This window comes from Holdemania massiliensis AP2 (assembly GCF_000327285.1).
In the GTDB taxonomy this organism is placed as follows: Bacteria; Bacillota_I; Bacilli_A; order Erysipelotrichales; family Erysipelotrichaceae; genus Holdemania; species Holdemania massiliensis.
Genome location: NZ_HE998569.1, coordinates 331776 through 387361, shown reverse-complemented (window position 1 = coordinate 387361; position 55586 = coordinate 331776). Strand labels below are relative to the sequence as shown.

The following is a 55586-nucleotide window of genomic DNA, read 5'->3' as shown; positions in this document are numbered from 1 at the left end:
ATCGGCATCGGTGAAAAAGGACTTCGGCAGTTCCGGATGATCTATGACGGAATTTTCTATGAGATTCTTGAGAAGCTGGGCAATGTCCCGCTGCCGCCTTACATCAAGGAAAAATTAAACGATCCGGAACGCTACCAGACGGTTTATGCCAAGGTTAAGGGTTCCGCAGCGGCACCGACGGCCGGACTGCATTTTACACCGGAACTGTTCGATCAATTAAAGGCCATGGGCGTCGAAGTTGAAGACATCACGCTGCATGTCGGCTTGGGTACATTCCGTCCGATGGACACCGAGGATATCGCCGATCATCACATGCATTCGGAATTCTTCATGATGGATCAGGCAACGGCTGGCCGCCTCAACCAAGCCAAAGCGGAAGGCCGGCGGATCATTGCGGTCGGCACGACCAGCTGCCGAACGCTGGAAGCGATCATGAGCAAATACGGAGAGTTCCGCGAATGTCATGAAGATACGGATATCTTCATTTATCCCGGCTACACGTTCAAAGCGATTGACGGCTTGATCACCAACTTCCATCTGCCCAAGTCTACGCTGGTTATGTTGGTCAGCGCCTTTGCGACCAAGGAGCAGATCATGAAGGCCTACCAGGCGGCGATCGATGAGCAATATCGGTTCTTCTCCTTCGGTGACAGCATGTTTATTGAATAAGCGTATGGAGAAAAACAATCCAGCGATTCAAGCAAAACCAAAGATCAACTACTGGAAGATGAGCGTGGAGGAAATGACGCGGATTCAGGCTGAGGGAAGACATCCCAAGCTGCTGATGCACGCCTGCTGCGCTCCGTGCAGCGCTTTCCCGCTGGAATTTCTGAGCGGCGTCTTTGAAGTGACGATCTATTACAACAATTCCAACATTTATCCAGCGGCAGAATATCAGCGCCGCTTAGAAGAACTGAAGCGTTATCTAGAAGAGGTCAATCCCACACTTCCTCATCCTGTCCAACTGATTGTTCCGCCCTACCGCAATAAGGAATTTACGGCTCGGCTGGCGGTGCTCAAGGACGTGCCGGAAGGTGGGGGACGCTGCTTTCTGTGCTATGGTCTGCGCATGGATGAAGCGTATCGTTATGCCAGCGAGCATCATTATGACTATTTCACGACAGTCATGACGATCAGCCGGCAGAAGAACAGTCAAAAGCTGAATGAAATCGGCCGCCAGCTTTCGCATAAATATCCGAATGTCCCTTACTTCTATTCTGATTTCAAAAAGAAAAAAGGCATCGACCGGGGGCAGGAACTGTCGCGGCTGCATCAGCTGTACCGTCAGGATTACTGCGGCTGTCTTTATTCCTATGAGAAACGACAGGAAGACAAGCAACGAAAAATCGAAGAAACTTCAGCGAATCAAGTCTGAAGTTTCTTTTCTTTTTTCAGCGATCATCCTTCTGTGACCGCGGATTGACTGCAGGGCTTCGGCTTTTGTTTTACCCGCGAACAGCTTTTCACTTGCCAGCAAACTGGAAGAGAGGGCAGAAAATAAATGCCGGAATGGTTGTTTTGCCAGGCAGAATAAGTCTATAATAAAATCATTGAGAAGCTTTTCTACCTTGGCTTTTTAAATTGGAATCAGCAACACTGCGCTTGCCGGCAGTTTGAGCGCGAACAAGAATACAGCTCAGCCCCGGTGTTTTTACGGATGAAGGAGAACGCTATGAAACTGGAAATCAGCAAAGAGGAACTGCGGAATTTTCTGCTGCACGCCACCGATGAACAACTGGCGGAAATGATCGAATTTATCCATCCGGTCGATATTCTGGAAGTCATCCATGAATATAAGGCAGATGAAGATCAGATCATGAAGCGGCTGCCGTCGGAGATTCTGGCGGAAATTGTCGATGAGGAAGAAGACGAGGAAAAATACGGTCTGTTATCCCACTTCTCCGACACGGAACAGCGGGTCATCCTGGAAGAAATGTCTTCCGATGAAATCACCGATTTAGTTTCGGTTCTGGATGAGGCTGAATCGGAAGAAGTTTTAAGCAAGATGAACATTGAGGACCGGCAGGAAGTCCGCACGCTGCTGAGCTATGATCCGGAAACCGCCGGCGGTTTGATGGCGACGGAGTTTATCTGCCTGTCTGATCAAATGAGCGTCATGCAGACGCTTCTGTATTTGCAGAAAGAAGCGCAGGATGCAGAAATGGCTTATTATTTATATGTCGTCGATCAAAACAAGGTGCTGACCGGGGTTGTATCGCTGCGTGAAATCGTAGCTCACAGCTTTGAAACTTTGATTCGCGACATTGCCAACCCCAACGTCATCTCAGTTCCGGCGCCGACCGATCAGGAAGAAGTCGCGCGGATTTTCAGTAAGTATAATTTCTTAATGATGCCGGTCGTGGACGAACAGGATCGCATCCTCGGCGTCATTACCGTCGATGACGTCATGGATATCATTGAAGAAGAAAATACCGAAGATATTCATCGTCTGGCGCAGATCAATGAGGAAGAAAAAGTTGACGGCAGTCTGATTGAATCATTGAAAAGCCGTCTGCCGTGGTTGTTTATCAACCTGCTTACCGCCTTTCTGGCCTCCTCGGTCGTCGCCGTTTTCTCCGATACGATTGAAAAAGTCGTCGCTTTGGCGGCGGTCAATCCGATCATCGCCGGGATGGGCGGCAACGCCGGAACACAGTCTTTGACGATTGTTGTCCGCGGTATTGCGCTGGGTGAGCTGACCGGTGAAAATGCCCGGCGGGTCTTCTTCAAGGAATTCGGCGTGGGTGTTTTGAGCGGCGTAAGCATTGGTCTGGTTGTTGCCTTGATCTGCGGCCTGATGCAGCGCAATCCGATCTTCGGTCTGGTCGTCGGCTTGGCCATGCTTTTAAACATGGCGTTTGCGACGATTGCCGGGTATGCGGTGCCAGTCATCCTGAAAAAGATCAATGTGGATCCCGCGCTAGCTTCTTCGGTATTTGTCACCACCGTGACCGATGTGCTGGGCTTCTTCTTTTTCCTCGGATTGGCGACTTTATTCTTACCTTTTTTGATGTAATCCAAGCGCAGCTTTCCGATGATTTCAAATTCAGCGGCAGTCAAAGGACTGCCTTTTTTGCGGTGGTTGTGCTATATTTTCAAGCAGATCAAGGAGGTGGGATAAATGATTCTTTGTTGTTCCCAGCGTACCGATCTTTGTGCCTTTTACAGCGACTGGCTTTGCCGGCGGTTTCAGGCGGGCCTTGTCGATGTCCGCAACCCCTTTGTCCCGCATCAGATCCTGCGGCTGGATTGTTCGCCAAGTCAAGTGGATGCGGTGATTTTCATCACGAAAAATCCGACTCCAATGCTGGATAAGATGGATGTCTTCCGCGAATATGCGGTGGGTTTTCAGGTTACAGTCACGCCCTACGGGCCGGAAATTGAACCGGGACTTCCCGACAAACGGATCGTCCTGGACAGCTTCCGCAAGCTGGCGGACCGGCTGGGTTCTTCGCACATGATCCTGCGGTATGATCCGATCTTCTTCTCCCCGCGGTATGACGAAGTGTTTCACCTGCGGGCCTTTGAGCGCTGCTGCAGACAGCTAAGCGGGGCCTGCACACAGGTGATCCTCAGTCATCTGGATCTTTATAAGAATACCCGCCGGCATCAGCGTGAGCTGAACTGGCTGCCGGATTCCCTTGACCGCTTTCGGCAATTAGCGCCGCAGCTGGCGCAGATCGGCAAACAATACGGCATGCAGCTGCAGCTCTGTGCCGAAGATCTTGATCTTCAAAGAGCCGGAATCGTCAACCGCAGCTGTATGGACGCGGCTTGGCTGGAAGTGTTGACCGGGCGAAAATTGGATTATCCCCTGACTCAGGCCCGCCCGCATTGCCATTGCCTGCAGGTAACAGATCTGGGTGAATACAACTGCTGCGCGCATCATTGCCGTTATTGCTACGCCAATTTTGACGAAGCGCAGATTACCTCACGGATGGCACAACATGATCCCGAATCGTCTTTGTTGATCGGTCATCTGCAGCCGGATGATCAAATCGTTACGAAAAAAAAGTCTGAACGGCAGCTTCGCCTGTTTTAGACTTTTTCTTTTTCGATTCTTTTTTACAGTGTTTCAATTTTCTTAAGCAGCTCAGCCAGTGTTCCTTCAAACTCACATTCCACCGGCAGCTTTTCCGTGTTCAGCAGACAGTCGGTAATCAGCCAGCCTTCCATCCCCAGCGAACGGGCCGTCATGTCTTCTTTGACGTCATTGCCGATCATCACGCACTGCTTTGGATCCAGCTGCAGGCGGTTCAGGATCTCCTCATAGTATTTCGGATTCGGCTTGCAATAGCGGCAGCTCTCAAAGGTTGTGATCCAGGCAAAATCATTTTGGTCCAATCCTGCCCAACGAATTCGGTTCTCTGTCGCAACCCGCGGAAAGATCGGATTGGTCGCCAGCACCAGCGTATATCCTTTCGCCTTCAAAGCGCGGACAATTTCATTGGCCAGCGGCGTCGGCGCGCAGGCTTCCACTGCTTCATTAAACTCGTTTTTATAATAATCGAAAAATTCTTCTTCCAGCGTTTCATGGTGCAGACCTGTTAATTTGTCAAACACCTGCCAGAACACCTGTTCGTTGGTCGCCCGGCCATCGTTCATAATCATCGCGCCGGTGCCCTTCCAAATCGTATCGACTAACTGCTTAGGGTCAATCCTGTCTGCCATTTTCTTTGCCAGCCGGGAAAAGTAACTCTGGACAAATTGATCCTGATCCATCGGCAGCAGCGTGCCGTCCAAATCAAATAATAACGTTTTTTTCATAGTGAGATTCCTTTCACAATGGTTTCATTATACACAAATTGGCAATGAAAGAAAAGCGAACAATCCGATCGGATTGTCAAAATAGCTTAACGGTGAAAGCAAAGGACTCAGCGCCGCCCTGCCCGGCCTTATGAAGAGTGGTGTTTCTGCCACAGCATCGCTCCCACGGCGGCAATGACCGCTACCACCGCCACGATGACCGCTTCCCGCATTCGTCCTTCAATCAAAAAATTACCGATCAGCGTACCAGCCAGAACCGGAATAATCGAACCCACCGTGCAGGTAAACAGAAAAACCGGCCGGCGAATATCAGAAACAGCCGCCAGATAAGGCTTCACTAAATTCGGCAGAATCGGCAGCAGAAACATCACAAAACAATACAGTTCTTTGTTTTTTCCTGCCAGCCAGTGATGAAAGCGATCCAGCATCTGAGCGATTCGCGACTGCGGTGAGAGCTGATCCAGCAGTCTTTCCGCAAACAAATAGACAATGCCGTTGCCCAGCACCATTCCAATCAAAATCACAGCAGTCCCGATCAAAGGGCCATAGCTTGCCCCGGCGGCCGCCTGCAGCGACAGCGCCGGAATCAGGGAAGTCATGACCTGCACCGCCTGAAGCAGAATTAAAAACAGGACGCCGTTGATTCCCAATGCCTCAAAATATTGTCGAATGGCTTGTTCGTCGCCGCTTTTTAATAACTGGTTCACAGCCGGAAGAAAATCGACGACCGCCAGCACGATCAAAAGCACGCCCGCCGCTGCCGAAATCATCTGCAGCCGGTTCCACTTTCGCTGCTTTCTCATAAAGAAAAAATCACCAGGAAACCCAGTGATTTAAAGATGAATAACTTCCTGTGTCGTTTTGACGATCATCGTAATATCTGCGCCTGTTACATCAAAATCAACATCTTTCACCGTTAAGCTGATTTCCTTTAACAGTTTCTCTGCCTTTTTCTGCGCGAGTTCATTCAACTGTTTAAACTCAATTTTCATATCTAACACCTCGTTTCTATTTTAACATGAAAGGTTCACTTTGAATATAGCGGAATTCTGACAAGTTTTGTCGAATTCTTTCCTTTTCGTTCAAATTTTGACCTTTCCCTATTCAACCAGACGCTTGATGAAATTGCCTGTAATCTGCAAACCTTCATTGACGATGATGAATGCTTTGGGATCCATCTGCGTAATCATCCGCCGCAGTTCATTGACTTCATCCTTGGATACAATCGTGACCAGCACCTCGGTTTCAGTCTGCGTATAGGCGCCCAAACCTTTCCAGTACGTCACGCCGCGTACAAAATCCTTTAATATCTTAGTTTTAATCTCCGGATTTTTCGTGAAGATCATCAAGCTCATTTCAATATTCTGCAGATGAACTTTATCCAGCACAAACGAATAGACCGCCGCATAGATAATACTGTAAATCGCAATCGGCAGATCAAACAAGAACGCGCACAGACAATAGATCAAAGCATTAAACGCCAGCTGAAGCTTGCCGACACTGAACGATTTCCAATGCAGCGCCGCATATACGCCTAAGATATCCGTGCCTCCGCCGCTAGCGCCATGAACCAGTGTCATCCCCACGCCCAGCGCCCCGACGATCGCTCCGATGATGAGCGAAGCCAGCACATCTTCCAGAATCGGCACCACCGGAATCGGAATCAGTGAGAAACAGATCGTCTGCGTGATCAGCGAAAGCAGCGTACCGAGAAAGAATTTCCGGCTGAGCGAACGGTAGGCCAGAATAAACAGCGGAATGTTGAACAGAAAGTTAATCACGCCGGCGATATCAAAATTAAAGTTCAGATTCAGCCGACTGGTCAGCACCGTTCGGATGATCTGAGCCAAACCGACAATGCCTCCGTTATAAAGGTTCACGGGAACGACAAACAAATTAATTGAGGCCGCAAACAAGGCGGAACCGATAATAATCATCAAATATTCATAAACTTGCGAGTGACGCTTCATGGCCTGATCCTCCTATTGGATAATAGAACCTCTCCTATTTTATATGAACCCCGGCGTTTCTTCCAGTCTATTTTGTACGATTTCATCAAAGCTTTTTTGATTGTTCAAATCAGGACAATTTTCTAACCGGCTTATCAATTTTATGATATGATAAAAAGGAAGAGGAAAGAGGTTTTCTTATGGATGTAAAAGCATTGTCTTATTATGTAGCGATCGTCGATCAAAAAAGTATCAATAAGGCTGCGGAGCTGCTTTACATCAGCCAGCCTGTCCTCACGCGCACAGTCAAGGCGCTGGAAAAAGAATTGGGTGTCCAGTTGTTAATCCGCAATAATCACGGAATTGAAATAACGACCGTAGGCCAGAACCTGTATTATTATGCCCGCAGCATTCTTTCCCAGTTTGAGGAAATTGAACGGCTGAAGAAAACATTTGGTTCCTGCATCGAAACCCGGCTGCGTGTTTCCACCGCGATGATCCTGCTTCAGGATTCGATTATCCAAAAGTATTTTTCTTCTGTGAACAGCGATCATTCATTTATCGATATTCGGGAAACGGGCATTGAAGAAGCGATCAACAATGTGCGCAGTCAGGCCTCAGAAATTGCAATTCTGGCCTTGAACACCGTCCAGTATCGAACATTGCAAAGAGTTTGTAAGATTCATGAGCTGGAAATGCATGTCATTGACAAAGGTTCAGTTTATGTTCATTTATCGCAAAAGCATGCGTTAGCCCAAGCGGACACCGTGAAAGCTTCTTCGTTGTTGTCGATGATCTATCTGCATACTCCGGAAGACTTCTTCACCCGCCTTAATTATACCGTCAAGATCGGTGATACCGAGCTTTCTCAATTCAAACGGATCATCACGGTCAACAACTATCATACGATCATCAACTTGCTGAAACACAGCGATGCCTTCATGTTCGGCAACCGCTGGCAGATTGAAGATCTCAAAAAGGGCGGAATTGCCAGCATTCGTCTGGAAGATGGTCATATTCAGCGTCATCTGGTTTGGCTGCATCGTCAGCGGCAGACCTTATCTGATGAAGCCCGTTTATTCCTGAACCTATTCCTCGCCCCGCTGAATCAGTCCATTCCAGCAAAAGCATAACCAGGTTATACTTTATTGGCATTACCCAAAATCGACATTTCCCCCTATAATGAAAGCGTGGACATAATATACTGATTATTATGAGGAGGAATATTATAATGAACAAAAAAACAATTCTTGGTTTATTAACCGGCGCCGCCATCGTCGCCGCTACAACAGGGTCTTATGCAGCATGGGATAAGTTGAGTTCGGATCCAACCGTTGCAAAAGTAACATTAAGAAAACCAGTAACGGTTACAGCGACCATTGCTAATGATGCAGAGTTTACAACTTCATCAGATTTAGGAGAGACTGCTCCTGTTTACACAGTGCCAATCCAAGTACAAGCTCAAGAGATTCCTGCAGATAAAAAGGGAAGTGTTCATTGGGAATTTGATGCAAGTGTAAAAAGTGGTGAAACACCTGTAACAAGTGTAACAGCAACGGTTGTTAATGAGAGTGGCACCGAAATAACATCAGCTTCTAATACTGCCCCTACTGGTAGTCTTGAAAATTTCAGTGTTAAGGTTACACCTACTGATGATGCAAAAGTTTATGCTGACGGTACAACAAAATTAGACGTATCCGTAACTGCAAAGTTAGTTCCTAATAGTTAAGTATTTAAAAAAGCCATCCGATGATGGCTTTTTTAAAAGAATCTTTAACTACAAAGCAATAACTGATAAAATAGAAATAACTGCGGGGATGAGAACATGGAGACTAAGAAAAAGTGGAGAATAAAACCAAAGATCATAAATTGGGTATTCCGATTGTTTTCTTCTGTTTTAATTTGTTACATTTTGGGCATGTTATTTTTCCCCGATACGATGATCAATTTAACTGGATTTCAATTCTATACTGTTTTAACAGGGAGTATGGAGCCAATAATTCCAACTAATTCCTTAGTTTTATCCAAACGTATTAAATCCGATGAAGAATTAGTTCCGGGTACAATTATCACCTTTCATGCAAATCGACTAGGCGAAGATATCGTGTTAACCCATACGCTTGCAAAAGTAGAGATGCAGGATAATGGTCGGTTACGGTATTTCACTCAAGCTTACGCTTATGAAGGGCTGGATGATTATGAAACCTATCGGCAGGATATCGTCGGGATCTACGTGATGCATGTCCCCTTTCTCGGAAAAATCGCATTCTTCTTCCAGAGTCCTTATTCCTGGTTCATGATTCTGATTGTTGTGGGGATTCTGCTCTTATCCTGGATCGTGCAGCTGCTGATCGACCGCAATGAATTGATTGGAAAACGAAATGCGGATAAGCTTACAGGGGATCTGAAAGAGATTGAACAGGCTGAGTTTGTTTTTGACAGTACGACGATTCAGAATTCATATCTGGTGGTAAAGGGTCTGGTTGTTTATCAGGGACAGTGGCAGACGCCGATTGCCCGAATTGATTTCATGAATGAGAAATATGAGATTCTGGATACCGCCTTGCTGTATCTGCGGCCAAAGAAGTCCAAGATGGATCACAAACTGAAATGGGTGGCGATTGTCAAGTATGACAAGAAGATCAAATATCAGGATGCGCATCTCTATTCCTTGGATTATCCGTTGACGGAGCTTGAGAAAAAACGGCTGAAAAAAACGATCAAGAAAAACAATCGGAAGTTAAAAAAGCAAAGCAAAGGGCAGTCTGAAAAAAGACTGCCTTTTTGATAGATGGGAGTAAGAAAACGCGTCAGCCCATGACTTCGTTTTCTTCTTCGACGAATTCGTACAAATTCATAGCTTCAAAATCGCAGAATTCAGCAATGGTCATATTGAAACCCAGCGCTAATTGATGAATTGTTGCAATTCCTGGATTTTTCGTATGTCCTTTGATGATGTTTTCCAATGTTGATGTGCTGACGCCAGACATCTCTGATAATTTGTAGTATGAAATATTACCTCTTTGTTTGCATAGTTCTTTGATTCGGTTGGAGATTAATGTGACGTATTCCATGATTCAGCTTCCTTTCTTTTGTTTTTTGCGGTTCTATGATAGCAACGTCATTTCCCAATTATTCCCATATTCGGGAATAGATTGCATCAAGGTAATTGATTCTGAAAGAATAGCTGAAAAAGAGGTCAAAGAATGAGTTGAATAATTAACGATAAGTAAGGATTTCATAAGTTTTTATCACGAAGAAACTGCCGAGAAAAATAAAGTTGTAAACTTTGTCTGTTCTCAACGGATTTCTGATTAATATCAATTACAACATCTATCACTCTCTATTTTCCAGTATTATTAGGCCGTTGTCTATTGAATATTTTCCAAACTTTTATTCTTTTTTAAACTGCGTTTTTCAATTAACCGTGGAAATGAGGAATACGTTGCTGAAAGAATGAGAAAACCAACATGGACAAAAGAAAAACTCTGCTCATCCCATTGCCATTGCTTTGGGAGAAGCAGAGTATCGTTTGAGAATAACTATTCTTCAGTAATTTCGACTTTGGTCATGACATCGCCATTGCGCATTGCCCGAACAGCACCAAGATTATCGGTCACCTGACCAAAAACCGTATGAACACCGTCCAGATGCGGCTGCGGATCGTGACAGATGAAGAACTGACAGCAGCCGGTATCCTTGCCGCGATGAGCCATCGACAGCGCTCCCGCAATATGTTTATGCGGATTATTTTTTGTTTCGCATGGAATCGTGTAGCCTAAATCGCCTGCCCCCGTGCCGTAAGGACAGCCGCCCTGGGAAACAAAATGCGGAATGACGCGATGGAAAGTCTTACCGTTATAATACCCTTCTTTAATCAGCTTAACGAAGTTAGCGACGGTGATCGGCGCTTCGTCCGGATACAGCTCAAATGGAATTTCTGCTCCGTTAGCCATTGTAATTTTACCTTGAATTAAACCCATAGTTTGTTCGCTCCTTTTCTTTCTTTTTTATTTTACTCTATTTCCGAAATCCTTGCATCAAGATTTGATATCGAAATGACAGCGCAGGATTGTCTGCGGTGTACCCATGATCATCGTTTGTCCGACTGGATCTTCAACAAACCCGCAGCGTTGATAAAATTGACGGGCATTTTGATTGGATTTTAGAACCCAGCAGACAATCCTAGGGTATCCGTGCTGACGCAGCTGTTCTATCCCAGCCTCAATCAGCCGCCTGCCGATTCCCTGATGCTGAAATTGCGGAAGAAGGTACAAAGCTGCGATTTCGCCGCATTTTTCTCCCGCTTCTTCCGACTCGCTGATTCGGCAAAATCCGATGATCTGACCGTCTTGTTCCGCCAGCCAGATGGAATCACAGCCATTCTGACTGAAAATGTTATAGCTGTGCTCAGGCGTGCGGGTTTTCAGGAATTCAGGATCGATCAATCCCACATAGGCAGCCTGCCAGCTCAGCGAGTGAACCTTGGCCAGCCCCCAGGCGTCCTGGGGAATGGCTTTACAAATCATCCTCATTTTTTAGTTTCCTCCATCCAATTCTGAATGTCCTGTTCGATGAATGCAAACGGGCGCGGGCCTTGATCCAGAATGACTTGGTAAAAAGTCTTCAAGCCGAATTGATCCTGCAGCGCTTCGCGGGCCTGATCCCGCAGCTGTTCCATTTTCATCTCGCCGACGCCATAGGGAAGCAAGACACCAGGATTGGCAATCAGATCCAAATAGATCTGCTCTGCCGCATCAGCATAGCCGAAATGGCTCAGATAACCTGTCAGATCATCCTGACTCCAGCCTAGGCCGTTCACGCCTAAATCGCACAGACATTGCAGATAATAACCGTACATGGCATTGATCTGCAGGGCTTCAATCAGAGCTTCATCCGTAATCCCCAGCCAGCGGTAAGCTTCTAAGGCAATGATCTCGGCCCAGCCTTCTGTATAAGCAATTTCAGAAAGCAGACGGCGGATCGGATGCGGATCGGTGGTTTGGAAATAATTGTGTTGGTAACAGTGGCCAGGAAATCCTTCATGAGCCAGCGTTAACCACAGGGTTTCAGCTTTATCCTGATAAGCCGGATTGACCTTGATGATATTTTCGGTTTCCTGATCCAGCGGCGGGATCAAATAATAAGCAATGGTGTTTTCACTGGCGATGCTGGCATCCAGATAGCTGACAGTGTAACGAATCTGCGGAATTTCCGGAACGATTTCCGTCATTTTCTTTTGATATTGCTGCAACAGTGTTGTAGCTTCCGTAAGCGGGAATTCCACGTTTTCAAGCTTATCGAGAAGCTGGGGATCTTGTTGGAGCAGAGTTTGCATCCGCTGCAGTTTCTGAAGCATGAAGCTTTCCAGCTCGCTGGCCAGTTCTAAAATTGTTTGATCGCCAGCGGTTTTGGACTGCATTAACAGCTGATAATACGCTTGACCTTGTTCGCCATAGGCCGCAGCCAGGCCGCCCTGTCCTTTGGCGCTGCCGCGCAGCTTTTCCAGTGTATCGCGGACATGATGAAGGCTCGGCAGATAACTTTCTTTCATGATCTGTTCATTTTTATCAGCATAGTTTTGACGTTGGTCAGCGCTTAAGGCTTCCAGTTCACCTAACTTCTCTGCAAAATTAACAATCAAAACATTATCATCGACCTTTTCCACAAACCGGTCGATTTCGGCCAGGGTGCTGTCCAGAGCGCTGTCCTGCAGGAAATATCCGCGCTCTGCCTGGGCCTGCGTATACGTCAGGGCTTCGTCCAGATAACGTTCAACATCGGCTAACAGTGTCAGATACAGCTGAACATCGGCTTCCGAAGTGATTCGGAATTCCAGGAAGTTCTGGTTTAAGGCGCTGATCAATCCTTGATTCGGCTCAAATAAAAACTGCAGCGGAGCATAGCGGGTCATGGCTAAAGATTGTTCAAGATCCCGCTTTAGGAGCTGATAGTTCAGCTGCTGAACGGGAGTAAGGGTATCCGGATCAAACTGCTGCAAATTGTTCAATGCGGCTTCCATGGCTTGTTTATTTTCAATCTCGCTGGCTTCACTCAGACTGCCCAGCGTGGTTGGAACATCCTGAATCCCCAGCGCTGAAGGATCCGTCAGTGAAAAGTGCAGAGTCAGTCCGTCCTGTGTCAGCTGACGGCGGGTTTCCTCCATGAGAAATGCATCAAAGGCTTTTTGAACTTCTGTAACTGCTGCCTGTGCCTCCGGTGCTGGAGCCGCTTGCTTTTTAGATTGAAACAGCGCGCAGCCGCTGCCGGATAAAAGCAGCAGTGCCGTTGTGAGTATCAGTCCGATTTTCTTTAGCGTCATATTCTTCCTTCTCCTTTAGATGACGGAAACCCCGTCATCCTTAGTGTAGCATCTAAACCGGCAAACCATACCTCACTAACGGCGCAGACTGACTTCACTTAAATCCCAGACGGTATCAGCCAGATCGCTGTAAAATTCTTTTTCATGGCAGACCAGCAGAACCGTGCCCGGATATTCGGCGATAGCTTTGTGCAGTTCGTCTTTGGCATCCTGATCGAGATGATTGGTTGGTTCGTCGAGAAACAGCACATTATAAGGGGTATTCAGCAGCTTGCATAAACGCAGCTTAGCCTGTTCTCCACCGGAAAGCACCATCACCTGACTTTCAATCTGATCGGTGGTTAATCCGCAGCGGGCCAAAGCACTGCGGATTTCATATTGAGAATAGGCCGGATAAGTTTCCCACAGCTCTTCAATGCAGGTGCGGCGAATCGGCTCGGTGATTTCCTGTTCAAAATAGCCGATTTCCACATGCTCTCCCAGCTGGACGGTGCCTTCAAGCGGTTCGATTAAGCCCATCAGGCTTTTCATCAGCGTTGTTTTTCCTAAACCGTTGGCACCGGTGATAACAATTTTCTGGCCTTTTTCCAGCACCTGATTCATCGGTTTGGAGAGTGGTTCATCATAACCGATGACCAAATCGCTAGCGGAAAAGATGACCTTGCCCGGCGTTTTCCCCATTTGAAAGCGGAAGGTCGGCTTGGGTTTCTCTGCACTCAGCTCAATTCTTTCCATCTTAGCCAGTTTCTTCGCCCGGGAATTGGCCATGCCGCGGGTAGCGACGCGGGCTTTATTGCGGGCTACAAAATCCTCCATACGGGCGATCTCCTGCTGCTGCCGCTGATAGGCCGATTCCAGCGCCAGTTTGTTCTGCTCATACAGACGATGAAATTCATCAACATTGCCGACATAGCGGGTCAGGCGGCAGTTTTCCACATGGTAGACGAGATTGACGACCTCGTTGGTAAACGGCAGATCGTGAGAAATCAGAATGAAGGCATTCTCATAGTTCTGCAGGTAGGTTTTCAGCCATTGAATGTGCTGTTCGTCAAGATAATTGGTCGGCTCATCCAAAAGCAGAATATCCGGCTTTTCCAGCAGCAGTTTCGCCAGCAGGATCTTGGTCCGCTGACCGCCGGACAATTCGCTGACATCCCGATCCAGGCCGATATCGCTGAGTCCCAGCGCCTGCGCGACTTCCTCAATCTTGACGTCAATCTGGTAAAAATCATGATGTTCAAGCGTGTCCTGCCATTCACCGATCTGTTCGAGCAGCTCATTCATTTCTTCTTCCGTACACTCCATCATCTTCGCATAGCCATCGTTGATCTGCTTCTCTATATCAAATAAGTCAGCGAAGGCCTGGGCCAGTGCATCATGAATGGTCATGCCTTTTTCCAAAACCGCATGCTGATCAAGATAACCGACCTTCACGTTCTTGCTCCAAATGATCTTGCCTTCCTCCGGTTCCAGCTTGCGCGTAATGATTTTCATAAACGTGCTCTTGCCTTCGCCGTTGGCGCCCAATAAACCGACGTGTTCGCCTTTCAGCAGACGAAACGAAACGTCTTCAAAAATACTGCGGCCGCCAAAGCTGTGGCTGCAGTGCTCCAGCGTTAAAATACTCATACTCTAATCCTTCCTTAGTTTTATAAGATAACGGATTCAGTGTACCCAATGGAATCCGGGTTGTCAATTCTATCCTGAAAATCCCGCGGAATGAAGTGCATTTTCTGAAAAGTGTGAAGTAAGAGGAAAAGGGAAACATCCAAATAAATCCTAGATCCATATCTCATAGATTTGTCTTCCCTTTGATCGACCTAATGAAAAAGCTGCCTGTACGGCAGCAAGATCCCAAACAGATCCATTTTCGTCAATTACTCAATATTCTTCAATACAGCCAGCTGACGCTGCAGTTCGGAAATTGTTGCCTGTGAGGTACGCACCTGTTCCAGCCAGTTTTCCACATCCGGCATATCGCGGTTTTCTTCCCGTGCTGAGGCATAAGTCCGGCCAATTTCCAGATAGGCGGTATTCAGCATATCCTCATACGTTTTCAGCTGCCGTTTCAGTTCAATCTGGCGCTTGGTCTGATCCAGCTTGTCCTTAGCCAGCTCCGTGCCTTTTTCCGCAGCCTGCGTCACGTTTTGAACAATCTTTTCCGCCTGCTTTTTGAAATCCATTTTCGATTCCTCCCTTACCGATTTTTAAACGAAAGCATTTCGATGAACAGCGCAATGCCTCCTAATATACAATATGCCGCAATCAGCGTCGTGAGCACGATCGCCGAACTTAACGGACTGATCAGAAAACCGATGCCGGCAAGGATCGAAAGCAAACCGCCCAGAATCGCCATTCCTGAGCCTGCGACATGGAAGTAATTTAACTTCATCGCATAATCCAGCTTATGAATTCCAATCAGCAGCGCACTGATCCCCAAAATGAAAGACAGCATCGTGATGACCTGCGCGGCGTCAGCACGCAGAAGCAGCACTGCGATCAACAGATCCAAAAGACCCCGAACAATCGTCAGGCTCTGGCGAAACAGGGTACTGGTGGAAAGGTAATCAACGATTTCCAGAATTCCGACCAGACCTAAGATCACGGCGATTCCCCGCTCAATCCACAGAACAATCGATTGCGGACAGAGCAGCAGCGCAATTCCCAACAGGACTAACGCAGCAGCCAAACCTAACCCTAAGCGGCGCAAAGACCGCAGCTTGCGGTTAATTTTATTCTGCATTTCGTAAAAGCTTTCCTGCTGTCCAGAATTATAGATAAACATAAAACCTCTCCTTATTTTTTACTACGTATTTCTAACTTCCATTATTGGCTTCTTTAACGTCTCTGTCAACCGGCAGAAACGTAGTAAGCTCAACAGCTTAACAGCTCGTCAATCAAATCAGCAACCCCTTCCTCTTGACAGCTTGCCAGCTGCGGCCAGCCGCGGTCTTTCAGCGATTGCGAAGCATTGGCAACGATGTACGGATGGCCGACGATTTCCAGCATACTGATGTCATTTTCACTGTCGCCGACGGCATACAGTTCGTTCAGATCCAGCTTCAGCTTCTCTGCCAGAGCCTGAACGCCGGCAGCTTTGGTCTGATGCTGATCGTGAATTTCAAGCAGCAGAGAACTAGTGCGTACTAGATGCAGGCCGAGGAATTCCGGCTGCAGCTGATGCTGCAACATTGTAACCTTCGCTTCATCCGTTTCATCAATAAACATCAGCAGCTTAACAACCGCCTGTGGATCAATTGACTTCCGGCGCACAACCTTAGGATCTTTCAAAAATTCCAGATGATCAATTTGATCCTGTGGCATGCGTCGATTAACGACAATTTCATCTAATGTATACACATAATAAGGAATAAACAGAGCATCCATAACCTCCATGCATCGCTCGCTGCGTGCTCCCACACAGGCCAGCCGTTCAAAGCGGCCGGTGGAAGGTTCTGCCAGAACTCCGCCGTTGGAAGCGATATGCCAGCCTTCCCGCATATTCAGCAAAGCAATCAGATCATCCAAAGCACAGGCATTTTTGCCGCTGGCAAATACCAGCCGGTGCCCCCTGGCCAGCCAGCGGCGTAGCGCTGCTTCGCTGCGGGGCTGCAGTTCCTTCATGGCTTCAATCAGCGTATTGTCAATATCCAGAATTAATGTTTTCGGCATGATTTCTCTCTCCTTTTATATTTTTTTCTTGGCAGGTTGTTCGTTAGAATTATTTTACCGTTTTTTCTGCAATTATGCTACACTATCCACAGAAAAGAGAGGTTGTTCCTTATGATTCCATTCCTATGTCCGGTCTGCGGTCTGCCGTTGGCGCTGAACCAGTCCGTTTATCAATGTGAAAAACGCCATAGCTATGATCTGTCGCGTTTTCATTATGTCAACCTGATCCGTTCGTCAAAAAAGATTCATGGCGATAATGTGGAAATGGTGAAGGCGCGGACACGGTTTCTGCGCAGTCAGGCGTATCAGCCGCTGAAAGCAAAACTCACTGAGCTGATTCAGGCTGAAAATCCCAGCGCGGTTCTGGATTCAGGCTGCGGCGAAGGGTATTATACTGAACTGTGTGAAACGTTGGAAAATTGTGAATGCTTTGGTGTAGATTTGTCCAAGGAAGCCTTAAAACAGGCTGGACGTAGCTGTCCTTCCGTACGGTTTGCCGCGGCCTCTGTCTTTGAACTGCCGCTGCCGGATCATTCGCTGGATCTGATTTGGTCTTGTTTCGCTCCGCTGGCCCTGCGTGAGAATGCCCGTGTTTTGAAAGATCAGGGTAAGCTGATCGTCGTGGGACCTGGTCCGCGGCATTTATGGGATTTGAAAAAGGTTATCTATGATACACCCTATCTCAATCCGCAGGAAACCCTTAGCTCGCCGGATTTTGAACTGATTGATGAACAGACATTAAGCTATACAATTCAGCTGGATACAGCCCAGCAGATTCAGGATCTCTTTACCATGACTCCGTATTATTACAAAACCTCAATTCAGGATAAGCAGAAGCTGGAAGCTCTGAGCCAGCTGAGCACCGAGGTCGAATTCAACCTGCGGACGTTTCAAAAGAAATCAGCCTGAATCCTAAAGTCGTGAACAAGCGTCAGTTAACATTACCCGGGAAATAATCGAGGTGAAAATTCAATGCTTATTACCTTAGCTTCCGCCGTGTCCGCAACAGGACAGATCTTGCGTAACCTGAAACAGATTGAAAAGATTTTGAGCGAACATCCCGATCAAGATTTTGTACTGTTTGGTGAGGCGTTTATCCAGGGCTTTAACAGTCTGAATTTTGATCCTGACCAGGATCGGCAGTTTGCTCTGGATCACGATTGCGAAGTTCTGCAGCGTTTGCAAAGCTTGGCAAAAACATATAACTCCGGCCTTGGCGTCGGTTACCTGCGTTTTCACAACGAAGCCTGGACAAGCAATTACCTGGTGATTTCCAAGCAAGGAGAAATTTTGCTCGACTATGCGCGGATGTCGCCGGGATGGAAACTTCCGGAAGCGGATCCGTTGGTCTATCATGAAGGAAAGCAAAGCGGCATCTTCTCTTATCAGGGAAAACAGATCGGCGTACTGCTGTGCGGTGATGGCTGGACGAACGATGTTGTTTCTGCATTGAAAACACAGCGGCCGGATTTTGTTTTCTGGCCGGTATATGTTTGTTTCTCTTTGCCGCAGTGGCTGCAGGAACAAGTTGAAGCCTATGCCGTTCAGGCAAAGAACTTCGCCCGACATGTTTTTCTGATCAACAATCTGGACGAACCTGATACGGCCTATCCGTCGCTGGGCGGCGCTTTCTATTATCGAAATGGACAAATTCACGACCAACTCGCCTTAAATAAGGAAGGCTGTCTGACGCTTCAACTGGACGATGAATCATGATGCCGGATTTATTCTAAAAAGCTGGCTGAAACCGCTTTGAAGTCCTCCTTCACTTCGATGCTGTTCTTCACTTTTTCAATAGTACAGAGTGAAAATTCACATTTCATTCACTCATCCATGTGAAAATTCACTTTAGCTTGACACACAAATTGAAGTCTTGGATTTCTCCTCGAAAGTGAATTCAGGACTTTTATACTTGAGTTGTTATGGATTTTTACAGGGACTGTGCGGAACACCTAGGATCGAGCTCCTATTTTCAAGACTTATTCTTATGCCCGAGAAAACGCTTGAGGAGCCTTGCTTCTTGAACACCTGCACTATGGTGACAGGCTCATCCTCAGAGAGCTTGTCTTAATCGATCTGACACTCATCACAGAAGCATCTTTAGTATTCCTCAATCGGATTGCTTTTATGTTTCGTACAACGCAACAGACGCAGCATCTTCTTGCCGCTGAAGGCAGGCCCATTCGATGGGTGCCAATTCGGCGGCGTTCCGGAGGTTTTCAGGGATGGAGCGGAGGTTTCTATTCGGGTCTTCGTTAACCGCTACTCCCTTTCCATGGGGGATCGTTGACTTTTCATTCCATCTTGTATACAAGGCTGTTGAACTTCTTGCATAAACTTGCTACAATAGGGACATAGAGAGGAGATTTCTCATGAACTTTGCAAACTATCCTGAACTGACCGACACTGAACTGAACGAGGCGATCCATTACGCTGTCGAGCAGGTCCGCAGCGGCCTGAACGACTTCACCACCAGTATGAAGTATCCCAACAGCGTCAACAATTTCTATCCGCAGATGGACAATACCGAATGGACCAACGGTTTCTGGACCGGCGAGGTCTGGCTGGCCTATGAAGCCACAAAGGAAGACTGCTTCAAACAGACCGGCTTAACCCATGTGGACAGCTTTTTAGACCGTGTCAACCGCAACATTGTTCTGGAACATCATGATTTAGGCTTTCTGTACTCCCCTTCCTGCGTCGCAGCTTATAAGCTGTTAAAAGATGAAAAAGCCAAAGAAGCGGCATTAAAAGCCGCCGGCAAGCTGATTACCCGGTTCCAGGAAAAAGGCGGATTTATCCAGGCCTGGGGACCTCTAGGCGCCAAGGATAATTACCGACTGATTATTGACTGCCTGCTGAATCTGCCGTTATTGTACTGGGCTACCGAAGTCAGCGGCGATCCAAAGTATCGTGAAATCGCATTGAAGCATATTCATACGGCGTTAAGCGTTGTCATCCGCCCGGATTACTCAACCTATCATACCTATTTCTTTGATCCGGAAACCGGCAAGCCGTCGCATGGTGTTTCGCATCAGGGCAACCGGGCTGAATCAGCCTGGGCCCGCGGACAGAGCTGGGGCGTTTACGGTCTGGCAATCAGCTACAAATATACCCGCAATCCGGAATATCTCGATCTGTTCCGGCATGTTACGAAATATTTCATCGATCATCTGCCAAGTGATCTGATCCCGTATTGGGACTTTGATTTCACCGATGGCAGCGATGAACCGCGCGATTCCTCTGCCAGTGCCATTGCTGCCTGCGGCATGCTGGAAATGGCAAAGTACGTGGAAAAAGTGGAAGCCGATAAGCTGATCAGCGATGCTAAACGGATGATCAAAGCATTATACGATCACTGTGCGGTCAAAGATCCGAAAATTTCCAACGGTCAGCTGCTCAACAGCACTTATTGCCGCAGCACGCCGACCAATGGCTGCCGTCAGCATGGCGTCGATGAATGCTGCAGTTGGGGCGACTATTTCTATTTTGAAGCCCTCACCCGCTTAAGCAAAGATTGGGAAATGTACTGGTAATTCTGATTTGTTTCATGAACAGCGTCATTCACGGGCGCTGTTTTTCTTTACTGCACAGATACAGCCGATAATCCGCAAAATAATGCAGCTTCTGATCCAACCGGCTGGAAATCAAAATGATCTTTACTTTACGTAGCCGCAGTTCCTTTACACATTCAAGCATGTAGCTGGAAATACCGGCATAGGAAACGACCAGCGCGGCGCTGCCTGCCTCGGCACTGCTGCACACCAGCCGGCCATCAGCGAATTCCGACGGCACATGAATATTGACGCCAATTTCCTGCAGCTTCTGCATCAAGCTTTGTCCAATCAGAAGATTGCTTCCGCTGCCGATGAAAAAGATCCGCGGCACCTGCGTCAGAACCGAAACAACGGCCTTGAATTCCTGAATATCGAGCATTCTTATCGTGTCGTCAATCGTCTGCTTATAAACATTAGCCAGGCTGTTTGTCAGACTTTCCAGACTGTCATCCGCACCAAACGGCATACTGAAATCCACGTTTCGATAGCGGCTGAGTTCCTCATTCAGCTCTTTGGACAAGCGCAGCTTCAGTTCGTTAAAGCCTTTGACCTCCAGTTTTCGGCACAGCCGAAAAACGCAGCTGACAGAAACATGGCAGCGCTCAGCCAGCTGATGATAATCCATGCCTACGGCCTCTGTTGTCTGGTTAAGCAGATATTCCGCGATCGTCCGTTCATTCGCGCTCAGCGAATGCGTATTTCTCAACCGTTCCCGAATATTCATAAGCGTCCCTCTTTCATTATAGAAAGTGTGTCTGGTTTTGCAATCAGAACGGCAGAAATGAAAATATTTTTTCAATCAATCGCATCATTTTGACAATCAATCAAAATCCTTTCTCAACAAATAGGTAAAGTCTGTTCACGAAGAACCCCTTGGTTATAATGAAGACAGAGACAAGGAGATGAGTTTATGCTTGGAATCCTGATTTGCGGACATGGCCGCTTTGGTGAAGGGCTGATTGAAGCGTCAGAAATGCTCTGCGGGCCGCAGCCTTATCTGCAGGCTTTGAACATTGATCTGAGCGACGATCTTGAGCTATGCCGCCAACGGCTGGGCACTCAAATTGAAGCCTGGCAGCCGGATACCGATGAGATTTTATGTTTATGCGATATGCAGGGTGGTTTCCCCATGGAAGTCTGCCTTGTGCAGCTGCCGGATCAGAAGGTCAAGATCATCACCGAAGCAACGCTGACTTTACTGACTTATCTGCTGGTTCATCGTAACGGCAGCCAGTCCGTGCAGCAGTTAGTCAACAATGCGCTGCTGGAAGCCAAAGAAGCGATCCATGTCATCGACCCGCAGATCTTATTTGCGGATCAGAGAGGAGAAGAATCATGAGTATTGTAAACATCCGGATTGATGAACGCTTAATCCATGGTCAGGTAGCCGCCTATTGGACCAACATGCTGAACGTCACCCGTATTCTGGTTATCGACGATTTGGCAGCCAAAGATGATATTCAGAAAATGGCTTTGAAAATGGCTTGCCCTTCCACGGTGCGATTATCCATTTTGTCTGCCCAGCGCGCTGTCGAGCGGTTAAATGAGAACGCCTATGACAAGGATCGGCTGATGATCGTGATGCGCGGTCCGGCGACGGCCAAGGAGGTTCTGGATTTAGGCTACTTTATGCCAACGATCAATGTCGGCAACATTTCCAACAAGCTAGGTTCAACGCGGATTAAACATACTGTCTGCGTTACACCGCAGGAAGCTGAGATTTTCCGCTATCTTGAATCCAAAGGCGTCAAAATCACGATTCAGATGGTTCCTTCAGATGAGAAGCTGGACTTCATGCCGATGATTACCCACATTCATTGATCCCTTTTTTCCATAAGTGCGCTTGAAAGCGTCAAACCCAGTCTGGCTGCAACCTGGACTGGGTGTTTTTTATTTCAGCTTTTTCAAACGGAACTCGATTCATCAGCGGCTTTAATAAGCCACTCGAACATGATCTCCGCTGCTTTGACTTTCATCACTCAGCAAAGCCTGGATCCAGCGTTTCCAGATCGTATCCGGACCGCTTGTCTGCCATGTTTGATATCCAGGATGCTGAAGCAGCTCGGCGCGGACTTGATCCAGCTGACCCTGGCGATAGCTGAGCATGGTCTGCTGAAACAGATCCTCCATCGAAGCGCGCTGTTCCTCGGTCAATTCCACATCCTTCAGCGTCGAGTCAAGCGTGTTTTGGTTGACTGCCCGCTGCGCGGCATAGGAATAAGCATAAAAATCAAGCAGATCCGGGTTGGATGATCCCTGGTCTTGAGCCCAGGCGGCAACGTCGATGGACTGCTGCGTGTACTGCAGCACGGCCTCGGTACTGATCACAATTTGACCATAGGTGTTGGGCCAGGCAATCGGCATCGGCAGAACAATCTCGGTCAAACTTGATTTTCCATCCGTTTCCGTTTTGATATGTCCGGTATGCCGGTGCCCACTGATGTGCGTTTTTATACCAAACTGCTGGAAAAGCGACTTCACCTCATCGGCATCGCTGACAACATCCTCAGCGGCGGTCACCGTGTGATCAAGCAGATTGTGATGGCTGAATGTCAGCATCAGCCAGCCTGCCTGCTGAGCCTGTTGAGCTAATTCCCGCAGCCACTGCAGCGTGGAAGCCGACAACGTACCGTCACTGGCGCCTGGACGGACAGCATTCGTATCCAGCATCAACAACAGCACGCCGGATTCCGTCAGTTCGGCATAGCTCAGTGAATTCGGATCCCGCGCATAGGCCTGATCATAGCCAAATTCATGATACAGTGCTTCAAATTCATCTCGTGTCACCATGGCCAGATCATGATTGCCGGAGATCACCCGCACCGGTACGGTCTCATTGACTTTCCGCAGCAGCGCCGCCATTTTCTGATGATCCTCTAGATCCCCCTGATTGACCAGATCCCCGGTCAAAATGATGCGGTCAGGTTTGGCCTTTTGCATCTGATCGAGCATCGCGGTCAGAATCGCTTCATTATAGATCATCTGCGGCACCACGGAAACCTGGGATTCCAGCCGTTCGCTTTGATAATGAGTATCGGATGAACACAGCAGCGTCAGCGGCTGGCTCAGTGCAGGCGGCAGCGGATTGTCCTTCCAAGAAGACAGAGACGGCTGGGATTGAACCGTCGTGCAGCCGCTTAATAAAAGTGACAACCCCAAAACTTTAAGCCATATTTTCAGCATCTGCGTTTACCTCGGGTTCTTTTGAACATCAGTGTGATTTCTGATCTTTATTGTAGCGAAATCTCAGACGGATTGCCATGAGTTTGCCCTGAAAGATCACAACAAAAAAATCCGCCGGACACAGCGGACAAAAATAAAATCAGTCTGATTCAACGGGGTCCTCAGCAATACTTCCGCGCCGTGTGCGTCAGCCAGAGGATCGCGATGATGACCAGCGCAAACATGATAAAGACAAAACCGAGGGTCAAAGCGATGGGCAATGAACGTCCGCTGATCATGAACGTTTCCAGAAGTGCAAACCAGAAAATCACCAAAGCCTCCAAAATTGAAAGGATTTTCAGGGTCACGGCTTCCAGTGCTTCCTGATTCTCTGCAGTGATTTCCGCCGGAATATTCCACAGCTGCGGACGGCGGCTGACCCAGTTTAGCCCTGTAAGCATCAGGATGGAAAGCCCCGGCAGCAGAAGCAATTCGAGCTTGCTTCCCCAGCGGTTAATTTCCCCGGCGGCATTGTAATGAGCCGGAATCCGGCTAGGCAGCGAGGTCCATTGCCAAAGCAGCATAGCCAGCTGGACAAGGATGAGAATCCAACCGCCAAATTGACATATTTGATGAAAACGTCGGGCTTGCAAACGCATGTTTAATCCCTCCTGATTCGGTAGGCTTGTCCCTTCTGTACTTCGAACAAGACATCAGCTCTGCTTTCTATTGTAAAAGGATTTTCCTCTGGAAGCAATCGAAATCCATTTGAAGCAAGGCTGAATAAAACAAAAGAGCCTGTCCCGTAAAACTTGGGAAAGACAGACTCTTGTCAGGAAGTCATGAAACTGAATTGGTCATGATTGAAATTCGGCTGCTCAGCAGGGGGATGCTCCGCAGCCGAATCCGAAAAACCAGGAAGCAGGAAATCCAGGATCAATCAAGAATCAGACCTTAAACTTTCCAGCTGCATGTTGGCTGAAAAACTGAATGGTTTATTTGAAGATGGCTTTTAAGGCATCGAGCAGGTTGTTGGAATCCAGCGTCGCTCCGGAAATGGCATCCACTTCCACATTCTGTCCGGTAATGACTTCATCAAAGAAGGCTTTCAGCTGATCGTCTTCCATAAACATGTTTTCACGGCCGGAAACGATTTCCAGATTCGTGATCTTGCCGCCTTCGACAGTAGCCCGCAGCGTATATTCGCCATGGTTGCCCTTGATCAGCTGATCATAGGTGCCGTCAGGTTTCTTTGTGATATCAATCTTTTCTTCCACTTCACCGCTGACTTCTGCGGTTACTGTGGAACGTCCGCCAAACGCCGTATCCGCAGCTGCCCGGCCGGTGGCAATGGCTTCGGCCAAAAACATTCCGTTCTGATACAGGTTGGAAACATACGAGCCTAATTCACCAGCTTCATACAGATTAGGAATCGGATTATCGTTCCAATCCAGTACCTGCGCCTTAACGTTGCGTTCCGCACCGCCGGTTGTTGCGACCAGCGTCGGCGTAATGCCGACCGCGTAGAACGGTGCGGTATCAATCGGTTCCATCGTTTCAATACTGCGGCCAAACGCATCATGACCAGATTTGCAGCCGGCGTTGTAAGCGTCAATCGTCGCCTTCAGAGCTTCTGGGTCACGGCCTAATTTGCCGGCCAGCTCTTCAATCGTATCCGCTTTAATAATCCAGCCCTTGGCAATTTCTTCGGAGTTGTCATCCGACCAGACATAACCTTCGGTCGTGATCGGCCAGCTCAGCCACTTCGTTACAATCGCACCGGCAGTCCGGGTTTTCTCGTCAAAGATCAGATCGACCGGCAAAGCCCGGTCATGCGGCAGATCAACATAATGGCCGTATTCCTTGAATTTCATGTGCTGACGGTGATAGGCAGCGGATTCGTTGTAGAAACGCTGGTTGTCCGCACAGACCTCAATCCAGCTCTTGCCGGCCATTGAGAAGTTGCGCATAAAGGTTGCTTCATGATCCGGGACCTTGATGCCCAGCCAGAATCCGCCGGACTGCGTCTGATTTTTCATGTGCCAGATCTTGGCGCCGGTATTCATCAGGGCATGGATGCCGTCGCCGGTGTTGCCTGGCGTTCCGCCGGTATAAACCAGATCCATCCCGTGGAAATCCCGCTGCATCTGTAAATTGTTCTCATATCCGCCGCAGGCTAACAGTACGCCCTTGTTGGCTTTGATGCGGATTTCCTTTCCGTCCGCGCCTTTGGCGACAACGCCTTTGACCTCTTTGGTCTCCAGATTCTGAATCAGACTGGTGAAGGCTGTGGAAAACATCAGTTCAATATTTTCCCCGCGGTCGCGGACAGCCAGATCAAAGCCTCTCCAGACTCCGCCGTATTCAAATGTGGTTCCGGCTTTGCGGACATGTGCGGAACAGCCTTTGAAGCTGGAGCCGTCCAGATCCGGGAATTCGGTAACTAAAGAACCCCAGGCCACCGGCCCGCCCCCGACATAGCCCAGCTCATAGCCGACCTTATCCACAGTAGCCTGAATCCAGCCGCGCTGATCGGAGAATTCTTTGGCCATAAAATCAATGTATTCTTCCGGAATTGGATTCGGCTGGCTGCACGCAATCAGATAGCGTTTGAAGGTATCCAGATCATCCGGTGCCGGAACGATGACGGTCTGTCCGGAAGCAATCGAGTTGCCGCCGGCCTGGGCTTCTTCCATTTTTTCCAGAATGCAGATCTTCGCATTCGGATCAATGTCGTTGGCTTCCAAAGCGGCTGCTTCCCCAGCCAGGCCATAGCCGACAATCAGAAAATCGCATTCCTTATCAAACTTGTCATCCGTCGGTACCGCTGTCGGCGCCTCGTTGGTGGAACAGGCGCTTAAAAGTCCCAGAGCCGCAGCCCCCGCGACGGTCGCGGCGCTGCCTTTCAGAAAGTCCCGTCGAGAAATATTCTTCATTTTCTTTCCCTCCTTCAGCTTCACATTGTGAAACTTTTGTCGATTTCATTATAGAGTTGCAAGCCCTTTCAAACAATCGAAATACTTTATTGATTAATAAAAAAATTTTATTATTGATTAAATAATCTGATACAATAGACCTATCAAGTTCATGAAAACTCAAAGGAGGGGATGTCGTTGAATACCAGTCAAATCCGTTCATTTCTCACCGTGGCTCAGACCTTAAGCTATGTCCGGGCCGCAGAATTGCTTTACACAACTCAGCCGGTCATCAGCTATCAGATCAAAGCGCTGGAAACAGAACTGGGTGTTCAGCTGTTCAGCCGCACCCGCCGCAGCGTTGAACTGACGCCCGCCGGGGTATACTTCTATCAGCAGATGGAGCCGTTGCTTCTGCAGCTGGAAACGATCGTCCAGACCGTTCAGTCGATGAACGCGCAAACGCCCAAGCTTCTGAATTTATTAGTCCGGCGACTGGCGGATTACGGCAAGCTCACACAGATCATAAAAAATTATTCAGAAAGCTGGCCGTTAGTTCATGTCAACATTCTGACTCAGGAGAACCGCGGCAGCCGCCAGCTTCTGGTTACGGAAGAAGTTCAAATGGCCTTCTGCTACCAATATGAAGTCGAATCCGATCCGAAGCTGAAGTTTCTGCCGCTGATGGAATCGCAGTACTATGTGCTGGTCAGCAAGACCCATCCGCTGGCCGCCTACAAGTATTTGACCTTCGACGACTTAAAGGATCAGAAACTGATCTTGGCCAATACCGAGCTGCATAAAAATCCGCGTTTGATCTCCAGCGCGGAGCTGAAAGAAAAAAAGATCCTCGTGCAGACGATCTATACGAGTTTTGACAGCATGCTGATCGCCGTGCAGTCTGGGATCGGCTTTACCATCCTGCCGTGTTCCCGTTCCAAGAAATTTTCCGGTCTGATCAAAATCCCGCTGAAAGACGTGAAGCCGATGCCGCTGGGCCTGGCCTGGTACGCACCGCGCGCAACCCCGGAAATCGAAGGATTGATTAACCTGGCGCAAAAACTGAACCAGGAACAGCCGCCGACAGTCATTTAAGCCGATAAAGGCTGCATGGAATTCGTGATTCATCTCTGATCATCCTCCAAGTTCTTTTACCGATCCCATTTCAGCGGAGAAACCGAGGCTTAACGAATCGCTTCTCCGCTCTTTTTGTATTTATTTTGAACAAAAAAGAATGTCTGCGTCATGCAGCGCCATGATTGCACCAGAAATCCTTATTTTTATTTTGACGGATAATCCGCATTTGATTACAATAAGACTAATGAATGACAACATTTGGGGGAAACGCTATGAAAATCCTAGTATTGGGCGCCGGCAAGGTCGGCACGACGATCATTGAAGCGCTGTCGCAGGAAAATCATGAGATTAAAGTGATCGATAAGAAACAGGACGTTTTGGATTCTTTGGCCAACCGGCTGGATGTCTTATGCCTGCAGGGCGACGGTATTCAGTATTCGACGCTTGCCGATGCAGGAGCGGAGGAAACCGACGTTTTAATCGCGGTGACTTCCCGGGATGAAACAAATATGCTGAGCTGCATCATTGGGAAAAAGGCTGGTGTGAAGCATACCATCGCCCGTGTCCGAAATCCGGATTTCTTTTCCCAGATGCTTTACATGAAACAAGATCTCGGCATGGAAATGATCATCAATCCGGAATTGGCAGCCGCCGATGAAATCGCGCGGGTCATCCGAATTCCCAGCGCTTTGAAAGTGGAAACGTTTTCCCGCGGACGTGTGGAGCTGATTGAAATGAAGCTGAAAGAAGGCAATCCACTCAATCACAGTCAGCTCAGTACGCTGTATTCTGCCTTCGGCGTCAAAGTATTGATCTGCACAGTAGAACGAAATGGAAACATTATGATTCCGGACGGCAGCTTTGTCTTAGAGCAGGGCGACCGAATCACGATCACGGCCAGCCGCGAAGAACTGGCTGAATTTCTGCGGCTTTTGGGCTTATCACGCAGTAAGATGAAAAACGTATTGATCATCGGCGGCGGACGCATCAGCGTCTACCTAGCACGGCAGCTGGAATTTATGCGCTGTCAGACTACGATTGTGGAAATGAACGAGGAGCGGTGTCTGGAATTATCCGATCTGCTTCCTCATGCCACAATTATTCACGGCGACGGCACGGATCCGGAGGTGCTGCACGAAGCTGGATTTAACTGCTGCGACGCGGCAGTGCTGCTGAGCAGCATGGATGAGGAAAACTTCGTTTTGGCGATGTATGCGGAAACCTTTGACACGCCGAAAATCATCTGCAAGATCAATCGCGACAGCTATGCCAGCATTCTGCAGAAGGCCTTGCCGGAAGCCACAATCATCTCGCCGAAGAATATCACCGCGGAAGAAATTATTCAACAGATCCGCGCCCGGCAGAATGCTTCCGGCAGCCATGTTGAAACCTTATATAAGCTGGTTTCCGGCAAAGCGGAGGCTTTGGAATTCACGATTCGCAAAGCCAGCGGACATCTGAACATCCCGCTTCAGGATCTGCCGCTGAAGTCCGGCATTCTGATTGCCTGCATCCTGCGCAACGGGTGGCCGCTGATTCCTAACGGTCAGTCCTGGCTGCAGCTCAACGATCATGTCATCGTCGTGACGACCAATTCCAATTATGATGATCTGGAAGATTGTTTTGATTAAGGGGGACTTCCGATGAACAAGCGGTTGATTTTATTTCAAATCGGCAGCATTCTGATCCTGGAAGCCGGACTGATGCTGCCCTCATTGGGCGTTGCCCTGCTGCACAGCGAACAAAGTACAACGGCGTTCTTCTTCAGCATCCTGATTACTGCCGGAGCCGGCCTGCTGCTGAAACTGTTCCCGCCGCAGGATCGTCGCTTCGGCAGTCGGGAAGGCTTGGTCATCACCGGACTGGCCTGGATTCTCGCTTCCCTTTTCGGTGCACTGCCCTTTTATCTCAGCGCTCAGATTCCATCCTATATTGATGCTTTGTTTGAAACCGTGTCCGGGTTTACGACCACCGGCAGCACCATTCTTGCAAATATAGAAGTCCTCGATCAAGGACTGTTGTTCTGGCGCAGCTTTACGCACTGGATTGGCGGAATGGGCATTCTGGTTTTCCTGCTTGCTATTTTACCGCAGAATAACTCGCATTCCATGCATCTCATGCGCTCAGAAGCACCGGGGCCGGAAGTGTCCAAATTTGTGCCGCGGCTGCGGGATTCGGCAAAAATCCTGTATCAGATTTACATCCTGCTTACGCTCATCATGGTCGGCTGCCTGCTTTTCGCAGGAATGCCTTTATTTGATTCCCTCTGCACTGCGTTTGGAACCGCGGGTACCGGCGGCTTTGGGATCTGGAATGACAGCATCGCCCATTACGACAGTGTGCTGATTGAACAAATCATCGCTGTTTTTATGGTTATTTTCGGGATCAATTTTTCCCTGTATTTCTTCGTCTTTACCGGAAAGCTGAAAAATGCGTTCAAAAACGAGGAATTTCATTGGTTTCTTGGTATTATTCTGGCCGCAATTCTGATGATTGCCGTCAACATTATGCCGCTGTTCGATGGCTTTTGGACAAGCTGGCGGCATTCCTCCTTCGCTGTGACGTCGATCATCTCCACCTCCGGCTTTGCGACGGTCGACTTTAATCTGTGGCCGACCTTTTCAAAAATAGTTTTGTGTCTGTTAATGATGGTCGGCTCCTGTGCCGGCAGCACTGGTGGGGGAATGAAAATCGTGCGGATTGGAATCTTGTTTAAGAGTCTGACCCGGGATTTGAAAAAGTTCATTAATCCGCGGATCATCCGGCGTGTCCGCTTTAACGGACTGAGTATTGACGAACACGTCGTTGCCGGGATTCAGTCGTACTTCGTCATCTACATGCTAATCATCCTGGCTTCCATTTTACTGATCTCCCTGAACGGTTTTGATATGACCACGACCATCACTTCGGTGCTAACCACGTTCAATAATGTTGGTCCAGGATTGGAAATGGTGGGTCCTACCGGGAACTTTTATGATTTCAGTGGATTTTCAAAACTGATTTTCTGTCTGAACATGCTTTTGGGCAGACTGGAAATTTATCCGCTGTTATTTTGCTTCACCTTATCTGCTCAGAAAAGCACAAAATTTCAATCCACTTTCTAACGTCATTCCCATAAAAAAAGGAGCGGCTGACTCAGCTTAGGATCAAATTATTCTCTGACCGGTCCTCCAATCCTGCCCGCTTTTTTGTTTGTTCATGAATCTTAAGATTTTTTCAGATTTCAAGAATTGACTTTCCAGGTAAAACTGGAATAATGGATACAGAACAAGGAGGGCATGTATGTTTAGAAACCGCAAAAAACAAGAAGAACTGGATGATGAACCAGCATTCTTTGAAAACGTTGCTGAACCGGCAGCGGAATTGATACCCCAGCCAAAACAGGAGGAAGTGGAGAAAATGGAAAATAAGCAGACGATCAGCGCGGAGGAATCCGTTTTAACCGAGGATGTCACCGTCAATGGGAATCTGGAATGCGACTGCAATCTGACGATTCTCGGGACGGTTAACGGCAGCGTTCGCTGCGGCAGAGATTTGTTGGTCAAAGGACAGATTCACGGTGATGTTTCGGCCGCAAATCTGGAACTGCGCAATGGCCAGATTGAGGGGAATGTGGATTGTGAGAATTCACTGACCATGGACCGGGAATGCAGTATCCGCGGCAATGTCACCGCCGCGGAATGTCTGACAGACGGCCAGATTTATGGCAATCTGACGATTGCAGAAGATCTGCATGTTCAGAAGAACGCTTGGATTGAAGGTGATATCACCGCAAAGCAGTTCAGCGTGCTGCAGGGCGCTCATCTGGAAAGTAAGATTGTTATGCTTCAGCATTTGGCCGAAGAAGAAACAGAATCCGATCAGGAAACGGAAGAGGTCTTCCACACCGAAGCGGAAGAGGAAGAAGAATCAAATTAACGTCAAAAGGCACGCCCAGGCATGCCTTTTCTTTTGAATTCTCTTTGTCTGCGAATGCAGAATACCACTTTAATTTTCCAGGCTTTCCATCATCCTTTCAGTGATTTCATCGGCCGTCAATTCCGGGTGTTGTGAAAAACAGTTCAGAATCTTTGCGATGACTGACTGATCTTCGTCTAAAAGTTCAGCAATCTCTGATTCGCTCATCCCTCTCTTTACATTTCTCAGCGTTTGCTTAATGACCTTACTTAATTCCCCTGCCGCTTTGCCCTGTTCAAATGCCTTTAATTTCATCGTGCATTCATCCATCTCTGCCAACCTAAGCATGGTATCGTAGAAATAGGCCTCATAATCCGGAGTTAATTCGCTCATCTTTTTTACCACCTTTCTAATTTCTGCATCCTGCTCACTGATTTTCGCGATCCACGGCCACTTTTCAGGCCACTTTGAACAGCCAAATAAAATTGCCCACCGCTGCAAACCATCCAATTCCTGGATCGGCTTATCATTCAGCACATCGACTCTTCCTGTTTCCATAATACTCAAATGAGTAACTTCTGTCAAGGGAATCTCTGATTTTTTAAAGCGTATTTCTGATTCATCGGTAATCATTCCAGGAATCGGGAAGAACGCATAATCTGCGATTAAAATAAGCCACGCTTTTTTTAGATTTTTATAGGCTTTCCCTCTTGTCTGCTGCCCAGCCAAAAGACGTGCCGCATAATATTGAAAGCGTTTTAAAACATCTTCAAAATCACCTTGCTTTTGAATTTCAACCGCAAAAAGAATTTCATCATTAATTATCCCATGAATATCATAGCGAATAGCCTTCTGCTTGTCATAATCAACTTTTTCCTCATTGTTTAAGATTTTCAATGTATCAATCGTACAATAATTCCATTTCATCAGGAAATCTTTAAGACATTCAGTATCCTCTGGATTCCCTAAGATATTTTTGATCAACCAATCGTCCAACAATGAAGGAACTTTCGTATTTTGCCTCATTGCTCTGTAGTACGGTCTTTTTTCATTGACAAGAAAAACTTCTGTCTGCATTTTCTCATCTCCTTTATCTTTAATATTGCGTTTTTTTAAAAAAAGCACCGCAGGTTATTAGAAAAAATGAGATTTTTAGTAACATTTAAGGTATGTCAAGTATAAATAAAGTAAGCGTATCTTTGCCTCCCTCTTAAGATGTTGTTCGAGAGACCGGGCTACTTCATAGCTGTCATCACTGGTTTCCTTAATCATATTTAGGATAGCAGCCTCTGTTGCTGGAACTGTAGATGCACCTTGGCGAACATAAACACCCTCCGGACGAATCCCTTTTCCACGCAAGTAATACGGTCTTGCCGTACCTCGCTGAACAGTTACACACACTATTGGCTTTTCGTCCATGAGATCATTATGACATTCCACAAACATAGTAACATCTGGCCGCACAGTATCCCTAACCGCATTGGTTACACGCAGCATAGTACCATCAACATCATCAATACCACAGACTGTTCCATCATCGTTCACACCAATATAGAGTGTGCCGCCATCACAATTTGCAAAAGTTATAATTGAATTTTTGATGTATTCAACGTATTCTCTCTCTTAAATTCAGTTGTTTTGTTCTCTATGATCATCATGGTTCCTCCGGCAATTCTAATCATTTCTTACCATTTACAATCAGTATGTAATTTTTTAATAAAGTCATTTATTTTTTTTAGAAACAATCTAATCTAGAATTCTTTTAAGCATATCGATAACGGTTTTTGCTGATTTATCCGGAATTTCAACATTTGCTGATCGCTTCCAGCGAAAAGAAAAAACAAGACATTCCAGCTTGATTCTCCGCTGAACATCTTGTTTTATTGAATTTCAGTTACGCCGCCGCAGGATTATTCTGATACGCCGCTGCCAGCCGCATCAGACTTTCTTTTAGCAGAGAAGTCGGACAGGCCAGATTGATCCGCTCAAAGCCGCTGCCTTCCTCACCAAACAGATACCCTTCATCTAAGAACAACAACGCTTTCTTTGTCATGAATTCTTCCTGTTCATTTTGATCTGTGAAATAGACCCGCAGATCAACCCACAACAGATACGTTCCCTCTAAAGGCGAAACGATCGCTTTCGGGAAATGTTCAGCGAAGAAATCCACCGCGGTTTTCCGATTGGTTTCCAACAATTCCAGCAATTCATCCAGCCAGCCTTCGCAGTGCCGATACGCCAGCGTTGCCGCTTCGTAAGCCATGATATTGAGATGACCATTAATATAACAGCTCATTGTCGCTTTGTAGGCTGCGCGCAGATCGGGATTGGAAATCACAATATTGGAGCATTGCATGCCTGCCAGATTGAAGGTTTTGGATACCGACGTGCAGACGATCATCCGGTCGCTCAACTCTTTTGACAAGGAAGCGAATACAGTATGCTCATGCCCCGGCAGGATCAGATCGAAATGAATTTCGTCGGAAACGATCAGGATATCATGCTTCAGACACAGCTCGCCGACCTTCATCAGCTCTTCCTTCGTCCAGACACGGCCGATCGGATTATGCGGACTGCAGAAGATCAGCATTTTTACATTGGGATCCGCCAGCTTTGTTTCCAGATCTTCAAAATTGATCGAATAGACCCCATCCTGATTGATCAGACTGCTGGTTACCGTCCGACAGCCGCAGGCCTCAATCGTCTTTTTAAACGGATAGTAAACCGGTGTCAGAATGGCTACCTTTTCCCGCGGCTGCACGAAGGCTCGCACCGCAACATTGATCGCCGTCACTACGCCCGGAAGCAAGACCAGCCAGTCCTTGTCAATCGTCCAATGATGGCGGCGCTGCATCCAGTTCACCGTTTCCGTGTAGTAATCCTCTCCGGCATCGGTATAGCCTAAAATCCGATTGTCGAGAAACTGCTTGAGTCCTTCGGTAATCTCCGGCGGATTTTTCAGTTCCATATCCGCGACAGACAGCGGCACAATCCCCTCCGGCACTTCCGGATTGTGCTTGCGCATACCCTGCCATTTGCTTGAATTCTGGGGCTGACGGTTGATTCGGGTCGTGAAATCATAGCTCATATTCTTATCCCCACTTTCTGACTTCGCTTTGTCAATGCTTAAAAGACTTGCTTATTTACGGATATAACCGCTCTTGATGCAGGCTTCTTTGACGGCCTGCGACACGGCGGGAACGACGCGGGAATCAAATGGCGAAGGAATAATATATTCTTCCGTCAACTCTTCCGCCGGAATCAGATCCGCAATGGCCTGAGCCGCCGCCAGCTTGACTTCTTCTGTGATCCGGGTGGCCTTCGCATCCAGCGCGCCGCGGAAAATACTCGGGAATGCCAACAGGTTGTTGACCTGGTTCGGGAAATCAGAACGTCCGGTAGCCGCGATCAAGGCGCCGCCTTGCTTCGCTTCGTAGTAATCAATTTCCGGCGTCGGATTGGCCAGCGCCACGATAAAGCAGTCCTTATTCATCGTCGCGATATCCGCTTTGGTCAACAGGTTGCCCTTGGAAACACCGATGAACACATCCGCGCCGACCAGCGCTTCTTTTAAGTTTGCCGGACTTTCGCCATGCAGGTTTGTATACTCCAGAAGTTCCTGCTTTAATGGATTATAGCTGTCCTTCTTTTCCGGATGCAGCACACCCTTGGAATCAAAGGCCAGAATGTTTTTGAAGCCATAATTGAACATCATTTTGATAATCGAGCTGCCAGCGGCACCGACGCCGTTGACGATGACCTTCATGTCCTCAGCCTTCCGGCCGGTTAAGCGCAAACCGTTGATCAGCGCCGCCAGAACGACGATCGCCGTCCCATGCTGATCATCATGGAATACTGGGATGTTCAGCTCTTCAATCAGCCGCCGTTCAATTTCAACACAGCGCGGAGCACTGATATCTTCCAGATTGATCGCGCCCAAACCCGGAGAGATCAGCTTGCAGACCTTGATGATTTCTTCCGGATCTTTAGAATCCACACAGATCGGGAAAGCATCCAAACCGGCGAAACGATGCATTAACAACGCCTTGCCTTCCATGACCGGCAAGCCCGCAACCGCGCCGATATCGCCTAAGCCCAGCACCGCTGTCCCATCGGTCACTACGGCTACGGTATTGCCTTTGCCGGTATAACGGTAGGCGTTTTCCGGATCCTTGTTGATCTCCAAGCACGGCTGAGCAACACCTGGGGTATAGGCCAGCGTCAGATCTTCCGGAGTTTCACAGGGAACCTTCGGTTCGATGGATAATTTGCCATGGTGCAGTTCGTGCAGTTTCAGTGCGTCTTCATAAACAGTCATTGTGTTATCCCTCCACTTTTTCTTTCTTCTTGTTTTTGGCTAAACGTTTTTTGCCCGGAATGCCCGGTTTGGTCATTTCCTGAACGTCCATGATGATTTCCAGATCATGCTCAGTAATCAATCCGCTTTCCAACAGAACCTCGCGCAGCGTGCGGTTCTCAATCAGCGCCTGCTTGGCAATCCGGCTGGCGTTGGCATAACCGATATGCGGAGCGAAGGCCGTGATCGGCGATACGGAACGTTCGACAAAGAACAGGCAGTTTTCCTTGTTGGCCTTGATTCCGTCAATCGCATTGATGCGCAGCGTATGACAGGCATTGGACAGAATCTCAATCGACTCAAACAGATTTTTAAACAGCACCGGTTCAAAGACGTTCAGTTCCAGCTGCCCGGCTTCGGCGGCTTTGGCAATCGTCACATCGTTGCCGATGACATTGAAGCAGGCCTGGTTGCAGACCTCGGCGATGACCGGATTCACCTTGCCCGGCATGATTGAGCTGCCCGGCTGCCGATCCGGCAGTTTGATTTCCGCCAGTCCCGCTTTCGGACCGGAGGCCATCAAACGCAAATCGTTGCACATCTTTGACAGGTTGACCGCCAAGACTTTCAGCGCACCGGAGGCAAAGGCCAGCGTATCGCAGTTGCGCGTTCCATCGACCAGATCCTTCGCCGCGGTCAGCGTGATGCCGCTGATTTCGGAAAGCACCGGCACGATCAGCTTCTTATATTTTTCATCCGCATTCATGCCGGTTCCGACCGCGGTCGCGCCCATATTGACCGCTTTTAAATCGTTAAAGGCGACGCGGATGCGCTTGATATCGCGGCCGACCATCGTCGCATAGGCATGGAATTCCTGACCTAAGCGAATCGGTACGGCATCCTGCAAATGCGTCCGTCCCATCTTGATCACACCGTCAAATTCCTTAGCCTTCTTCAGCAGGGAATGCTGCAGCTCCGTCAGCTCGTTGAGCAGCACTTCGACTAAGGCCAGCGCTGTCAAGCGTCCGGCGGTCGGAAATACGTCATTGGTTGACTGACCAAAATTGATGTGATCGTTAGGATGAATATAATCATAGACGCCGATCGTGTGACCGGCCAGCTGCGCCGCGCGGTTGGCGATGACTTCATTGGCGTTCATGTTGAAGGAAGTTCCGGCTCCGCCCTGAATGCAGTCCGTGATAAACCATTCATCCAGCTGCCCGCTAATCACTTCATCACAGGCCTCCGTAATGTATTTTAATCGTTCGTCATCCAGAAAACCGCATTGGTTGTTGCAGTAAGCACTGGCCTTTTTCACCTTGCCGATCGAACGGATCATCTGCGTGTGCATCCGCCGTCCGGTAATCTGAAAATTCGTCATGGCCCGCTGTGTCTGCGCGCCGTATAAGGCATTCTTCGGGACTTCGATTTCACCCAGCGAATCATGTTCCCACCGGAACTGATCCAGGGTTTGTTCTGTTGCGTTCATGCGTTTTGTGAATTCTCCTTTTCTTCTTTCCATTCCTCTTCTGTTAACACCCGGACGCCGTTTTGAGAAAACAATTCGGCAGCGACGCCGTTGCCCGGTTTCAGCGTGCGGGTAAAACTTCCATCATAAATTAAACCTTTTCCACAGGAGGGACTTTTGGACTTCAAGACAGCCATTGTGATCTTGTTTTCCTGAAGCAAAGCCAGTGCTGCTTCCGTGCCCTTTTGAAAAGCCGCGGTACAGTCTTTCCTCTTCTGGGTACAGACTTGGTTTCCTCGTCTTTCACAAGGATCGCGGGGAATTTCAAGACCGCCCATCACTTCCGGACAAATCAGAATAGCTTCCCCCTGTTCCACCAGTGCTTTTAACCCTTCCACGGTATTGGACTTACCGTCATAGCGGCAGGCAACCCCGCCTAAACAGGCACTGATCGCGATCATTCAAAATCCTCAGCGTACAAATCGTTTCCCTGCGTATCAAAGCAGACAAAGACCGGGAAATCTTCGACTTCCAGCCGCCGGATCGCTTCGCTCTGCAGATCCTCAAAGGCGATCGTTTCCACCTTTTTCACGCGCAGACCCAATAACGCGCCAGCGCCGCCGACCGCTGCGAAATAAACTGCCTGGTTGCGGATCATCGCGGCTTTGACTTCATCGCCGCGTTTGCCCTTGCCGATCATGCCGGCCAAGCCCAAATCCAATAACTGCGGAGTATAGACGTCCATCCGGGTAGCCGTGGTCGGCCCGGCACTGCCGAAAATCATGCCCGGCGGCGTCTGCGTCGGTCCGACATAATAAATAATCTGTCCGCGCAGATCAAACGGCAGGGGCTGACCTTCGTCGAGCAGCTGCTGCATCCGCTTGTGCGCCGCATCACGGGCAGTATAGATCACACCGCTTAAAAGCACCTGTTCCCCGGCCCTTAAAGACTGACGATCTTCCATTGTCAAAGGCAGCTGAATTTTCTTCATTTACAGCACCACCTTTTTATGCCGGGTGACATGACAGTTGATATTCACGGCCACCGGCATTCCCGCAATGTGCGTCGGGAACCATTCGATGTTGACTTTGAGCGCTGTCGTCCGGCCTTTTAAGCCCATCGGACCGATGTTGAGCTGATTGATCTGTTCCAGACATTCGCGCTCCAGCTGACGGTATTGTTCATTCTCATTTTCGCTGTCCAGCGGTCTGCACAGCGCACGTTTGGCAAGATAGGCCGCATAATCCATCGTACCGCCCACACCGACCCCGACGACCATCGGCGGACAGGCGTTCGGTCCTGCCAGTTTGACTGTTTCCACAATGAATTCACGGACGCCTTCGACGCCCTCGGCTGGCTTGCACATCTTAATCCGTGAGCAGTTTTCCGAGCCGAAGCCCTTGGCCGCGCATTCGATGACAACCTGATCGCCTTCCACGATTTCGGTATAGATGACCGCCGGCGTATTGGTCAGTGTGTTCCTGCGCTCAAAAACCGGATCACTGACCACAGAATTGCGCAGATAGCTTCCCTGATAGGCCTCCTCGACGCCCTTGTTGACGGCCTCCTTTAAGGAACCGCCAATAAAATGCACATCCTGTCCGATGCTCAGCCAGACCACCGCCATCCCGGTATCCTGACAGATCGGCAGCCGCTTGGTTTTCGCCAGTTCCGCGTTTTCCATCAGCAGCTCTAGTGCCTGCTTGGCTCTTGGCTTGTCTTCCTTTTCGGCATAGGTGACCAGTTTCGTCATCACGTCGTCAGGATATTCAAAAGCGATGCCGCTGCAGCAATCCCTTACGATTTCCTGTATTTTTTTGACTTCAATTTCTCGCATACTCCTAAGCCCTTTCTGTTTGTTATTGTAACACAAACAAAACGGGGAATGAACTGCTTAATCCCCGCATTCCAGGATGTTCCTGATTCTGATGTAAATTCTTTCAATAAGGAATGCAGCTCTGCTGAAATCACTTTCAGAAACAACATTTCACTCCCATTTTCACAGCCTTGGGAATACAATAGAAAAAGAGGTGAGAAGATGAAAAAAATTGAGATTGAACAGCTGGATAAGAATCTGATTTCGATGATCCACAACGACTGGGCCGTCCTGACCGTTCCCGATGAAGGCAAGGTCAACGGCATGACCGTCAACTGGGTACAAATGGGATGGCTGTGGAACAAGGCTGTCGTCACGGTGTATGTCCGCCCGCAGCGGCATACCTATCCATTGATCGAACAGAATGAGTGCTTCTCGCTGGCTTTCTTCGATGACGATCAGCGGGATAAGCTGGCGTATTTGGGCAAGGCCAGCGGCAAAGACGCCGATAAGCTGGCGCATGTCGGCTACACGACGACCGTTCGGGACGGCGCTCCCTGCGTCGATCAGGCACGGTTGGTGCTGGTGCTTAAAAAGCTGGCAGCGATGGAGCTTACCGGCAGCCAATTTGTGGATAAAACCGTAGAAGCAGCCAGTTATCCTCATCAGGACTATCACAAGGCTTATACCTGTGAGATTGTGGCGGCCTATCAAAAAGAAGCTTAAAATGATTGAACAGAGTGTTTAAAGCAAAAACGGCAGCGATTTCGGAAAGTCCATGCTTTCTAGGTTCTGCCGTTTTTCTTCAGTTTCGTCATAAAAATATGCATGGGCGCAGATTTTAAGTCATCAAAATATGCACACTTGCATATTTTTACGTTGGTTCAGTTCCCTGCCCGGCTAACAATGCCATTGTATTTTGGCGGGATGGGGTTCATCCTGAATCGCCTGAGCGGAAAGCGAGGCATGGGCCTGCCGCCAGAACTGACGGGTTAAAGCGTCTGTTTCCTCAGCCGTAAAATCCGAACTTTGATCATAAATCCAGGCGGCTGCCGCATAAAACAAGAAACCTAACGCGTTCGTCGGGGTGGTCAGCGTCCCGCATGCCGCGGCGATGGCACGAGCTGCGGCTTGGGCAATCGGATCTTCCGTTTCTCTGGCAATCTGATTAGCTTCTTTAATCAGCGGCTTCATTGTTTTCTCCGGTAAGCTCTGCAGGGCGGTCTTTAGACAGGCGTCCAAAATCACACAAAGACGTTGGCAGTCCGCTGCCTTTTTACAATAAATCCCCGCAATGCTTTCCTGAACAAACCCCAGCGCCCAACAGGCCAATGTGGCTTCGCTCTGGGTTTCAATCAGCCGCATCATCGCAGTACATTCCGGCGAATGGATATCGCCCAACATTTTTCTTAACTTCGCCATTGTTTTTCTCCTGTTTAATTAAATCAATATGCCTTCACAATGATCCAGCTCATGCTGAATGATCTGAGCCGGGAAGCCGCTGAATGTGCGCTGCTTCTGCCGTCCCTGTTCATCCTGATACTGAAGCTGGATCTTTTCAAATCGCTGAGCTTGACGCACGCCCTTTAACGATAAGCAGCCTTCCTCAGCCGTGTATTTTTTTCCGCTTGTTTTCAGAAGCTGGGGATTGATCATCACCACCGGCTCTCCCTCAAGCAAAATTGCAATCACCCGTACCGGACGGCCGATCATATTGGCCGCCATCCCCACGCAGTGATCGGCATGAGCCATTAACGTATCCCGCAAATCCCGCGCTATATTGAAATCCTGCGCTTGCGCCGGACGGCTGATCCGGCTTAACAAAATCGGATCGGTAACAATCTCACAGATCATAAAATCAATTTCCTTTCTTTAATCCATCTCACTTCAGCCGCGTGCCGGCTTGTTTATATTTCGCTTCAAGAGGATACCGTGCTTCTTCGCCGCCTGCTGAAACAAATCGACAGCCAGTTTTGCTTTTTCCTGAACCGAAGTCAGCGACGCATTGGCCAACTGACTCATACAGACCTGAAGGTCCGCCAGCGGCAGCAGCGTAACCGCCAGACAGTAAAAGCTTTTGCGGCGGCCATCATTATAATGTTCCAGCAGCTCTTTCAAAATTGTCCGTTTCTTCTCCATCTGTGCCTCAAACACATCGGTGCCGACCCGTTTCAGCTCATCCAGATCTTTCAGCCGGTGACGGCAGGTCACAAAGGAAACCGTATCTTCGGTACAGGCCATCTTCTCACATGGATAATTTTGACATTGACAACAGTATTCCAGATTGCCTTGTTCTTCGGCACACTTTAACAATCTGCACATGGACTTTCCCGGTGCTCCGCAGCCTGGACAATGTCCGCCCAGATACAGCGTGCAGCAGCCGCAGGCCAGACCGCACAGAGAGAACATCGGATACTTTCGAACTTTTCCTTTCATGCCTTTCTCCCCTTTCATCGCAGTTTCCATTGGTATCTGCGCATATCTACACAGCCGTTAGGCTTAAATTCAACCCCTTCTGCCTCCAGCAGAGAGCGCTGCTGATCCCAATCCGGCGCGGTTCGCCCCTGACTGTTGACAACGCGGTGACAGGGAAAGTCACCGTAGAAGTGGGAATGGGAACAGGCTTTGCCGACATGCCGAGCATGCTTGGGATAGCCGGCAAGCTCAGCGATCTGACTGTAGCTGGCCACCTGACCGTAAGGAATCTCGCTGATCACCGCCAGAACTAACGCGTCAAAATCTTCATTCATCGTCATGCTCCTTCCCCGTTGAACGAATGAGCTGCTTCCAACAGCGAATCGCCTCCGATTCAAACTTGTCGCGGTGCAGAATCATCCAGTTCTGATTTTCCAGCTCAATGCCTTCAATTTGGACTTCCACAAGCTTTCCTGTCTGCAGCGGCTTCTGCACCATCTCCTCAGGAAGCAGGGCAATTCCCAATCCGGCTAAGGCCGCCTGCTTCAAAGCCTGTGAATTGACGCTTTCCCAAGTCGGTTTGATTTGAAGCTGATGCAGCCGCAGCGAGCTGTCCAGACTGTCGCGGATCGCGCTGCCCGGCTCACGCAAAAGCCAGTTCTGCGCTTGCAGCTGATCTAAACTCAGCGTCTTGAGCTTTGCGGCAGGCAGATCATGACGACACACAAAGCTCAGACGATAGCGTGAAAACGGCAGCTTGAAAAGACTGTCTTCCTCGCATACCCCTTCGGTAAAACCGATGTCCACTTCGTTGGCCAGCACTTTTCTGACGATTTCGGATGCCCGGTCAACCTGAACCTGAACCGGCGTCTGCGGACACAACGTGCGGAATTGTTGGATTAAGGATGGCAGCCACATGTTGGCAATCGTGATGCTGGAGCCGATCCGCAGCAACGCCTGCTTCTCAATCCCAGCCGTACTTTGTTCGAGATCTTCAATCGCTTCCAAAACCTGAACAATCTTATGATACAGCTGCATTCCGCGCTCGTTCACTGTACAGCGCCGTCCGATTCGATCCAACAGCGTATAGCCCAGCTGTTCCTCCAGTTCCACGACGACATGCGATACCGCCGGCTGACTCATATACAGCGCCTTGGCCGCGCGGGTAATGCCGCCCTGTTCCACAATTATCCGAAAGACCTTCATCTGCCGAATTGTCATCCCGCTTCCTCCTTTTCCGCCGAATTATTTCAGTCTGGCCATGTTTTCTTCTATCATAACTAAATAGTAATGCAAAAGATAGATTATTGCAATTTTACTTTTGACTTTATTTTGCGGATAATCAATAAGGAAGGAGTATTCTCATGCATTCATGGAAAAAGGGACTTTGGCTTTTTGGAGTTAATTTCTATATCAGTATGTTTACCTTTGGCGGCGGATACATTGTGATCCCGATGATCCGTAAAATTTTTGTTCAGCAGAAACAGCTCTTCACCGAAGCGGAGCTGTTGGAAATGGCAGCGATCGCCCAATCCTCACCGGGAGCTATTGCCGTGAATCTGTCGGTTTTGGCCGGACGGAGAACGTTTGGCATTGCCGGAGCCTGGATCAGCGCCTTCGGTGCGGTTCTGCCTTCGTTTCTTATTCTCGCGCTGATTTCCTCCTGTTATGATGCATTTCGCACACAGCCGCTGATCAACGCCTGTCTTAAAGGCATGGAGGCCGGTGTGGCAGCGTTAATCGTTCAGCTGGTCGCCGATATGAGCGCAGCGATTTTCAGACAGAAGCAGAAGCTGCCGCATGTGATCCTGCCGGTTACCTTTCTGTGTGCTTTCGTCTTAGAAATTCCGGCAATGACGCTGCTTTTATTCTGGTGCTGTGTTTCCCTGGGCATCAGTGTTATCCAGCATGGGAAAGGAAGCCGAGTATGAGTTTAATTCTGGACTTGTTTCTTACTTTTTTAAAAATCGGATTGTTCAGCATCGGCGGGGGATATGCGACACTGCCCTTGATTCAGCAGCAGGCCGTTGTTGTCCATCCATGGCTGACACTGCAGGAGTTTACCGACATCATCACGCTCTCGCAGATGACGCCCGGACCGCTGGCCGTCAACACCTCGACGTTTGTCGGGATGCGCTTAGCCGGGATGGCGGGAGCCGCTGCGGCAACCGGAGGCTGCGTCCTGTGCGGAATTGTAATCAGCTTAGCTTTGCAGCACTTTTTCCGCCGCAATCAAAATCAGCGGGCAGTGCTGCAGTTGTTGGAAACGCTAAAATCCGCTTCCGTCGGGCTGATCGCCGCTTCCGCCGCCACGATCATCATGATCGCGTTGTTCGGCGTTTCCTCTTGGAAACAAACGCTGCATTTCAACCCTTCTGCTTTTCTGCTCTTCCTGCTGGCCCTGATCAGCATTCAAAAATGGAAACTCGGCCCCATGCCGATCTTAATCCTCAGCGCATTGGCCGGTTGTTTTTTCTACTTGTAATCCTTCACTTTGGAAATAAACGTTTCTAAATTGAACAAAAGCGCGTAAAATGGAAAGTGATGAACCACCGATCAGAAATCTAGGGAAATTCTGACATTTACACGCAGGAGGAGAAAATGATGAAAAAACTTACCGCAGCACTGCTTACTTTAGCTTTGCTTTTTACAGCCGGCTGTTCCGGTTCCGGCAAACCCAATAAGGAAACCGGCAACATCATCGCCCGTCATTCCGCTGAAGAGGAAGGCGTCTACTATGGGGAACTTGGCGATACGATGCGCAACGAATTCTTTGACTTTATCGTTGAAGACGTTGAACTGACCGATACCTTCGGCGGGTATACCGCAAAAGAAGGGATGCGGCTGTTATGCGTCACGGTGAAAGAAACCAACACCTTCGATGATGCGCTGCCGATGTTCGATACCGATTTTGTGCTGACGTGGGAGACGACGGAGAGCTTGATTTACCCGTTAGTCAACCTGAATGATAAAGACGTCATGCCGGAAGAATTTGAGCTGGCAAAAGGCAAATCAGTGACTTACAAGCTGGTATTTGAAGTGCCTTCGGAGGAATCGGAATTCCTGTTTATTTATCTGGAAGAATTTGATACAGAGGAAACCGGCGATTTCTTCGTCGTCACACTGCGTCCAGAAGTTCAGTAAAAATTTTTCATCCCATCAGGCAGAAGCGAAGGAATTCGGGATAACAACGAAGCCCTGCCGCGTTTCTGCCTTTTTTATTTATTTTCGATTGGGCGCATTCCGCCCCGACTGACACGGATGATGAAATGCTTTGACGACTTGCACTCTGATGGTAAGACCGTTACAATGAAAGTAATAAAAAGGAGAGAACTTGCATGAAACCGAAAATTGAAATTTGCTGCGGAAGCGCGTTGGATTGTCTGGCCGCGCAGGCAGGAGGAGCCGATCGGATTGAGCTGAATTCTGCCTTGGCTTTAGGCGGACTGACGCCGACGCTGGCGAATCTGATCGAAGCCCGAAAGAAAGTGACGATCCCAATCATCACCATGGTGCGCAGCCGCGGCGCTGGTTTCTGCACCAGCGAGGCTGAGTTTGAAATTCTATACGCGGATGCCGAGCTGCTTTTAACGCATGGCGCGGATGGGCTGGCCTTCGGCGCGTTGCATGAGGATCGAACGATCAACGCGGAACAAACCCGGAAAATGATTGATCTGGCGCATCGTTATGGCAAAGAATTTGTCTTTCACCGGGCGTTTGACTGCGCTGTGGATTGGGATGTGGCTCTCAGTCAGCTGATCGCATGGAAAGCAGATCGCATTCTGACCAGCGGCGGACAAGCCAAAGCCGAGCAGGGTATTGACGTCATCGCAAGGCTGCAGAAACAATATGGTGATCAAATTGAAATTCTGGCCGGCAGCGGTGTTCATGCGGGCAATGCTTTAGGTTTGCTGAAACAGACCGGGATACACCAGCTGCACTCCTCATGCAAGGACTGGCAAAGCGATCCGACGACCTCCGGCAATCATGTCACCTACGCCTATGCCCCTGCACCGCACGAACTGGATTATGAGATCGTTAGCGAACAGAAAGTGCGTGAGCTGACGGCGGCTGTGGCTGAACTGAACTGACTCTGCCGATTCAATTTCGCAATCAAAAACCGATTTCTTTTCCTGCTTCACCAAGTTAAGAATCGGTTTTTTTCTTTTTCCGGGATCGGGCCGGCTTCTTTGTCAGCTCTATGGGCGGCTCAGGTTCCAGCCATTCCTCCTTATCTTCATGAATTAAATTCGCTGCCTCCAGTGACGAAAAAGGAGTCCGCTGCGGCCACTGCTGATCCTGCCGGGCCAGCTCTTTCGCGATGATCCGGATCAGGCGCTGATGGGCGGACGAACAGAGATGATAGTGATCAAGCAGCTCCACGTCCTTATTTTCCAATACAATATCCTGAGTTTTCCGAACATATCCATGATAATCGAGCAAATAGTTGAAATCCACGCCGAAGATTTCCGCCATCTTGCACAATGTGCGGATATCCGGCTCCGCGGTATTATTTTCATAACGGGAAATCGCACCGTCGCTTAAGCTTAAACTCTGACCTAACGCTTTCTGGCTGATGCCGCGTTCTTCCCGCAGCAGCCGCAGATTTTCACCCAGCGAACGTTTTGCTTTCATCCTGCGCCTCCCTTCCAGTTATTTTTGTATATGAATCATAACGCAAAACAACGTAAAAATTTGCCGTTTCTCGGTAATGGATAATCTTTATTTTTCTCTTTCATCGAGATATAATAAGACCAAACAAGGAGGAACTTATGGAAAATCCATTTCAGATGCAGCTAAGTTCGCTGCTGGAAGCCGCAAATACCGATCTGCGCCGTCTGGACGCGCTGCTTTACATCTGCTGCACGCAGGCATCCCAACATTGTCCGTTTACACAAAAGGCCTGTGATCAACATTGCTTAGCCAACATTGAAATGGCTGAAAAGGCTTCCTCAGCGCAGTAAGACACACTTTTCAACCACAAATTCAGCTTCGATGAAAGGATGTCCGGCATCCTTTTCTTTTTTATATCTTTTAAATTTGTGGAAAAGTGCGCAGCGGTCTTGTCAGGATCCGGGAAAAGTGTTATATTATCTTAGCAGTCACTTATCAAGAGTGCTAAAAGGAGGAAATCATTATGGCTAAAAAACAGTTTAAAGCTGAATCCAAGCGTCTTTTGGATCTGATGATTCATTCTATCTATACCAACAAGGAAATCTTTCTGCGGGAGCTGATCTCCAATGCATCCGATGCCCTGGACAAACGGTATTACCTGTCGCTGACGGATGAGAATCAGCGCGTGGATAAGAGTGAATTAAAAATCCGCATCGATTTGGATAAGGATAACCGCACGATTACGTTAACCGATTCAGGTATCGGCATGACTCAGGAGGAACTGGAAAACAACCTCGGTACGATTGCCCACAGCGGATCGCTGGAATTCAAACAGAAATTGGAGGAAGGCACCAGTGATGTCGACATTATCGGTCAGTTCGGCGTCGGCTTCTATTCCGCGTTCATGGTCGCGCAGCGCATCATTGTTGAAACCCGCAGCGCCCAAAGCGAACAGGGCTATTCCTGGATCTCCAATGGCGAGGATGGCTACACCGTTTCCCCGATCATGAAGGAAACCGTCGGTACCAAGATCATTCTGGAACTGAAGGAAGAAAGTGAAGATGATAAAGTCGATCAGTATCTGGACGAATACACGATCAAAAATCTGATCCGGAAATATTCCGACTATGTACGCTGGCCGATTGAGATGGAAGTGGAAACGACCAAAACCATCGAAGGCAAGGACGAACCGGAAACGGTCAAGGAAATCCAGACCTTGAACTCCATGGTTCCGTTATGGAAGCGCAATAAATCCGAAATCAAGGAAGACGAATACAACGATTTCTATAAAAATAAATTCATGGACTGGGAAAACCCAGCCAAGGTCATGCATTATTCCGTAGAAGGCACAACCTCCTACAACGCGCTGTTGTTTATTCCGGCAAAAACGCCGTACAATTTCTACAGCGCTGATTATGAACCAGGTCTGCAGCTGTACTGCAAAGGCGTGTTCATCATGGATAAAGCCAAGGATCTCGTTCCGGATTACTTCCGCTTTGTCCGCGGCTTAGTTGACAGCGACGATCTGAATCTGAACATTTCGCGTGAAATCCTCCAGCAGGACCGCCAGATGAAAACCTTGGCCAAGAGCATTGAAAAGAAGATCAAAAACACGCTGGAAGACATGTTGAAAAATGATCGGGAAAAATATGAAGAATTCTTCAAAAACTTCGGTCTGTCACTGAAATTCGGCGTCTATCAGGATTACGGCATGCATAAGGATCAGCTGCAGGATCTGCTTTTGTTCAAGTCTACACACAAGGATGAATACACAACCTTGGACGAATATGTCTCACGGATGAAGGAAGGTCAGGATCAGATCTACTTCGCCAGCGGAGAAAGCCTGGAGATGATTAAAAAGCTGCCGCAGATGGAAAAGCTTCAGGACAAAGGCTACGAAGTACTGTATTTCACAGATGATGTCGATGAATTCGCAGCCAACATCATGATGGAATACAAGGAAAAGAAATTCAAATCCATCAACCAGGGTGATCTGGATCTGGATGATGAAGAAGAAAAGAAGGCCAAGGAAGAAAAGACCCAGGAAAACAAGTCCATGCTGGATAAGATGAAAGAGGCTCTGGGCGAAAAGGTCAAGGAAGTCCGCCTGTCCTCCCGTCTGAAATCGCACCCGGTCTGCCTGGTTTCGGATGAAGGCCTGTCGATGGAAATGGAAAAGGTGCTGAATCAGATGCCGAATCAGAATGAAGTCAAGGCCGGCAAGATTCTGGAAATCAATCCGGATCATGAAATCTTCACCACCCTGCAGAAGATCTATGACAAGCATCCGGAGCTGATGGACGAATACACGGATCTGCTTTATACCCAGGCGATGCTGATTGAGGGCTACAAGATTGAAGATCCGATCGCGTATGCCAATCAGGTCTGCGATCTGATGATCCGCGCTAATCAGGAATAATTGAAATTCTGTCCAAGGAAGAATGGGAAACCGCTAAGAAAGTGGAATTACCGTTCTTTCTTTTCTTTTGGCCGATCTTAATGTTATAATGAAATTCGATTTGGTTAGATCACAAAACATTCTACAACTTCAAGGAGGAAGACGCATGATCCCGATGACTGAAATCAGCGCGCAACAGATTTTAGGTTTGCTTGGCAATTGCTTTGATATGATCGATCCGCGTTTAGTCGGGCATGAACTGCGGACCGCTGGTTATGCCGATCAGCTGTTAGCGGCCGCAGGCGTCAGTGATGAACAGCGGCGGGATCTGGATTGTCTGGCCTTTCTTCATGATATCGGAGCTTATAAAACCGAAGAAATTGCCCGCATGATTCAATTTGAAACCGAAACCTGCTGGGATCATTCCATTTACGGCCTGCTTTTTCTGCATCATTATTCCCCGTTTTCCATCTGGGCTGAAGCTGTGCTGTATCATCACAGCCGTTGGGATCAGATGATAGCCGCTGGAATCAATAAACAAATCGCAGAGGCTGCCAATCTCATCAGCTTCTGCGATCGTCTGGATATCTTTACTACCTACGGTGCCGGATCCATCGAAGACTTTCTGAACCGTGCGCAGGCTCCCGAAAATCAGGGACGCTATGCGCCGGCAATAATTGAACTCGCCGTTAAAACCGGGCTGCAGCCGCTTTCCATGATGCCGAAGGATTTTCTGTTTCAGGCAGAACGGCGATTTCCCTTTACACAAAAGCAGGTTGAAACCTTGTTGATGATGTTGATTGTCATCATTGATTTCCGTTCCCGGCATACAGTGACCCACACGATGATTACGGCGTCTACCGCTGTCCAACTCGGCCAGCGCTGCGGACTGCAGGACGCGGAGCTGATGACGCTCAAAATTGCCGGATTGTTTCATGATTTAGGCAAAATCGGCATTCCTCTTGAAATTCTGGAAAATCCCGGACGCTTAAGTGCTGAGGAGATGGCGATCATGAAAACACATGTTGAAAAAACCGCGGTGATCCTGAATGGCTGGGTCAGTCAGAAAATTTGCGACATTGCCTTGCGGCATCATGAGAAATTAAATGGTACCGGATATCCGGCCCAGCTGAGCGCCGAACAATTGACTTTGCCGCAGCGAATTCTGGCCGTCGCCGATATCTTCAGCGCGCTGACTGGAGAAAGAAGTTATAAACAGGCCTATACCCTAGAACGTTCCTGCCGGATTCTAGCCGAGATGCGCGATGTCGGTCAGCTGGACGCGCAGGTCGTCAATGCCTTAACCCATGATCCGCAGGGAATCGCTGAGATCAATGAACAAAACTGCCGTGAAATAACCGACAACTACCAGCGAATTCAAGTGGAAAATCAGATCCTGCATACCTGTCTGAAAGAAGAAGCCTCGGCAGAAAAATGTCTGAATCAACAATGGCACAGAATCAATGCCTGGATTTCCGATAAGGTTGATCAATGTGAAATGAATTCGTAATGCTTCCTTTAAAGCGTTATTCCTTTTTTAAGGGTCAGCTGCGGCTGGCCTTTTTCTATGGTTAAAACGGCAGGCAAGTTCCTGACCCGCGATCCTCTCATTCTGTTTTCAATCAAAAAAACGGCTGGAAACAAACTGCCTCCAACCGGTATCTTTCAATTTTTTTGAGGATTTCCCCTAAAGCCTCAATGGGACTGCCTTCTCTTCCGTTTAAAGACCAGTCTAAATTCCTCGAATCGCTTTTTCTACTCCGCGATATAATCACGGTCAAAGGTGATCACGGTGTACCACTTTTGCTTCTGCTGGCTCAGTCGGGTATTGATCTGTTCACGGATGTCGCTGAAACTCAGCGGACATTCAAATGGAACGACAACATCAAAGATCAAATTGGTATGGGTCGGCCCGCTGACCATGCGGAAATCATGAAAGCTCAGCCGGCTGTCAATCTGTTCCAAAATGGCTTTGACCACTTTCCGGGCTTCCTCGATTTCCTGATTATCGGTTTGGATCGGATCCATGTGAATCGTAAACATGACATGCAGCTGCTCATAAATTTCTTTTTCAACTTCATCGATCGTATCATGAATCTGAAGCAGATCACCGTGAGCACTGACCTCGGCATGGGCACTGCCGATTAAATTTCCTGGCCCATAGCTGTGGATCATCATATCGTGCAGGCCGAGAATTTCCTGCCGGTTCAGCATAATCTCAGAAATCTTTGCGACAAGTTCCTTATCCGCCGGCTGTCCCAGCAGCTCACTGATCGTATCCTTAATGATCCCATAACCGGAAAACAGCACAAAGATGGAAACCACGACGCCCATTATTCCATCGATCGGTCCGCTGACAAACGCGGAAAGCACCAGAGAAACGACCGTGGCCGACGTCGCGATCACATCGTTAAGACTATCCTGAGCGGTTGCCAGCATCACGGAAGAATCAATCCGCCGCCCCAGCTTACGATTAAAACCGCACATCCATAGTTTTACGCCTATCGATGCCGCCAGCGAAATCAAAACAATCCAGCTGAACTGAACGTCTTCCGGATGGATCACCTTCATCACCGATCCCCGCAGCAGCTCAAAACCGACGATCAAAATGACGGACGCCAAAATCAGCGACGTCAGATATTCAATGCGGCCATGCCCAAACGGATGATCTTTATCCGCCGGCTTCGCCGCCAGCTTATAGCCGAATAAGGTTACCAGACAGCTGGCACTGTCCGACAGGTTATTGAAAGCATCTGAAGTAATTGAGATGGAATGCGCGATGGTTCCCATCACTAATTTTACCGCAAACAACAATACGTTGCAGGCAATTCCCGTCAGGCTGCTCAGACGGCCATAATGCTCGCGAACTTTCGCGTCTTCCGTCTGCGTATAGTTTTTAACAAATTTTTTAATCAGAAACTCAGTCATCAAATCCACTCCCTCAGATGATTAGTTTACCACAGAAAATAGCGGTTAGCCCAGTCTATTTTGTATTCAGCACCCCGATCGGAAGGCGGCGCGGCATCCGATGGCAGAATAAGCGCAGACGGATTGGAAAATACGGCATAAAGACCAGCAGCGGGAACAAACCCAATGGCCAGGCTGAGGAGCTGGCAGCATAGTGCGGCTGCATCACATAGCCGCGCAAAGAGGCCGGCATCGCAAACAACAGCCCGCAGAACAACAAGGCCAATGCCATCAGCCAATCCAGCAGCCATCGGACTTCCTGCCGTTCATATTTTGTCATGGAAGTCAGCCAGCGGCAGCCCAGCATCGCAATGACACTGTTGAGCACAACGCTGAGCTGCCATTGGGGATCCGCAGCTATCGGCTGCATCCACAGAATCAATCCGCTGCCAATCATCGCCATGACCGCTGCCTTCCAGGGCCAGCGCCGATGCAGATCACTCTGGAATAAAACCAGCGCAGCAACCGTCGTTCCCAGCAGAAACACTCCGGCATTGCCATAACCGGAAATCAGATAGGCCATTCCAGCAAGCTGTCCGCCGGCTGCCAACATTCCTTTATATTTTACTTCCATCCTATGTTCCCTCCTCAATCTGTGCCTAATCATACCACAGCTGTGATTTTAGATTGTCCGATTAATCGGACAGTGATACAATATTTTTAAGAAAATGAAAAGAGGCGGCATTCATGGCCAATCAGCGGCAGCAAAAACAGAAGCTTTTGGAAATTCTGCGCCTGCTTCAGCGGGAAACTGACGCCGAGCATCCGATCAAATGCAGTGAGATCATCGCCCGGCTCAGTCAAAACAAAATCAGTGCCGAGCGTAAATCTGTTTATTCCGATCTCGAGATTCTGCGCCAGGCCGGCTGGGATATCCGCTATCGTAAAAATGAAGGCTACTGGTTAAATCCGCGCTACTCCCTGGCACAGCTCAAACTGCTCAGCGATGCTGTCAGTTCCCTGACCATGCTTTCCGCTGTCCAAGCTGAACAGCTGAATGGTGCGCTGATGGCGGAATGTCCGCGTTTTCAGCAGCCGCAGCTGACGCCGATCCTGCCCGCAGACCACACATCCGGCGCGGATATCCTGGCGAATATCGATCAGATCTTAAGAGCGCTGCGGGAAAGTGTGGAGATTGAATTCCGCTACTTTGATATCACTGTACATAAACAGAAACGCTACCGCCGCCAGTCACAGACCTATCAGCTGTTTCCGTATGCCTTGATTCGGGAAAATCAGCGTTACTACTGTGTCGGCTATTCCTTTCATCATCAGGGCTTTTCGCATTATCGACTGGATAAGATGGAACAGATCCGGCTAAAGAAGGAACCGCTGGCCCGCTTGCCCTTTGACTTAAAAGAATATACCGCCCGCAGCTTTGGCATGTATGCCAGTGATCCGGTCAACATGACGCTGCGCTTTGATTTATCCTTGGCCAATACCGTCTTTGACCGTTTCGGTCAGGACATTCTGATCACACGCATTACGGATCAGGATTTTGATGTCAATCTGACGTTAAGCGTCGCTCCGCCCTTTTTAGGCTGGCTGTTTCAGTTTGGCCGGCGTGTTCGCATCCTGCAGCCGCAGTCGCTGAAAGATCAGCTGCGCGAAGCGATCGAAGCCACGCTCAGCACTTTAAACGACGAAGCGTCCGATTCCTAATGCGTTTTTCGCTTTCATCAACAGGATTCCCAGAATGATTTTGTTAAAACAGAAACCTGCCCTTTCCTTTCAAGCCATGGAACAAATCATTCACACTGAGAAGGAATGCATATTCAATTTCATTTGAACGTCAGGAAATGCTATAATAAAAAAAGTTAAAGGGGAGAAGTGTATGAAGCTCTGTATCGGTTTATGCGACGAGAACCCGCTGCATTTGCGGATGATAGCGCAGGAAATCAGGCGCCTGGGCAGGATTCGGGAAATCGAAACTGAAATTTACACCTGGACCTGCGGCTCACAGCTGCTGCAAGAGGCTGAATCCAGCGGCATCCAGCTTTATCTTCTGGAGATCAAAATGCCGGACATGAGCGGCATTGAAGTCGCGAAGCAGCTGAATCAGCTCCAGCCTTCAGCACAGATTATCTTCATTTCCGATTCTTTAGAGCCGGTCTGCGATATTTATGAAACCGAGCATCTTTATTTTATTCTGAAGTCTCAGCTGGCAAGGCGGCTGCCGGATGCCTTGGACCGCGCTTTAATGAAGCTGGGAAAAGCCCAGAAGGGTGTCAGCTTTATGCTTCACAGCCGCCGTCAGGTAACCCCGATTCCGCTTCATTCGATTGTGTGCATCGAAAAAGAACTGCGTAAGATCATTATCACGACCACACATGAGCGTTATGAAATGTATGCCAAGCTTCAGGATGCGTTAGCATCGCTGCCGCCGAATGACTTCGTTCAATGTCATCGTTCCTACATCGTCGCTTTCCGCCATATTGAACAAATTTGCGGCAATGAAATCCTGCTTTCCAACGGTCAGCGGCTGCCCATCGGCAGAACTTTTATGCAGCCGCTTAAAGAAGCCCTGATGCAACGGCAGTTTTCATCCTGATTTTGTTTCTTTTGATTGATTTATTCTTCAAATCGGCAATCATCCCCATCGTAACGCAAGTCCTCCGGGTTTGTGTTTTTTTGCGGTTATGCTCAAATCCAGACAAGGACAAAGATCCGGACAGGTTCAGTCTTGATTTCCGATTTTCCGCTCTGTCTGATAAACAATTTCTGACCTGGAATTTTTCTTGAACGATCCATCACAAATTCAGACTGTTCCCCCAGGCTGTCGTTGTTCCAAAACGATTCGATCTTTACGTTTCATTTTCGCTTGCCTGAAGCCGCCCTTTTGGGAATTTAATAATAAAAACGAATTTCAAGCTTGTCCACAAACCAAAAAGCAGTCTGTTTTCCCTCATCCAAATGGGAAAACAAACTGCTTTCTGTTCAATTGGTTAAAAATCGAAATTAAGCTTTCAGCATCAAGAGGTTTATGTTGTCCGTTTCCGGGTTACCCTCAGACGGCAGCTTCTGACTGTGAAACAAATTTTTGCTTTAGTCTTTATCCGCCAGCGGCATGGGCTGAATTTCACAGACATTGTAATTCAGTTTTGTCTGATCTGCCGGATAACGTTTATAAAACCGCGTACAGATCCGCTTCGCTGCGATATCACTGTCTTCACGCTGCCGCAGCGTCATCATGACTGCATACTGACTTTTTGAAATTCGGCAGAAAATATCACTGCTGCGCAGTTCGCTTTCCAGCACCCGGCTCAAATATTCCACCATATCTCCTTCTGGCATTGTCCCCTCGACTGTCCGCAGGTCAAGCATGATCACATAGAAGCTCTCACGGGAACGCTGAATTTCCCGAATCCGTGCCTGATAAAGCTTCTGAAACACCGAACGGTCACAGAAGAAAGCCAGAGGTTCGCTGACATCCTCATTTAACGAAGAAATCAGTTCATCCAGACTTACGGCTTCTCCATTTTCCGCACTGATAAAATAAATCAAAGCCTGCGACTTTCCCTGGAACTCAATGCCATATTCCTTCTGGAAGGCCGCCGCAATCTGTTCATATTTACGAATAGCTTCGCTGAACTTCCGCTGACGGATCATAATGCGAAGCATCAGATAATTGACTTGATCGTTGAACGGCTCGATCGCCAACAAGGCCTGATAAAGATTCAGTGCTTCCCCATAGCACTCTTCCTGTTCCAGATCCTCTGCCATTTTATTCGTGACGGTCAGAATTCGCTTCCATTGACGCTCCCGTTCTTCTAAAATCCACGGATCATCCAGATCAGCGATAAACTCCCCACGAATCAATCCGGTCAGCGCTTTCGCGTCTTCATAATCTGCACGCAGAACAATTTTATCCAGCTGCGCGATATCCAGTTCAAATTCTGCCCGTGGATTCAGGCGATATCCGCCGCGTACGGTCTGGATCCAATCCCGTCCGCTGCCGCCCGGCAGCTGTTCCAGCGAATTCCGCAGACGAAATATCGCGAACTTCAGCGCATTCAGCGGGTTCCGGCTCTGCGGCCAGAAAATTTCAATTAACTGTTCCTTTGTGACTGTCCTGTCGCGATGAAGAATCAAATATGCAAAAATAGACGCGATTTGCTTCCCCATGGAAGACTCTAAATTCATTTCCTTACCTCGGACCTTAAGGCAAAAATTGCCCATCATCATAATTTTCCATTTCATGTTCATTGACAGCACCTCACATCATCAACAGTTTATCAAATTTTTAATTAATAAGAAATAATATTTCAAAATTATTTCAGGTTAGTTGAATAA

59 protein-coding genes (1 of these 59 only partly in view) are annotated in these 55586 nt (G+C 48.4%); 26 read left to right on the top strand and 33 right to left on the bottom strand.

What is annotated here, in order from left to right:
* The 4 genes from queA to BN162_RS14195 all read left to right on the top strand — a co-directional run.
* Positions 1–669: the 3' portion of a tRNA preQ1(34) S-adenosylmethionine ribosyltransferase-isomerase QueA gene (queA, locus tag BN162_RS14210; RefSeq protein ID WP_020225780.1), read on the top strand. 354 nt of this gene lie to the left of the window's left edge; 669 of the gene's 1023 nt are visible here — the last part of the coding sequence; its start codon lies beyond the left edge, outside the window; the stop codon is at positions 667–669.
* Positions 620–1375 (top strand): epoxyqueuosine reductase QueH, encoded by a 756-nt coding sequence (locus BN162_RS14205; protein WP_020225779.1) that lies wholly within the window; start codon positions 620–622, stop codon positions 1373–1375. Before queA ends, BN162_RS14205 begins: the two co-directional genes overlap by 50 nt.
* Before the next feature lie 297 nt (positions 1376–1672).
* On the top strand, positions 1673–3016 hold the full coding sequence (mgtE, locus tag BN162_RS14200) for a magnesium transporter (RefSeq protein WP_020225778.1): 1344 nt from the start codon (positions 1673–1675) through the stop codon (positions 3014–3016).
* A 105-nt stretch (positions 3017–3121) separates the two neighbouring features.
* Positions 3122–4042 carry a DUF1848 domain-containing protein gene (locus BN162_RS14195; protein ID WP_020225777.1) on the top strand — a complete coding sequence of 307 codons (921 nt, stop codon included), beginning with the start codon at positions 3122–3124 and terminating at the stop codon, positions 4040–4042.
* A gap of 23 nt (positions 4043–4065) precedes the next feature.
* On the opposite strand, the gene BN162_RS14190 is transcribed toward BN162_RS14195, so the two are convergent.
* From BN162_RS14190 to BN162_RS14180, 4 genes are all read right to left on the bottom strand, one after another.
* Entirely contained in the window at positions 4066–4767 is a 702-nt protein-coding gene (locus BN162_RS14190; RefSeq protein WP_020225776.1) for an HAD family hydrolase, read from the bottom strand.
* 128 nt (positions 4768–4895) lie between these two features.
* Entirely contained in the window at positions 4896–5570 is a 675-nt protein-coding gene (locus tag BN162_RS14185) for a TVP38/TMEM64 family protein (protein ID WP_020225775.1), read from the bottom strand.
* Positions 5571–5600: 30 nt separating this feature from the next.
* Positions 5601–5759 carry a hypothetical protein gene (locus BN162_RS18805; RefSeq protein ID WP_006060135.1) on the bottom strand — a complete coding sequence of 53 codons (159 nt, stop codon included), beginning with the start codon at positions 5757–5759 and terminating at the stop codon, positions 5601–5603.
* Between the two features lie 108 nt (positions 5760–5867).
* Positions 5868–6737 (bottom strand): YitT family protein, encoded by an 870-nt coding sequence (locus BN162_RS14180; protein ID WP_020225774.1) that lies wholly within the window; start codon positions 6735–6737, stop codon positions 5868–5870.
* Positions 6738–6916: 179 nt separating this feature from the next.
* Between BN162_RS14180 and BN162_RS14175 the strand changes: the two genes are divergently transcribed.
* The 3 genes from BN162_RS14175 (at position 6917) to BN162_RS18090 (ending at position 9504) form a co-directional block, all read left to right on the top strand.
* Positions 6917–7849 (top strand): LysR family transcriptional regulator, encoded by a 933-nt coding sequence (locus BN162_RS14175; protein ID WP_020225773.1) that lies wholly within the window; start codon positions 6917–6919, stop codon positions 7847–7849.
* A gap of 98 nt (positions 7850–7947) precedes the next feature.
* Entirely contained in the window at positions 7948–8445 is a 498-nt protein-coding gene (locus BN162_RS14170) for a hypothetical protein (RefSeq protein WP_020225772.1), read from the top strand.
* Positions 8446–8703: 258 nt separating this feature from the next.
* Positions 8704–9504: a hypothetical protein gene (locus BN162_RS18090; protein ID WP_020225771.1), complete on the top strand. Its 801-nt coding sequence runs from the start codon at positions 8704–8706 to the stop codon at positions 9502–9504.
* A gap of 22 nt (positions 9505–9526) precedes the next feature.
* On the opposite strand, the gene BN162_RS14160 is transcribed toward BN162_RS18090, so the two are convergent.
* The 8 genes from BN162_RS14160 to BN162_RS14125 form a co-directional block, all read right to left on the bottom strand.
* Positions 9527–9790 (bottom strand): helix-turn-helix domain-containing protein, encoded by a 264-nt coding sequence (locus tag BN162_RS14160; RefSeq protein ID WP_020225770.1) that lies wholly within the window; start codon positions 9788–9790, stop codon positions 9527–9529.
* Positions 9791–10258: 468 nt separating this feature from the next.
* On the bottom strand, positions 10259–10699 hold the full coding sequence (locus tag BN162_RS14155) for a peptidylprolyl isomerase (RefSeq protein ID WP_020225769.1): 441 nt from the start codon (positions 10697–10699) through the stop codon (positions 10259–10261).
* 57 nt (positions 10700–10756) lie between these two features.
* The gene (locus BN162_RS14150) at positions 10757–11251 is read right to left on the bottom strand and encodes a GNAT family N-acetyltransferase (RefSeq protein ID WP_020225768.1); all 495 of its coding nucleotides are present in this window, start codon (positions 11249–11251) and stop codon (positions 10757–10759) included.
* The gene (locus BN162_RS14145) at positions 11248–13038 is read right to left on the bottom strand and encodes a DUF885 family protein (RefSeq protein ID WP_020225767.1); all 1791 of its coding nucleotides are present in this window, start codon (positions 13036–13038) and stop codon (positions 11248–11250) included. Before BN162_RS14145 ends, BN162_RS14150 begins: the two co-directional genes overlap by 4 nt.
* 75 nt (positions 13039–13113) lie before the next feature.
* Positions 13114–14667: an ABC-F family ATP-binding cassette domain-containing protein gene (locus tag BN162_RS14140; RefSeq protein WP_020225766.1), complete on the bottom strand. Its 1554-nt coding sequence runs from the start codon at positions 14665–14667 to the stop codon at positions 13114–13116.
* Positions 14668–14915: 248 nt separating this feature from the next.
* Positions 14916–15221, bottom strand: a complete 306-nt coding sequence (locus BN162_RS14135; protein WP_020225765.1) for a hypothetical protein — start codon at positions 15219–15221, stop codon at positions 14916–14918.
* 14 nt (positions 15222–15235) lie between these two features.
* A complete protein-coding gene (locus BN162_RS14130; protein WP_020225764.1) occupies positions 15236–15823 on the bottom strand; it encodes a DUF308 domain-containing protein in 588 nt (195 codons plus the stop codon).
* 89 nt (positions 15824–15912) lie between these two features.
* Entirely contained in the window at positions 15913–16710 is a 798-nt protein-coding gene (locus BN162_RS14125) for a Cof-type HAD-IIB family hydrolase (protein ID WP_020225763.1), read from the bottom strand.
* 111 nt (positions 16711–16821) lie between these two features.
* Between BN162_RS14125 and BN162_RS14120 the strand changes: the two genes are divergently transcribed.
* The 3 genes from BN162_RS14120 (at position 16822) to BN162_RS14110 (ending at position 20246) form a co-directional block, all read left to right on the top strand.
* Entirely contained in the window at positions 16822–17619 is a 798-nt protein-coding gene (locus BN162_RS14120; protein WP_020225762.1) for a methyltransferase domain-containing protein, read from the top strand.
* A gap of 63 nt (positions 17620–17682) precedes the next feature.
* On the top strand, positions 17683–18426 hold the full coding sequence (locus BN162_RS14115) for a nitrilase-related carbon-nitrogen hydrolase (RefSeq protein ID WP_020225761.1): 744 nt from the start codon (positions 17683–17685) through the stop codon (positions 18424–18426).
* A gap of 656 nt (positions 18427–19082) precedes the next feature.
* Positions 19083–20246, top strand: a complete 1164-nt coding sequence (locus BN162_RS14110) for a glycoside hydrolase family 88 protein (protein ID WP_020225759.1) — start codon at positions 19083–19085, stop codon at positions 20244–20246.
* A gap of 28 nt (positions 20247–20274) precedes the next feature.
* On the opposite strand, the gene BN162_RS14105 is transcribed toward BN162_RS14110, so the two are convergent.
* Positions 20275–20991 (bottom strand): MurR/RpiR family transcriptional regulator, encoded by a 717-nt coding sequence (locus BN162_RS14105; protein ID WP_020225758.1) that lies wholly within the window; start codon positions 20989–20991, stop codon positions 20275–20277.
* A 186-nt stretch (positions 20992–21177) separates the two neighbouring features.
* On the opposite strand from BN162_RS14105, the gene BN162_RS14100 reads away from it, so the two are divergent.
* Positions 21178–21606, top strand: a complete 429-nt coding sequence (locus BN162_RS14100; RefSeq protein WP_020225757.1) for a PTS sugar transporter subunit IIA — start codon at positions 21178–21180, stop codon at positions 21604–21606.
* On the top strand, positions 21603–22088 hold the full coding sequence (locus BN162_RS14095) for a PTS sugar transporter subunit IIB (RefSeq protein WP_020225756.1): 486 nt from the start codon (positions 21603–21605) through the stop codon (positions 22086–22088). The genes BN162_RS14100 and BN162_RS14095 overlap by 4 nt, the downstream gene beginning before the upstream one ends.
* A 111-nt stretch (positions 22089–22199) precedes the next feature.
* On the opposite strand, the gene BN162_RS14090 is transcribed toward BN162_RS14095, so the two are convergent.
* The 3 genes from BN162_RS14090 to BN162_RS14080 all read right to left on the bottom strand — a co-directional run bounded on the left by BN162_RS14090 (position 22200) and on the right by BN162_RS14080 (position 26365).
* Positions 22200–23450: a metallophosphoesterase gene (locus tag BN162_RS14090; protein ID WP_020225755.1), complete on the bottom strand. Its 1251-nt coding sequence runs from the start codon at positions 23448–23450 to the stop codon at positions 22200–22202.
* Positions 23451–23611: 161 nt separating this feature from the next.
* Complete coding sequence (locus BN162_RS18085) at positions 23612–24088, bottom strand: DUF1648 domain-containing protein (RefSeq protein WP_020225754.1); 477 nt, start codon at positions 24086–24088, stop codon at positions 23612–23614.
* A 336-nt stretch (positions 24089–24424) separates the two neighbouring features.
* Positions 24425–26365, bottom strand: coding sequence for an FAD-binding protein (locus tag BN162_RS14080; protein ID WP_020225753.1), 1941 nt, complete (start codon positions 26363–26365; stop codon positions 24425–24427).
* Between the two features lie 177 nt (positions 26366–26542).
* Between BN162_RS14080 and BN162_RS14075 the strand changes: the two genes are divergently transcribed.
* The 4 genes from BN162_RS14075 (at position 26543) to BN162_RS14060 (ending at position 31339) form a co-directional block, all read left to right on the top strand.
* Complete coding sequence (locus BN162_RS14075; RefSeq protein ID WP_020225752.1) at positions 26543–27439, top strand: LysR family transcriptional regulator; 897 nt, start codon at positions 26543–26545, stop codon at positions 27437–27439.
* 254 nt (positions 27440–27693) lie between these two features.
* A complete protein-coding gene (gene trkA / locus BN162_RS14070; protein WP_020225751.1) occupies positions 27694–29052 on the top strand; it encodes a Trk system potassium transporter TrkA in 1359 nt (452 codons plus the stop codon).
* A 12-nt stretch (positions 29053–29064) separates the two neighbouring features.
* Positions 29065–30525 carry a TrkH family potassium uptake protein gene (locus BN162_RS14065; RefSeq protein ID WP_020225750.1) on the top strand — a complete coding sequence of 487 codons (1461 nt, stop codon included), beginning with the start codon at positions 29065–29067 and terminating at the stop codon, positions 30523–30525.
* A gap of 178 nt (positions 30526–30703) precedes the next feature.
* Positions 30704–31339 (top strand): bactofilin family protein, encoded by a 636-nt coding sequence (locus BN162_RS14060; RefSeq protein WP_020225749.1) that lies wholly within the window; start codon positions 30704–30706, stop codon positions 31337–31339.
* A 69-nt stretch (positions 31340–31408) separates the two neighbouring features.
* Here the strand turns inward: BN162_RS14060 and BN162_RS14055 are convergent, their stop codons facing one another.
* The 8 genes from BN162_RS14055 to BN162_RS14020 form a co-directional block, all read right to left on the bottom strand.
* Positions 31409–32395, bottom strand: coding sequence for an Rpn family recombination-promoting nuclease/putative transposase (locus BN162_RS14055; RefSeq protein WP_020225748.1), 987 nt, complete (start codon positions 32393–32395; stop codon positions 31409–31411).
* A gap of 75 nt (positions 32396–32470) precedes the next feature.
* Positions 32471–32908 carry an AlbA family DNA-binding domain-containing protein gene (locus tag BN162_RS19295; protein ID WP_390620522.1) on the bottom strand — a complete coding sequence of 146 codons (438 nt, stop codon included), beginning with the start codon at positions 32906–32908 and terminating at the stop codon, positions 32471–32473.
* 304 nt (positions 32909–33212) lie between these two features.
* Complete coding sequence (locus BN162_RS14045; RefSeq protein WP_020225746.1) at positions 33213–34406, bottom strand: MalY/PatB family protein; 1194 nt, start codon at positions 34404–34406, stop codon at positions 33213–33215.
* A 51-nt stretch (positions 34407–34457) separates the two neighbouring features.
* Entirely contained in the window at positions 34458–35636 is a 1179-nt protein-coding gene (locus BN162_RS14040) for an NAD(P)-dependent malic enzyme (protein WP_020225745.1), read from the bottom strand.
* Between the two features lie 4 nt (positions 35637–35640).
* Positions 35641–37104, bottom strand: a complete 1464-nt coding sequence (locus BN162_RS14035) for an aspartate ammonia-lyase (RefSeq protein WP_020225744.1) — start codon at positions 37102–37104, stop codon at positions 35641–35643.
* Positions 37101–37544 carry a 2-thiouracil desulfurase family protein gene (locus tag BN162_RS14030; RefSeq protein WP_020225743.1) on the bottom strand — a complete coding sequence of 148 codons (444 nt, stop codon included), beginning with the start codon at positions 37542–37544 and terminating at the stop codon, positions 37101–37103. Before BN162_RS14030 ends, BN162_RS14035 begins: the two co-directional genes overlap by 4 nt.
* Positions 37541–38074, bottom strand: coding sequence for a Fe-S-containing hydro-lyase (locus BN162_RS14025; RefSeq protein ID WP_020225742.1), 534 nt, complete (start codon positions 38072–38074; stop codon positions 37541–37543). The genes BN162_RS14030 and BN162_RS14025 overlap by 4 nt, the downstream gene beginning before the upstream one ends.
* Entirely contained in the window at positions 38075–38920 is an 846-nt protein-coding gene (locus tag BN162_RS14020) for a fumarate hydratase (RefSeq protein WP_020225741.1), read from the bottom strand.
* Positions 38921–39121: 201 nt separating this feature from the next.
* On the opposite strand from BN162_RS14020, the gene BN162_RS14015 reads away from it, so the two are divergent.
* Complete coding sequence (locus BN162_RS14015) at positions 39122–39625, top strand: flavin reductase family protein (RefSeq protein ID WP_020225740.1); 504 nt, start codon at positions 39122–39124, stop codon at positions 39623–39625.
* Between the two features lie 174 nt (positions 39626–39799).
* On the opposite strand, the gene BN162_RS14010 is transcribed toward BN162_RS14015, so the two are convergent.
* The 5 genes from BN162_RS14010 to BN162_RS13990 are packed head-to-tail and all read right to left on the bottom strand — an operon-like array spanning position 39800 to position 42535.
* Positions 39800–40321: a putative immunity protein gene (locus BN162_RS14010; protein ID WP_020225739.1), complete on the bottom strand. Its 522-nt coding sequence runs from the start codon at positions 40319–40321 to the stop codon at positions 39800–39802.
* Positions 40322–40339: 18 nt separating this feature from the next.
* Entirely contained in the window at positions 40340–40753 is a 414-nt protein-coding gene (locus BN162_RS14005; RefSeq protein ID WP_020225738.1) for a peptide deformylase, read from the bottom strand.
* 33 nt (positions 40754–40786) lie between these two features.
* Positions 40787–41335, bottom strand: coding sequence for a DUF3795 domain-containing protein (locus BN162_RS14000; protein ID WP_020225737.1), 549 nt, complete (start codon positions 41333–41335; stop codon positions 40787–40789).
* A 14-nt stretch (positions 41336–41349) separates the two neighbouring features.
* Positions 41350–41649, bottom strand: coding sequence for an MGMT family protein (locus BN162_RS13995; protein WP_020225736.1), 300 nt, complete (start codon positions 41647–41649; stop codon positions 41350–41352).
* Complete coding sequence (locus BN162_RS13990) at positions 41642–42535, bottom strand: LysR family transcriptional regulator (protein ID WP_020225735.1); 894 nt, start codon at positions 42533–42535, stop codon at positions 41642–41644. Before BN162_RS13990 ends, BN162_RS13995 begins: the two co-directional genes overlap by 8 nt.
* 143 nt (positions 42536–42678) lie before the next feature.
* Between BN162_RS13990 and BN162_RS13985 the strand changes: the two genes are divergently transcribed.
* From BN162_RS13985 to BN162_RS13970, 4 genes are all read left to right on the top strand, one after another.
* Entirely contained in the window at positions 42679–43245 is a 567-nt protein-coding gene (locus tag BN162_RS13985) for a chromate transporter (RefSeq protein ID WP_020225734.1), read from the top strand.
* On the top strand, positions 43242–43799 hold the full coding sequence (locus tag BN162_RS13980; protein WP_020225733.1) for a chromate transporter: 558 nt from the start codon (positions 43242–43244) through the stop codon (positions 43797–43799). Before BN162_RS13985 ends, BN162_RS13980 begins: the two co-directional genes overlap by 4 nt.
* Before the next feature lie 119 nt (positions 43800–43918).
* Positions 43919–44458, top strand: coding sequence for a DUF4352 domain-containing protein (locus tag BN162_RS13975; RefSeq protein ID WP_020225732.1), 540 nt, complete (start codon positions 43919–43921; stop codon positions 44456–44458).
* Positions 44459–44652: 194 nt separating this feature from the next.
* On the top strand, positions 44653–45405 hold the full coding sequence (locus BN162_RS13970; RefSeq protein WP_020225731.1) for a copper homeostasis protein CutC: 753 nt from the start codon (positions 44653–44655) through the stop codon (positions 45403–45405).
* Positions 45406–45460: 55 nt separating this feature from the next.
* On the opposite strand, the gene BN162_RS18080 is transcribed toward BN162_RS13970, so the two are convergent.
* Positions 45461–45949, bottom strand: coding sequence for a helix-turn-helix domain-containing protein (locus tag BN162_RS18080; protein ID WP_020225730.1), 489 nt, complete (start codon positions 45947–45949; stop codon positions 45461–45463).
* A 137-nt stretch (positions 45950–46086) separates the two neighbouring features.
* Here BN162_RS18080 and BN162_RS13960 point away from each other — a divergent pair, with 137 nt between their 5' ends.
* From BN162_RS13960 to BN162_RS13950, 3 genes are all read left to right on the top strand, one after another.
* Positions 46087–46278, top strand: a complete 192-nt coding sequence (locus BN162_RS13960) for a hypothetical protein (RefSeq protein ID WP_020225729.1) — start codon at positions 46087–46089, stop codon at positions 46276–46278.
* A 173-nt stretch (positions 46279–46451) separates the two neighbouring features.
* Positions 46452–48347: a molecular chaperone HtpG gene (gene htpG, locus BN162_RS13955; RefSeq protein ID WP_020225728.1), complete on the top strand. Its 1896-nt coding sequence runs from the start codon at positions 46452–46454 to the stop codon at positions 48345–48347.
* A gap of 145 nt (positions 48348–48492) precedes the next feature.
* On the top strand, positions 48493–49836 hold the full coding sequence (locus BN162_RS13950; protein WP_020225727.1) for an HD domain-containing phosphohydrolase: 1344 nt from the start codon (positions 48493–48495) through the stop codon (positions 49834–49836).
* Between the two features lie 245 nt (positions 49837–50081).
* On the opposite strand, the gene BN162_RS13945 is transcribed toward BN162_RS13950, so the two are convergent.
* Together BN162_RS13945 and BN162_RS13940 are read right to left on the bottom strand one after the other, a co-directional pair.
* On the bottom strand, positions 50082–51254 hold the full coding sequence (locus BN162_RS13945) for a cation diffusion facilitator family transporter (protein WP_020225725.1): 1173 nt from the start codon (positions 51252–51254) through the stop codon (positions 50082–50084).
* A 55-nt stretch (positions 51255–51309) separates the two neighbouring features.
* Positions 51310–51867 carry a hypothetical protein gene (locus BN162_RS13940; RefSeq protein ID WP_020225724.1) on the bottom strand — a complete coding sequence of 186 codons (558 nt, stop codon included), beginning with the start codon at positions 51865–51867 and terminating at the stop codon, positions 51310–51312.
* Between the two features lie 113 nt (positions 51868–51980).
* Between BN162_RS13940 and BN162_RS13935 the strand changes: the two genes are divergently transcribed.
* The gene (locus tag BN162_RS13935) at positions 51981–52955 is read left to right on the top strand and encodes a helix-turn-helix transcriptional regulator (protein WP_020225723.1); all 975 of its coding nucleotides are present in this window, start codon (positions 51981–51983) and stop codon (positions 52953–52955) included.
* Between the two features lie 172 nt (positions 52956–53127).
* Positions 53128–53844 carry a LytR/AlgR family response regulator transcription factor gene (locus tag BN162_RS13930; RefSeq protein ID WP_020225722.1) on the top strand — a complete coding sequence of 239 codons (717 nt, stop codon included), beginning with the start codon at positions 53128–53130 and terminating at the stop codon, positions 53842–53844.
* A 494-nt stretch (positions 53845–54338) separates the two neighbouring features.
* Here BN162_RS13930 and BN162_RS13925 read toward each other — a convergent pair whose 3' ends face one another.
* On the bottom strand, positions 54339–55436 hold the full coding sequence (locus BN162_RS13925) for an AfsR/SARP family transcriptional regulator (protein ID WP_167540026.1): 1098 nt from the start codon (positions 55434–55436) through the stop codon (positions 54339–54341).
* Positions 55437–55586 lie beyond the last annotated feature (150 nt).

Excerpts from the sequence above, each read along its gene's own strand:
- BN162_RS14205 (WP_020225779.1), top strand. The coding sequence starts at position 620 with ATGAGCAATATCGGTTCTTCTCCTTCGGTGACAGCATGTTTATTGAAT.
- mgtE (WP_020225778.1), top strand. The coding sequence starts at position 1,673 with ATGAAACTGGAAATCAGCAAAGAGGAACTGCGGAATTTTCTGCTGCAC.
- BN162_RS14195 (WP_020225777.1), top strand. The coding sequence starts at position 3,122 with ATGATTCTTTGTTGTTCCCAGCGTACCGATCTTTGTGCCTTTTACAGC.
- BN162_RS14190 (WP_020225776.1), bottom strand. The coding sequence starts at position 4,767 with ATGAAAAAAACGTTATTATTTGATTTGGACGGCACGCTGCTGCCGATG.
- BN162_RS14185 (WP_020225775.1), bottom strand. The coding sequence starts at position 5,570 with ATGAGAAAGCAGCGAAAGTGGAACCGGCTGCAGATGATTTCGGCAGCG.
- BN162_RS18805 (WP_006060135.1), bottom strand. The coding sequence starts at position 5,759 with ATGAAAATTGAGTTTAAACAGTTGAATGAACTCGCGCAGAAAAAGGCA.
- BN162_RS14180 (WP_020225774.1), bottom strand. The coding sequence starts at position 6,737 with ATGAAGCGTCACTCGCAAGTTTATGAATATTTGATGATTATTATCGGT.
- BN162_RS14175 (WP_020225773.1), top strand. The coding sequence starts at position 6,917 with ATGGATGTAAAAGCATTGTCTTATTATGTAGCGATCGTCGATCAAAAA.
- BN162_RS14170 (WP_020225772.1), top strand. The coding sequence starts at position 7,948 with ATGAACAAAAAAACAATTCTTGGTTTATTAACCGGCGCCGCCATCGTC.
- BN162_RS18090 (WP_020225771.1), top strand. The coding sequence starts at position 8,704 with ATGGAGCCAATAATTCCAACTAATTCCTTAGTTTTATCCAAACGTATT.
- BN162_RS14160 (WP_020225770.1), bottom strand. The coding sequence starts at position 9,790 with ATGGAATACGTCACATTAATCTCCAACCGAATCAAAGAACTATGCAAA.
- BN162_RS14155 (WP_020225769.1), bottom strand. The coding sequence starts at position 10,699 with ATGGGTTTAATTCAAGGTAAAATTACAATGGCTAACGGAGCAGAAATT.
- BN162_RS14150 (WP_020225768.1), bottom strand. The coding sequence starts at position 11,251 with ATGAGGATGATTTGTAAAGCCATTCCCCAGGACGCCTGGGGGCTGGCC.
- BN162_RS14145 (WP_020225767.1), bottom strand. The coding sequence starts at position 13,038 with ATGACGCTAAAGAAAATCGGACTGATACTCACAACGGCACTGCTGCTT.
- BN162_RS14140 (WP_020225766.1), bottom strand. The coding sequence starts at position 14,667 with ATGAGTATTTTAACGCTGGAGCACTGCAGCCACAGCTTTGGCGGCCGC.
- BN162_RS14135 (WP_020225765.1), bottom strand. The coding sequence starts at position 15,221 with ATGGATTTCAAAAAGCAGGCGGAAAAGATTGTTCAAAACGTGACGCAG.
- BN162_RS14130 (WP_020225764.1), bottom strand. The coding sequence starts at position 15,823 with ATGTTTATCTATAATTCTGGACAGCAGGAAAGCTTTTACGAAATGCAG.
- BN162_RS14125 (WP_020225763.1), bottom strand. The coding sequence starts at position 16,710 with ATGCCGAAAACATTAATTCTGGATATTGACAATACGCTGATTGAAGCC.
- BN162_RS14120 (WP_020225762.1), top strand. The coding sequence starts at position 16,822 with ATGATTCCATTCCTATGTCCGGTCTGCGGTCTGCCGTTGGCGCTGAAC.
- BN162_RS14115 (WP_020225761.1), top strand. The coding sequence starts at position 17,683 with ATGCTTATTACCTTAGCTTCCGCCGTGTCCGCAACAGGACAGATCTTG.
- BN162_RS14110 (WP_020225759.1), top strand. The coding sequence starts at position 19,083 with ATGAACTTTGCAAACTATCCTGAACTGACCGACACTGAACTGAACGAG.
- BN162_RS14105 (WP_020225758.1), bottom strand. The coding sequence starts at position 20,991 with ATGAATATTCGGGAACGGTTGAGAAATACGCATTCGCTGAGCGCGAAT.
- BN162_RS14100 (WP_020225757.1), top strand. The coding sequence starts at position 21,178 with ATGCTTGGAATCCTGATTTGCGGACATGGCCGCTTTGGTGAAGGGCTG.
- BN162_RS14095 (WP_020225756.1), top strand. The coding sequence starts at position 21,603 with ATGAGTATTGTAAACATCCGGATTGATGAACGCTTAATCCATGGTCAG.
- BN162_RS14090 (WP_020225755.1), bottom strand. The coding sequence starts at position 23,450 with ATGCTGAAAATATGGCTTAAAGTTTTGGGGTTGTCACTTTTATTAAGC.
- BN162_RS18085 (WP_020225754.1), bottom strand. The coding sequence starts at position 24,088 with ATGCGTTTGCAAGCCCGACGTTTTCATCAAATATGTCAATTTGGCGGT.
- BN162_RS14080 (WP_020225753.1), bottom strand. The coding sequence starts at position 26,365 with ATGAAGAATATTTCTCGACGGGACTTTCTGAAAGGCAGCGCCGCGACC.
- trkA (WP_020225751.1), top strand. The coding sequence starts at position 27,694 with ATGAAAATCCTAGTATTGGGCGCCGGCAAGGTCGGCACGACGATCATT.
- BN162_RS14065 (WP_020225750.1), top strand. The coding sequence starts at position 29,065 with ATGAACAAGCGGTTGATTTTATTTCAAATCGGCAGCATTCTGATCCTG.
- BN162_RS14060 (WP_020225749.1), top strand. The coding sequence starts at position 30,704 with ATGTTTAGAAACCGCAAAAAACAAGAAGAACTGGATGATGAACCAGCA.
- BN162_RS14055 (WP_020225748.1), bottom strand. The coding sequence starts at position 32,395 with ATGCAGACAGAAGTTTTTCTTGTCAATGAAAAAAGACCGTACTACAGA.
- BN162_RS14045 (WP_020225746.1), bottom strand. The coding sequence starts at position 34,406 with ATGAGCTATGATTTCACGACCCGAATCAACCGTCAGCCCCAGAATTCA.
- BN162_RS14040 (WP_020225745.1), bottom strand. The coding sequence starts at position 35,636 with ATGACTGTTTATGAAGACGCACTGAAACTGCACGAACTGCACCATGGC.
- BN162_RS14035 (WP_020225744.1), bottom strand. The coding sequence starts at position 37,104 with ATGAACGCAACAGAACAAACCCTGGATCAGTTCCGGTGGGAACATGAT.
- BN162_RS14030 (WP_020225743.1), bottom strand. The coding sequence starts at position 37,544 with ATGATCGCGATCAGTGCCTGTTTAGGCGGGGTTGCCTGCCGCTATGAC.
- BN162_RS14025 (WP_020225742.1), bottom strand. The coding sequence starts at position 38,074 with ATGAAGAAAATTCAGCTGCCTTTGACAATGGAAGATCGTCAGTCTTTA.
- BN162_RS14020 (WP_020225741.1), bottom strand. The coding sequence starts at position 38,920 with ATGCGAGAAATTGAAGTCAAAAAAATACAGGAAATCGTAAGGGATTGC.
- BN162_RS14015 (WP_020225740.1), top strand. The coding sequence starts at position 39,122 with ATGAAAAAAATTGAGATTGAACAGCTGGATAAGAATCTGATTTCGATG.
- BN162_RS14010 (WP_020225739.1), bottom strand. The coding sequence starts at position 40,321 with ATGGCGAAGTTAAGAAAAATGTTGGGCGATATCCATTCGCCGGAATGT.
- BN162_RS14005 (WP_020225738.1), bottom strand. The coding sequence starts at position 40,753 with ATGATCTGTGAGATTGTTACCGATCCGATTTTGTTAAGCCGGATCAGC.
- BN162_RS14000 (WP_020225737.1), bottom strand. The coding sequence starts at position 41,335 with ATGAAAGGAAAAGTTCGAAAGTATCCGATGTTCTCTCTGTGCGGTCTG.
- BN162_RS13995 (WP_020225736.1), bottom strand. The coding sequence starts at position 41,649 with ATGAATGAAGATTTTGACGCGTTAGTTCTGGCGGTGATCAGCGAGATT.
- BN162_RS13990 (WP_020225735.1), bottom strand. The coding sequence starts at position 42,535 with ATGACAATTCGGCAGATGAAGGTCTTTCGGATAATTGTGGAACAGGGC.
- BN162_RS13985 (WP_020225734.1), top strand. The coding sequence starts at position 42,679 with ATGCATTCATGGAAAAAGGGACTTTGGCTTTTTGGAGTTAATTTCTAT.
- BN162_RS13980 (WP_020225733.1), top strand. The coding sequence starts at position 43,242 with ATGAGTTTAATTCTGGACTTGTTTCTTACTTTTTTAAAAATCGGATTG.
- BN162_RS13975 (WP_020225732.1), top strand. The coding sequence starts at position 43,919 with ATGAAAAAACTTACCGCAGCACTGCTTACTTTAGCTTTGCTTTTTACA.
- BN162_RS13970 (WP_020225731.1), top strand. The coding sequence starts at position 44,653 with ATGAAACCGAAAATTGAAATTTGCTGCGGAAGCGCGTTGGATTGTCTG.
- BN162_RS18080 (WP_020225730.1), bottom strand. The coding sequence starts at position 45,949 with ATGAAAGCAAAACGTTCGCTGGGTGAAAATCTGCGGCTGCTGCGGGAA.
- BN162_RS13960 (WP_020225729.1), top strand. The coding sequence starts at position 46,087 with ATGGAAAATCCATTTCAGATGCAGCTAAGTTCGCTGCTGGAAGCCGCA.
- htpG (WP_020225728.1), top strand. The coding sequence starts at position 46,452 with ATGGCTAAAAAACAGTTTAAAGCTGAATCCAAGCGTCTTTTGGATCTG.
- BN162_RS13950 (WP_020225727.1), top strand. The coding sequence starts at position 48,493 with ATGATCCCGATGACTGAAATCAGCGCGCAACAGATTTTAGGTTTGCTT.
- BN162_RS13945 (WP_020225725.1), bottom strand. The coding sequence starts at position 51,254 with ATGACTGAGTTTCTGATTAAAAAATTTGTTAAAAACTATACGCAGACG.
- BN162_RS13940 (WP_020225724.1), bottom strand. The coding sequence starts at position 51,867 with ATGGAAGTAAAATATAAAGGAATGTTGGCAGCCGGCGGACAGCTTGCT.
- BN162_RS13935 (WP_020225723.1), top strand. The coding sequence starts at position 51,981 with ATGGCCAATCAGCGGCAGCAAAAACAGAAGCTTTTGGAAATTCTGCGC.
- BN162_RS13930 (WP_020225722.1), top strand. The coding sequence starts at position 53,128 with ATGAAGCTCTGTATCGGTTTATGCGACGAGAACCCGCTGCATTTGCGG.
- BN162_RS13925 (WP_167540026.1), bottom strand. The coding sequence starts at position 55,436 with ATGAATTTAGAGTCTTCCATGGGGAAGCAAATCGCGTCTATTTTTGCA.